The sequence below is a fragment of the Pseudomonas sp. 20P_3.2_Bac5 genome (assembly GCF_025466035.1).
Classification (GTDB): Bacteria; Pseudomonadota; Gammaproteobacteria; order Pseudomonadales; family Pseudomonadaceae; genus Aquipseudomonas.
Map to the genome: position 1 here is coordinate 1 of NZ_JANLOA010000138.1, position 55,595 is coordinate 55,595.

Here is a 55,595-nt window from a genome sequence, read left to right on the forward strand (position 1 = left end):
TACTGGGGATTTATTGTTCTTTTTTTGAGGGTTGGGGCTCAAACGCAGCCCCAGAACCCTGCAACCACGGTTTATCTGACCTTCACCACCAGCTTCCCAACCGCCTTGCGCCCCGCCAATTGTTCGATCGCCAACCCGGCCTCGGCCAATGGATAGGTCTTCGACACCAACGGCTTCAACTTGCCCTCGGCAAACCACGCAAACAGTTGCTGGAAGTTCGCTGCGTTGTCCGCCGGCTGGCGCTGGGCGAACGAGCCCCAGAACACGCCGAGCACCGCCGCGCCCTTGAGCAGCACCAGATTGACCGGTAACTCAGGGATTCGCCCGCTGGCAAAGCCCACCACCAGCAACCGGCCGTTCCAGGCCAGGCCGCGCACGGCCTGGTCGAACAGGTCGCCGCCTACCGGGTCGTAGATCACGTCGACGCCCTTGCCGCCGGTCAGGCGTTTGATCTCGTCTTTCAGGCTGCTCTGGCTGTAATCGATCAGATCGTCCGCGCCCGCCGCCTTGGCGATTTCCAGTTTCTCCGCGCTACTGGCCGCAGCGATCACCCGCGCGCCCATGGCCTTGCCGATTTCCACGGCCGCCAGGCCAACGCCGCCAGACGCACCCAGCACCAGCAAGGTTTCGCCGGCCTGCAATTGGCCGCGCTGGCGCAGCGCGTGCATCGAGGTGCCGTAGGTCATGCCGAAGGCCGAGGCAGTGGCGAAGTCCATGCCTTCCGGGATGGGCAGCACGTTGTAGGCCGGCACCGCGACCTGTTCGGCGAAGCTGCCCCAGCCCGTCAGGGCCATGACCCGGTCGCCGACCTTGAACGCGCCGGCATTCTCGCCCGCCGCGGCAACCACCCCGGCGGCCTCGCCACCCGGCGAGAACGGCAGCGGCGGCTGGAACTGGTATTTGCCCTCGATGATCAGGGTGTCCGGGAAGTTGACGCTCGCGGCGTGTACGTCCAGGAGGATTTCATTCTTCTTCGGCGTCGGGCTGGCGACGTCTTCCAGCACCAGATCACGGGCCGGACCATGGGCTTTGCACAACACGGCTTTCATCAGGGCTATTCCTTTGCGGGTGGTGGCCGATAAGTGTAGGTATGCAAGGTGCCGGGTCAACGAGCATGGCCTGGCCTGAATAGGCTGGCATAAGCCCGGGCTTGGGTTTGGCCGGCGCGCTGGGTATGCTGGCGCCAACTGTTTGAGGAGCGAATTCGTGAAAGCGTGGATCTTGATGGTACTGGCGCTGACGCTGCCAGTGGCGGCCATGGCCGAAGAGAAGGAAGCAGCAGCGCCGAAGGTTGCCTATATCAGCCTGTCGCCGCCCCTGGTCGGCAACTACGCCCTCGATGGCGGCCCGCGTCTGCGGGTGTACAAGGCCGATGTTGCGCTGAAGGTCGAAGGCGATGCCGACGCAGCCGCGGTCAAGCACCACGAGCCGCTGATCCGTAACCAGTTGGTGGCGCTGTTCACCCAGCAGAGCCTGGACGGCATGAGCAACGTCGACGCCAAGGAAAAACTGCGTCAGGAAGCCCTCAAGCAGGTCCAGCAGGTGTTGTCCAACGAAGAGGGTCGGCCGGTCGTCGAAGACCTGCTGTTCAACAACCTGATCGTTCAGTAATCACGAGGCCAGGCTGCGGCGGAAACGTGCCAGGGCGATCGCGAAGAACGCCAGGCCGATCGCCGCAAGGGCCAGCAGGTCGGGCCACACCACCGTGATCCCGGCGTCGCGAAACAGAATCGCGGCGCCCAGGCTGACGAAGTGGGTGGACGGCGACAACTGCATCACCCACTGCAACCATTGCGGCATGCTGTCCAGCGGCGTGCTGCCGCCCGAGAGCAACAGCATCGGGATGATCACCGGGATCGCCAGCAAGCCGAACTGCGGCGTCGAGCGCGCCAGCGTAGCGAGAAAAATCCCCAGCGCCGTGCTGGCGAACAGGTACAGCGCCGTCACCCCCAGAAACAGCGGCAGCGAGCCGGCCAACGGCACGCCCAGCGCCCACTTCACCACCACCTCCAGCGACACCCAGGTGCACAGCACCACCACCAGCGCGTTGCTGCCGATCTTGGCGAGCATGATTTCCAGTGCGGTCAGCGGCAGCACCAGCAGGTGATCGAGGGTGCCATGCTCGCGCTCGCGCAGCAGGGCGGTGCCGGTGAGGATGATCGCGAGGATGGTGATGTTGTTGACGATCTGGATCACCGCCAGGAACCAGCCGCCTTCCAGGTTCGGGTTGAACAGCGCGCGGGGCTCCAGCAGCGCCGGGCTGCGGCTGGCGCTGCCGGCGGGGCTGGCGTAATCCAGCAACTCGCGTTCGAAAATCCGCCCGATATAGCCGGCGCCCATGAACGCCTGGCTCATGGCCGTGGCATCGACGTTGATCTGCAGTTCCGGCGAGCGCCCGGCCAGCAGGTCGCTCTGGAAATTCACCGGGATATTGATGACGAAGGTGTACAGGCCGCTGTCCAGGCTGCGGTCGAGCTGGTCGTAGGCCAGCGGCACGGCGGGCTGGAATTCCGGGGGCTGCAGCGCTTCGGTCAGCTTGCGCGAGACCAGGCTCTGGTCCTCATCGACCACCGCGACGCTGGCGTTGTGCACGCCGATCACCGAGCCCGCCGCCGGCATGTAGATCGCCACGCTGAAGGCATAGAGCAGAAACAGCAGCAGAACGCTGTCGTGGCGCAGGCTGGTCAGCTCTTTCAGGCCGAGGCGCAGAATGTGGGCAAGACGCTGCATCAGGCCTCCTGTTTCTTCAGCATCATCAGGCTGAGCCCGGTGAACCCGACGAAGAAGCCGAGCAGCGCCAGGCATTGCGGCCACAGTTCGCGCAGGTCCAGGGCCTTGGTGAAGGTGCCGACGGCGATATCGAGGAAGTAGCCCGCCGGGAACAACTGGCCCATCAGCGCCGCGGAGCCATCGAGGGATGAGCGCGGCACGATCAGCCCGGAGAACTGGATGGTCGGCAGGCTGGTGAGGATCATGGTGCCGAGGATCGCGGCGATCTGGGTGCGGGTGAAGGCCGAGATCAGCAGGCCGAGGCTGGTGGTCGCCAGCAGGTACAGCACCCCGCCGCACGCCAGCGCCAGTGCGCTGCCCTTGAACGGCACGCCGAACAGCCAGCGGTTCATCGCCACCAGCAGCGCCAGGTTCACCAGGCTCACCGCCAGGTACGGCGCCTGTTTGCCGAGCAGGAACTCAAGGCGGGTCAGCGGCGTGGCGTAGAAGTTGGTGATCGAGCCCAGCTCCTTTTCGCGGACGATGCCGAGGGCGGTGAGCATGGCCGGGATGAACGCCAGGATCAGCGCCATGACCCCAGGCCCGATGGCGTTCACGCTGACCACATCCTGGTTGTAGCGAAAGCGCGTCTCCAGCTTCACCGCCGCCTGGCGCGGCTGCGCCGGGCTGCTCAGCGCCGCCAGTTGTTCGAGGTTGGCCTGGTGCACCGCTTCGACATAGTTGCGGCTGGTTTCGGCGCGGAACGGCATGCCGCCGTCGAGCCAGGCTGCGACCACCGGCTGGCGCCCGGCAAGCAGGTCGCGGCCGAAGCCGGGGGGAATCTCCAGGGCCAGCTTGATCTCCGAGCGCTGCAGGCGCTGGTGCAGTTGTCGCGGATCGCGGATTGGCGGCTGCTCGGCAAAGTAGCGCGAGCCACGGAAGGCTTCGAGGTAGGCCCGGCTTTGCGGGCTCTGGTCCTGGTCGTAGACGGCGAAGGCGAGGTTTTCGACATCCAGCGAAATGCCGAAGCCGAAGATCACCATCATGAACAGCGCACCCAGCAGGGCGAACGCCAGGCGCACCTTGTCGCGCAGCAGCTCCTTGCCCTCGCGGCTGGCCACGGCGACCAGCCGGGTCAGGCTGAAACCCCGGCGAGGTGGCGGACTGGCGGGTGCGGCCGGCGTGTCGAGATTGGCTGCTGGCGTCTCGGGCGCGCCGCCCTGGGCTTGTTCCAGGCACGTGACGAAGGCGTCTTCCAAGGTCGCGCCGCCGTACTGCACCTGCAAGGCGGCCGGGGTGTCGCAGGCCAGCACCGAGCCTGCGTGCATCAGCGAGATGCGGTCGCAGCGCAGCGCCTCGTTCATGAAGTGGGTCGAGAGAAAGATGGTCACGCCCTGTTCCCGCGACAGCTCGATCAGCAACCTCCAGAAGTCGTCGCGGGCGGCCGGGTCGACGCCGGAGGTGGGCTCGTCGAGGATCAGCACTTCCGGGCGGTGCAGCACCGCCACGGCCAGCGACAGGCGCTGGCGCAGGCCCAGCGGCAGGGCGCCGGACGGCTGGTCGGCGACGTCGCCGAGGTCGAAGCGCTGGATCAACTCGGCGATGCGCGGCGTGCTGTCGGCGGGTTTCAGGTCGAACAGCCGCGCGTGCAGTTCCAGGTTCTGGCGCACGCTGAGTTCGCCGTACAGCGAGAAACTCTGCGACATGAAGCCGACCCGCTTGCGCGTGGCCAGGTCCTTGGCGTCCACCGGGCGACCGAGCAGGGTGGCGCTGCCTTCGCTGGCCGGCATCAGGCCGGTGAGGACTTTCATGGTGGTGGTCTTGCCGCAGCCGTTGGAGCCGAGGAAGCCGAAAATCTCGCCGCGACCGATGGCGAAGCTGACCTTGTTCACGGCGGTGAAGTCGCCGAAGCGCAGGGTCAGTTCGTGGGCTTCGATGGCGATGCTGGCGTCGCCGGCGTCCCGTGGGGGGATGTGCAGCGGCTCGGCGTTGTGGTGGCTGTCGCCCTGGAAGTAGGTGAAGGCTTCGTCCAGCTTGCCGCTGGGCGTGACGCTGGCCAGTTCATGGCTGGCGCCGGCGCCGATCAGCCGGCCGCGGTCGAGCATCAGGCAGTGTTCGAACTGTTCGGCCTCTTCCATGTAGGCCGTTGCTACCAACAGCGTCAGTTGCGGACGTTGCTGACGCACATGCTCGACCAGCTCCCAGAAGCGCCGCCGCGACAGCGGGTCGACGCCGGTGGTGGGCTCATCGAGGATCAGCAGATCGGGTTCGTGGATCAGCGCGCAGCACAGGCCGAGTTTCTGTTTCATGCCGCCAGACAGCTTGCCCGCCGGGCGCTCGGCGAAGCGGGCGAGGTCGGTGGCCTCCAGCAGCGTGTGCATGCGCGCGTCGCATTCGGCGCGGGACAGGCCGAACAAGGTGGCGAAGAAGCGGATGTTCTCGCTGATCGACAGGTCCGGGTACAGGTTGCCGCCCAGGCCCTGGGGCATGAAGGCGATGCGCGGGTACAGGCTGCTGCGGTGCGAGCGCTTGCCGATCGGGCCGCCGAGCACGTCCAGCTCACCTTGCTGCAGCCGTTTGACCCCGGCGATCAGCCCGAGCAGGCTGGATTTGCCGGCGCCGTCCGGGCCGATCAAGCCGCAGCGGGTGCCGGCGGGCAGGTCGAAGGTGATGTCATGCAGGGCTTCCAGCGCGCCATAGCGGTGACGGATGCCTCGGGCCTGCAGGGCCAGCCCGTTCATTGCAGGTTGGCCGGCCAGTCCACGGTGGCGGTGCGCACATAACCGGCGCCGGGCATGCCGGGCTTGGCCTGGGGCACGGCGTCGGGGGCGGTCAGGCGCAGCTTGACCCGGAATACCAGCTTCTGCCGCTCGTCGCGGGTTTCCACCTGCTTGGGCGTGAACTGGGCCTTGGCCGCGACGAAGCTGATTTTCGCCGGCAGCGCCTGGTCGGGCAGGGCGTCGAGGACGATCCGCGCCTCGTCGCCGATGGTCAGCCGGCCAGCGGTGGAGGCGGGCAGGTAGAGGTTCATGTATTGGTCGCTGGGGTCGATCAGCAGCAGCACTCGGCCACCGGCACCGAGCACTTCGCCCGGTTCGGCCAGGCGCAACTGAATCACGCCGTTGATTGGCGCGCGCAGGCTGCTGTCGTCGATTTCGCTGGTCAGTTGCGCGACCTGGGCCTCGGCCGCGCCAATCGCCGCCTTGATCGCCGCAAGCTGCGCCCGCGCGGCGACCACCGCCGAGTTGCTGGTGTCGAAGCGTGCCTGTTGCTGGTCGAGCAACTGCTGGCTGGCGTATTTGCGCTGGAACATCTCGCGGATGCGCTTCAGCTCCTGGCTGGCGAGCAGTTGTTCGCTCTGGCGCAACTGCACGTTGGCCTGGGCGGCGGCGTAGTTCTCCCGGGCGCGGGCCACTTCGGCTTCGGCCTGGGCGCGCTGGGCTTCGAGGGTGCGGGTATCGATGCGGGCGAGCAACTGGCCGCGGCTGACTTTGTCGCCTTCGTCCACCAGCACTTCGGCGAGGCGCCCGGGCACCTTGCTGGCGATCTGGACTTCGGTGGCTTCGAGCCGCCCGTTGCCCATGGCCAGGCCTTCGGGCAGGCGGTCATGCAAGGATTTCCAGTAGCCCAGGCCACCGGCCGCCAGCAGCAGCGCAATCAGCGCGCCGGCGAAAATCTTGGGGGTGTGTTGACTCATCGACATGGTCCTGCATCCTGCTACATACGCGTCAGATTGTGACGTCCCACCAGCCTTGGTGGTTTGATTCGCGTCAAATGAGCCCCGATCCTACGCCGATCAGCGAAGATTGAGTATTGCCGCCCACTGTTCGGCTGTGACCGGCATCACAGACAGGCGACTGCCTTTCTGCACCAGCGGCAGTTCGGCGAGGGCGGTTTGCAGCTTCAGGTAGCCCAGGCCCAGCACCTTCGGGAAGGTTTCCACATGGGCCACGTCCACCGCGCTCCACGGGTTCTTGTCGGCGTTGGCCTTGGGGTCGTGGTAATGGCTTTGCGGGTCGAGGGCGGTCGGGTCGGGATAGGCCGCGGTGCTGATCCGGGCAATACCGGCGATGCCCGGCTCGGGGCAACTGGAGTGGTAGAAGAAAAACTCGTCGCCCACCGCCATCGCGCGGATGAAATTGCGCGCCTGGTAATTGCGAACCCCGTCCCAGCGCGCCTCGCCGAGGCGGGCGAGGTCCTCGATCGAGAGTTCGTCGGGTTCGGATTTCATCAGCCAGTAGGCCATGGGCTCAGCTCCAGTCAGTCTCTGAAACAACCTGTTGCATCAAACCGACAGCCGGTTGGCGTCAAGGTTTGCTTGTGGACGAGTGTTGTCGGAAAATGCGCCAAATTTTAAGCTTGACGCTGCTGCACGGCCTATAAAAAGAACCGTCGCGGACATCGTGATCAGTTTGCCTTCGGGGGGCAATCGATGAATCGCAAAAAACCGGACCTGCTCTGGATTCTAGTTTTCGTGTTTGGTCTGGGCGTTGTCACGACCGGTTATGCGCAAAGCTTCTGGGAACGCAAAGTTGAAACCGCTTATCAGCAGATGCCGGTGAATCCCGCTCAGCGTTGATGCCGCGGCGCCGTTCAGTGCGCCAGATACCAGCTTTTATCCGATACAGTGCCTTGTAGCGGCACGTCCCAACTGGCTTGCGCCAGGCGTTCCACCTTCTGGCATTCATGGGCCAGCCCCAGCAGCAGGGGTTTTTTCCAGGCCTTGCGCCGGCCTTGATACGCCAGGCTGCGATCATAGAAACCGCCGCCCATTCCGAGGCGCCCCCCCAGCTCATCGAAACCCACCAGCGGCAGCAGGATCAAGTCCAGCGCCCAGACCGGGCGTTGCCGCGCCAGGCGGATGCTCGGCTCGGGGATGCGAAAGCGGTTGGGCCGCAGTTTTTCGCCCTGTTCGAAGCGTTGGAACGCCATCTTGGTTTTCGGCCAGGCATGCAGCACCGGCAGGTAGGTGCGCTTGCCACGGCGTTGGGCCTCGCGCAGCAGCAGGCGCGGGTCGATTTCGCTGTCGTTGGGCAGGTACAGGGCGATGTGGCGAGCGCGACGGAACAGCGGATGCTGCGCCAGTTGCCGATACAGGCCACGGGCGGCCTGACGTTGCTCGGCAGGGCTGAGTGCACGGCGGGCATCGCGAAGCAGGCGGCGGAGTTGGGGGCGGGTAAGCGGCGCGGTGTCGGTCATGGCACGGGCGATCCCTGGGGGCGATCATCACGCGGTGATGTCGCAGGTGCAGGCGCGCAAGGAAGATAAAGGCGCATGCAGGTAGAAACAGGCTCCCCGACGAACCGCTGTCGGTGTAGCCCTTGAACCCGAAAGTTCAAGGTGGAGATTGCAGGGGGCGTTAAGGCTTTCCGTCAAGCGGACATGCACACCGGCCCCAACGTGCAACCCCCGTGGTTGTGCGTATCGGCTCAGGGACATGACCGACTGGCAAGCACTCCAGGGAGTGGGCGGGAGTATACAGAAACTCAGTTGGCTTTTGTATCCGCGTCGTCGATCAGGGCCTGGTCGACGCGGTCGAGCAGCTCGCGTACCTGCTCACGGGTGGCGCCGCCGCTCTGGGCTTCCGGGCGCTCTTGATTGTGCAAAAGGTCGTGGGTGATGTTCAGCGCGGCCATCACGGCGATGCGGTCGGCGCCGATCACTTTGCCGCTGCTGCGGATCTCGCGCATCTTGCCGTCGAGGTAGCGTGCGGCGCTGACCAGATTGCTGCGTTCTTCCTGCGGGCAGATGATCGAATACTCTTTGTCGAGGATCTGCACGGTGACGCTATTGGTAGAACTCATGAGTCTTGCTCCAGGGACTTGAGCCGCGAAATCATCGATTCGACCTTATGTCGCGCGATTTCGTTTTTTTCAATGAGGTGGGCGCGCTCCTCGCGCCAGGATTTCTCCTGCTCGGATAGGAGTGTGTTTTGCCGTTTTAGTTGCTCGACCCGCTCAATCAGCAGTTCGAGTCGGCTCTTCAGCGTTTGCAGCTCATTATCTTGCATTGCTCGCCACTCGATTCGGTCTGACTGTGACTGTCTGGCTACTGCGCCTCATGCGCCGGCATTGCCGCGTCGATGGTCTTGGCGCGCCTGCCGGTGCTAGGATACAAGGCCTTCATTCTAGTCATTGCGCCGTCTGGCGCCTAGTTGCCCATGCCCACTACCAATTCGCCGTACACCGCCTTCGCCAACCTGCTCAACAGCAACGGTCATCCTGTTTCCCCCGCCGAACTGCACGGCCTGTTGCTCGGTCGTAGCTGCGCCGGCGCCGGTTTCGATGTTGACGGCTGGCTGGCCGACGCCGCTCATCTGCTGGAGACCGAACCAGTAGACAACGTCCGCAACGCTTTGATCGGCCTCCAGGAAATGGTCAAGTCCGAACTGACCGGCGAAGACATCGCCATCGTCCTGCTGCTGCCGGGCGATGACCTGCCGCTCACCGAGCGCGCGGCTGCACTGGGCCAATGGTGCCAGGGCTTCCTCAGCGGCTTCGGCTTGAACTCCGGCGGCAAGGACCTCAGCGACGAGGTCAATGAAGTACTGCAGGACCTGAGCGCGATTTCGCAAGTTCAGGACGCACTGGAAGAATCCGAAGACGGCGAAAGCGACTATATGGAAGTGATGGAGTACCTGCGCGTCGCACCGCTGCTGCTCTTCACGGAATTGGCCAAGCCGGTCGCGCCTGCCGCCAAACCTTCCTTGCACTGAGGCCAAACAGGGGTTCCCCGTGGCAACAAACCATATCCCGAAAGCGGAATACGCCCGGCGCCGCAAGGCGCTGATGGCGCAGATGGAACCCAACAGCATCGCCATCCTGCCGGCTGCCGCGGTTGCCATTCGCAACCGTGACGTCGAGCACGTCTATCGCCAGGACAGCGACTTCCAGTACCTCAGCGGTTTTCCCGAGCCCGAGGCGGTGATCGCCCTGATCCCCGGCCGCGAGCACGGCGAGTACGTGCTGTTCTGCCGTGAGCGTAATCCCGAGCGCGAGCAGTGGGACGGCCTGCGCGCCGGCCAGGAAGGTGCGATCCGCGACTTTGCGGCCGACGACGCCTTCCCCATCGCTGATATCGACGACATTCTTCCCGGCCTGATCGAAGGGCGCGATCGCGTCTATTCGGCCATGGGCAGCAATGCCGAGTTCGACCGCCGCCTGATGGAGTGGATCAACGTGATCCGTTCCAAGGCGCGCCTGGGGGCTTCGCCGCCGAACGAATTCGTTGCCCTGGATCATCTGCTGCACGACATGCGCCTGTATAAATCGGCGGCGGAAGTGAAGGTCATGCGCGAAGCCGCGGTGATCTCCTCGCGGGCCCATGTGCGGGCCATGCAGGCCAGCCGTGCCGGCCTTCACGAGTACAGCCTGGAAGCCGAGCTGGACTACGAGTTCCGCAAGGGCGGGGCGAAGATGCCGGCCTACGGGTCGATCGTCGCCGCCGGGCGCAATAGCTGCATCCTGCATTACCAGCAGAACGACGCGCCGCTCAAGGATGGCGACCTGGTGCTGATCGACGCCGGTTGCGAGATCGACTGCTACGCCAGCGACATCACCCGCACCTTCCCGGTCAGCGGGCGTTTCTCGGCGGAACAGAAGGCGATCTACGAACTGGTGCTCAAGGCTCAGGAAGCGGCCTTCGCGGTCATCGCCCCCGGCAAGCACTGGAACCACGCCCACGAGGCGACGGTTCAAGTGATCACCGAAGGGCTGGTGGAACTGGGCCTGCTCAAGGGCGATGTGGCCGAACTGATCGAAACCGAGGCCTACCGGGCCTTCTACATGCACCGGGCCGGACACTGGCTGGGCATGGATGTACATGATGTCGGCGAGTACAAGGTCGGCGGTCAATGGCGCGTGCTCGAACCGGGCATGGCCCTGACGGTCGAACCGGGTATCTACATTGCCGCGGACAACCAGAGCGTCGCCAAGAAGTGGCGCGGTATTGGTGTACGGATCGAGGACGACGTAGTGGTAACCAAGCAAGGCTGTGAAATCCTGACCTCCGGTGTGCCGAAAACGGTCGCCGAAATCGAAGCCCTGATGGCCGCCGCCAGAAGCCAGGCCGCATGAGCCGGGTCAATCTGGCGATCATCGGCGGCGGCCTGGTCGGCGCCAGCCTCGCGCTGGCCCTGCAGGCCGGCGCCAAGGCCCGGGGCTGGAAGATCCTGCTGATCGAACCGTTCGCCCCGGGCGACAGCTACCAGCCCAGTTATGACGCGCGTTCTTCTGCGCTGTCGTTCGGCACCCGGCAGATCTACGAGCGCCTTGACCTGTGGCAAGTCATCAGCCGCCGCGCCGAGCCAATCCGGCAGATCCAGGTGTCCGACCGCGGGCGCTTCGGCGCCACCCGTCTCGACGCGCTGGAAGAAGGCGTTCCGGCGCTGGGCTATGTGGTGGAAAACGCCTGGCTCGGCCAATGCCTGTGGCAGGGCCTCGACCCCGAAGTGGTGAGCTGGCGCTGCCCGGCGGAAGTCACCGCGATGCAGCCATTGGGCGATGGCTATCGGTTGTCGCTCAATGACGACACCGTCCTGGAATGCGACCTGGCCGTGCTCTCCGATGGCGGGCGTTCAGGCCTGCGCGAACAACTGGGCATTCACGTCAGCCAGCGCCCGTACAACCAGAGCGCGCTGATCGCCAACATCACCCCGAGCGAAGCCCACTGCGGCCAGGCCTTCGAGCGCTTCACCGACGAAGGCCCGATGGCCCTGCTGCCGCTGCCGGAAAACCGCTGCGCGCTGGTCTGGACCCGCGCCGGGATGGACGCCAAGCGCCTGGCGGAGCTGGACGAACGGCGCTTCCTCGACGAACTGCAGAGCATCTTCGGTTACCGCCTCGGCGCTCTGCGCCAGGTTGGCGCGCGGCACCTTTATCCGTTGACGCTGGTGGAAGCGCAGGAGCAGGTGCGTCCGCATCTGGTGGTGCTCGGCAACGCCGCCCACAGCCTGCACCCGATCGCCGGGCAGGGTTTCAACCTGTCGCTGCGCGACGTGCAGTCGCTGGCCGATGGCCTGCTTGCCGGCCCCGAAAAACCCGGCGACCTCGGCACGCTGTTGGCCTACCGCGAGCGCCAGCGTCTGGACCAGGACCTGACCGTGGGCTTCTCCGACAAGATCACCCGCCTGTTTGGCACGGCCCAGCCGTTGATCGCCACCGGCCGCAACCTCGGCCTGCTTGGCCTCGATCTGCTGCCCCCGGCCAAGCGCTGGTTCGCCCGCCAGGCCATGGGCCTCGGCACTCGCCCTGACCTTCAAGGCAAGGCATGACCCCTTTTTTCTATTACCCGGAACAGGCTTGAAGCATGGACATGCGCGCGGATCTGTTGATTGTCGGTGCCGGTATGGTCGGCAGCGCTCTGGCCCTGGCCTTGCAGCACAGCGGCCTGGAAATCCTCTTGCTGGACGGTAGCTCCCTGTCCGTCCCGCGCTTCGATGATGCCGCGCCGTTCGAGCCCAGGGTCAGCGCCCTGTCGGCGGCCAGCCAGCGCATTCTCGATCGTCTCGGCGCCTGGCAGGGCATTTCCGAACGGCGTGCCAGCCCTTACTCGGACATGCAGGTCTGGGACGGCAGCGGCACCGGGCAGATCCACTTTTCCGCCGCCAGCGTTCACGCCGATGTGCTGGGCCATATCGTCGAGAACCGGGTGGTTCAGGACGGCCTGCTGGAACGCCTGCACGACAGCGAAATCGGCCTGCTGGCCAATGCCCGCCTGGAACGCATGCGCCGTTCCGGTGACGAGTGGCTGCTGACCCTCGCCGACGGCCGCAACCTGCGGGCACCGCTGGTGATCGCCGCCGACGGCGCCAACTCGGCGGTGCGCCGCCTGACCGGCTGCGAAACCCGCGAATGGGATTACCTGCACCACGCCATCGTCACCAGCGTGCGCTGCGCCGAGCCGCACCAGAACACGGCCTGGCAACGCTTCACCGATGAAGGTCCGCTGGCCTTCCTGCCGCTGCAGCGCGACGGCAAGCAGGATTGGTGCTCGATCGTCTGGTCGACCACGCCCGAGCGGGCGGAAAAACTCATGCCGCTGCCGGACGACGCGTTCTGCGCTGAGCTTGAGCGTGCGTTTGAAGGCCGCCTCGGCGCGGTACTGCAAGCCGACCCGCGCGTCTGCGTGCCGCTGCGCCAGCGTCATGCCAAGCGCTATGTCGCCGAGGGCCTCGCGCTGATCGGCGATGCTGCGCACACCATTCACCCGCTGGCCGGCCAGGGTGTGAACCTGGGCTTTCTCGATGCCGCGGTGCTGGCCGAAGAACTGCTGAAGGCCTACGAGCGCGGCGAGCGACTGGCCGACGTGAAGGTGCTGAGCCGCTTCGAGCGTCGGCGCATGCCGCACAACCTGGCGCTGATGGCCGCGATGGAGGGCTTCGAGCGCTTGTTCCAGGCCGACCCGCTGCCGCTGCGCTGGCTGCGTAACAGTGGCCTGAAATGGGTCGAACAGATGCCCGAGGCCAAGGCATTGTTCGTGCGTCAGGCACTGGGTTTGAGTGGCGATCTGCCGGAACTGGCGAAGGCCTGAAAGGCCCGCAACATCTGGTAACTCCTCGGTGAAGCGTTCGGTTTGTGATGCCAAATGACATTAACTACCATTTGCGCCTCATTTGAATTTCCGAGGAGCGCTACCGATGTCGCCACGCAAGCATTTACTGGCCGCCCTGACCCTCACGCTGTTCGGCGGGGCTGCCCAGGCGGCGGACGAGGTGGTGGTGTACTCCTCGCGCATCGATGAGCTGATCAAGCCGGTATTCGACGCCTACACCGCCAAGACCGGGGTGAAGATCAAGTTCATCACCGACAAGGAAGCCCCGCTGATGCAGCGGATCAAGGCCGAGGGCGAGAACGGCGTGGCCGACCTGCTGCTCACCGTCGACGCCGGCAACCTCTGGCAGGCCGAGCAGATGGGCATCCTCCAGCCGATCAAGTCCGCCGTGATCGACGCCAACATCCCTGCGCAATACCGTGCGTCTTCCCATGACTGGACCGGCCTGAGCCTGCGTGCGCGGACCATCGTCTACTCCACCGACCGGGTCAAACCCGAAGAGCTGAGCACCTACGAGGCGCTGGCCGACAAGCAATGGGAAGGCCGCCTGTGCCTGCGCACGGCGAAGAAGGTCTACAACCAGTCGCTGACCGCCACCATGATCGAAACCCATGGCGCCGAGAAAACCGAAGAGCTGGTCAAGGGCTGGGTCAACAACCTGTCCACCGACGTGTTCTCCGATGACAACGCCGTGATCCATGCCATCGCCGCCGGCCAGTGCGACGTGGGCATCGTCAACACTTACTACTACGGTCGCCTGCATCAGGAAAACCCGAAACTGCCGGTCAAGCTGTTCTGGCCCAACCAGGCTGATCGCGGCGTCCACGTGAACCTGTCGGGCATCGGCCTGACCAAACACGCACCGCACCCGGAAGCCGCCAAGGCGCTGGTCGAGTGGATGACCGGTGAGGAAGCACAGAAGATGTTCGCGGGCATCAACCAGGAATTCCCGGCCAACCCGAACGTCGCGCCGTCCGACGAAGTCGCAGCCTGGGGCAGCTTCAAGGCCGACAGCCTGCCGGTGGAAGTTGCCGGCAAGCGCCAGGCTGAAGCGATTCGCTTGATGGATCGGGCTGGCTGGAACTGAGTTTCACCCCTTATTCTTGCTGCGCCCTCAAGCCCGCCCTGGCATCGCGCCGGGCGGGCTTTTTCATTGACTGCCGCCCGTAGAGACTTTCTCCTTGCCGCACCCCGTCCAACGCCGCTGGTATCCCCTGGTCTACGCCATCGCCGCGCTGGTGATGCTGCCGCTCAGTGTCTTGTTGTTGTCCTGGCAAAGCGTGGACATGCAGATCTGGTCGCACCTGCTCGATACCCAGATGAGCCGCCTGTTGAGCAACACCCTGACGCTGGTGGTTGGCGTTGGTGTGGGCGTCACTCTGCTGGGCGTCAGCCTGGCGTGGCTCACCAGCCTCTGCGAGTTTCCCGGACGGCGCTGGCTGGACTGGGCGCTGATGCTGCCGTTCGCGATTCCCGCCTATGTGCTGGCTTTCGTTTTCGTTGGCTTGCTGGATTTCTCCGGGCCGGTGCAGACGCTGCTGCGCGAGTGGTTCGGGCCGATGCGTCTGCCGCGGGTGCGTTCCACCGGCGGGGTGATCATCGTTCTGGTGCTGGTGTTCTATCCCTACGTCTACCTGCTGGCGCGCACCGCCTTCCTCGCCCAGGGCAAGGGCCTGATGGAAGCGGCGCGGGTCCTCGGGTATTCCCCGCTAAAGGCGTTCTGGCGGGTCGCGTTGCCGATGGCGCGTCCGGCCATCGGTGCGGGCGTGGCACTGGCGCTGATGGAGACGCTGGCTGACTTCGGCGCCGTCTCGGTGTTCAACTTCGACACCTTCACCACGGCGATCTACAAGACCTGGTACGGCTTCTTCAGCCTGTCCAGCGCGGCGCAACTGGCTAGCCTGTTGCTGCTGGCGGTGATCCTCGTGCTCTATGGCGAACACCGCGCCCGTGGTGCGGTGCGCGGCAGCAACGAGCGCCCGCGCGGCAAGGCGCTGTATCACCTGCGTGGGGTCAAGGCGCTGTTAGCCAGTGGCTGGTGCCTGTTGGTGTTCGCCTGCGCCTTCGTCATTCCGGTGCTGCAATTGCTGGCCTGGTTCTGGCAGCGCGGGCGCTTCGACCTCGATGAGCGTTACACCGGACTGATCCTGCACACCCTGTACCTCGGCGCCATGGCCGCGCTGATCACCGTCAGCGCGGCGCTGCTGATGGCTTTCGCCCGCCGCCAGTCCTCGGCACGGGGGATTCGCGTCGGCGTCAGCCTGGCCAACCTCGGCTATGCGTTGCCCGGCTCGGTGCTGGCGGTGGCGATCATGCTGGCGTTCAGTTATCTCGATCGCGAACTGGTGATTCCGCTCTCCGGTTGGCTCGGCGGGGCGGGCAAGCCGTTGTTGCTGGGCAGCCTGTCGGCGTTGTTGCTGGCGTATCTGGTGCGCTTCATTGCCGTGGCCTACGGCCCGCTGGAAAACAGCCTCGGGCGTATCCGTCCATCGTTGCCGGAAGCGGCGCGCAGCCTTGGGGTCAGCGGCCCGGGATTGTTTTTCAAGGTGTATCTCCCGTTGCTGGTGCCAGGCGCGTTGAGCGCGGCGCTGCTGGTGTTCGTCGATGTGCTCAAGGAGATGCCGGCAACCCTGCTGATGCGCCCGTTCGGCTGGGACACGCTGGCGGTGCGGGTTTTCGAGATGACCAGCGAAGGCGAATGGGCGCGGGCGTCGCTGCCGGCGCTGACGCTGGTTCTGGTGGGGCTGCTGCCGGTCATCGGACTGATTCGGCGTTCCGCCCGCCACCCCGGTCAAAGTCGCTGAGGATGTAACCCGGCCGCCTTGCGGATACAATGCGCGGCATTCGCTGCGGCCGGCCATTGGCCGGGTAGCAGGAACGCTGCCGTCTGCCGCAGCTTCGCCACGCCCGGAAGGAGAAACCCATGGGACAGCGTACGCCTCTGTATGACCTGCACTTGGCGCTTGGCGCCAAGATGGTCGATTTTGGCGGTTGGGATATGCCCCTGCATTACGGTTCGCAGGTCGAGGAGCACCATCAAGTGCGTCGCGACTGCGGAGTTTTCGACGTTTCGCATATGACGGTAATCGACCTCAGCGGTGTCGATGCCACCGAATGGCTGCGTCATCTGCTGACCAACGATGTCGCCCGCCTCGGCGAGGTCGGCAAGGCACTCTACAGCACCCTGCTCAATGACGAAGGCGGTGTGATCGACGACCTCATCGTCTATCGCCTGGCCGACGGCTATCGCCTGGTGGTCAACGCCGCGACCCGCGACAAGGACCTGGCCTGGCTCGAAGCGCACAAGAGCGGCTTCGAAGTGCAGTTCCGCGAGCGCCCTGAGCTGGCGATCCTCGCGATCCAGGGCCCGCAGGCGCGGGAGAAGGTTGCCGAGCTGCTCAGTTCCGCACGCGCCGAGCTGATCCGCAACCTCAAGCCTTTCGAAGGGCAATTCGAAGGTGACTGGTTCGTCGCCCGCACCGGCTACACCGGTGAAGACGGTCTGGAAATCATCCTGCCGGCCTTGCAGGCGCCCGCGTTCTTCAACGATCTGGTCGGTGCCGGTATCGCCCCGAGCGGCCTCGGCGCCCGCGACACGCTGCGCCTGGAAGCCGGGATGAACCTGTACGGCAACGATATCGACGAGGCGCATTCACCGCTGACCTCCAACCTCGCCTGGAGCATCGCCTGGGATCCTGCGGGGCGTGATTTCATCGGCCGCCAGGCGCTGGAAGCCGAAAAGGCCCGTGGTATTTCGCAGAAACTCGTCGGCCTGGTGCTGGAAGAGCGGGGTGTATTGCGGGCCCATCAGGTAGTTCGTGTCGCTGAAATTGGCGAAGGTGAGATCACCAGTGGTAGTTTCTCTCCTACGCTGAGCAAGGCAATTGCTCTGGCGCGCCTTCCAATGGCAACCGCCGACCGTGCCGAAGTGGAAATCCGCGGCAAGTGGTACCCGGTGCGGGTGGTCAAGCCGACGTTCGTGCGTCATGGCAGGATCCTGATCTGAATTCATTCCGGCGGGCCGACCGCTGACCTGTTGAGGAAAAACAATTATGAGCAATGTTCCCGCCGACCTGCGTTTTGCCGAAAGCCATGAATGGGCGCGGCTGGAGGCCGATGGCACCGTGACCGTCGGTATCAGTGATCACGCCCAGGAAGCCCTGGGTGACGTGGTATTCGTCGAGCTGGCGGAAGTGGGCAAGGTGTTCGCCCAGGCCGAAGCGGCTGGTGTGGTCGAGTCGGTCAAGGCCGCCTCGGACATCTACGCCCCGGTTGGCGGCGAAGTCATCGCCGTGAACGAAGACCTGGCCGACAGCCCGGAGCAACTGAACGAAAACCCCTACGGCGCGTGGATCTTCAAGCTGAAGCCGTCCAACCCGGCGGAGCTGGACAAGCTGCTGGACGCGGCGGGCTACAAGTCTGCTATCGGCGAGTGATGTTTTTGGGGAGCTGATTGCGCCGAACCGTCGCGACGCGCTCCCCAAAATTCCCACGCAATCGGCAATCCCTTCCTAGACTCAATAGGCCCCGGCCTACCTCGGGGCTTGGTCTAGGAAGAGAGAGCCGCTATGTCCTTGTTGCCGTCCCTGAGCCAACTGCAAGACCCCAATGCTTTCCTGCGCCGCCACCTTGGCCCCGATGCCGCCGAGCAGCACGCCATGCTCGAAGTGCTCGGCGTTGCCAGCCGCAGTGAACTGATCGAACAGACGGTGCCGCCCGGCATCCGCTTCAATCGCCCCCTCGACTTGCCTCCGGCCCTGGATGAACAGGCTGCGCTGGCGCGCCTGCGTGGTTACGCCGAACAGAACCAGGTGTGGACCAGCCTGATCGGCATGGGCTACCACGGCACGCGCACGCCCACCGTCATTCTGCGCAACGTGCTGGAAAATCCCGGTTGGTACACCGCCTACACGCCCTATCAGCCGGAAATCGCCCAAGGTCGGCTGGAAGCCTTGCTGAATTTCCAGCAGATGGTCATCGACCTGACCGGCCTGGACCTGGCCAATGCCTCGTTGCTGGACGAAGCCACCGCAGCGGGCGAAGCCATGGCCCTGGCCAAACGGGTGGCGAAATCGCGCAGCAACCGGTTCTTCGCCGACGAACACTGTCACCCACAGACCCTCTCGGTGCTGCAAACCCGCGCCGAAGGCTTCGGCTTCGAGCTGGTCGTCGATTCGCTGGAAAACCTGGACAAGCACCAGGTGTTCGGCGCGCTGCTGCAGTACCCCAACACCCACGGCGGGGTGCACGACCTGCGCCCGGCGATCGAGCATTTGCACGGGCAGCAGGCGATCGCCTGTGTCGCCGCCGACCTGCTCAGCCTGTTGCTGCTGGCGCCGCCGGGCGAGCAGGGCGCTGATGTGGTGCTCGGCTCGACCCAGCGTTTTGGCGTGCCCATGGGCTATGGCGGGCCGCATGCGGCCTATTTCGCTTGCCGTGACGAATTCAAGCGGGCCATGCCCGGGCGCATCATCGGCGTGTCGAAAGACGCTCGCGGCAGCCTGGCGCTGCGCATGGCCCTGCAAACCCGCGAACAACACATCCGCCGCGAGAAGGCCAACTCGAACATCTGCACCGCGCAGGTACTGCTGGCCAATATCGCCGGCTTCTACGCCGTCTATCACGGCCCCGACGGGCTGCGGCGCATCGCCCAGCGCGTGCACCGGCTGACCACCATTCTTGCCGTTGGCCTGGAGCGCAACGGCGTCAAACGGCTGAACGCGCACTTCTTCGACACCCTGACCCTGGACGTCGGCGGCAGCCAGACGGCGATCATCCAGAGCGCCGAGGCGGCGCGGATCAACCTGCGGATTCTCGGTCGCGGGCACCTCGGCGTCAGCCTCGACGAGACGTGCGACGAAACCACGGTGCTGCGCCTCTTCGACATCTTCCTCGGCGCCGACCACGGCCTGCAGGTTGATGCACTGGACGGCGAAGACCTGCCCGCCGGCATCCCCGCCGCGCTGCTGCGCCAGTCCGATTACCTGACGCACCCGGTCTTCAACCTGCACCACAGCGAAACCGAGATGCTGCGCTATCTCAAACAACTGGAAAACAAAGACCTGGCGCTGAACCAGTCGATGATCCCGCTGGGCTCCTGCACCATGAAGCTCAACGCCAGCAGCGAGATGATCCCCATCACCTGGCCGGGGTTTGCCGACCTGCACCCGTTCGTGCCGCTGACGCAGGCGGCGGGCTACAAGGCGATGATCGATGAGCTGGAAAGCTGGCTGTGCGCGATCACCGGTTTCGATGCCATCTGCATGCAGCCCAACTCCGGCGCGCAAGGCGAATACGCCGGCCTGCTGGCGATCAGCAAATACCACCGCAGTCGCCAGCAGGGGCAGCGCGATATCTGCCTGATCCCGGCGTCGGCCCACGGTACCAACCCGGCGTCGGCGCAGATGGCCGGCATGCAGGTGGTGATCGTCGCCTGCGACACGGCGGGCAACGTCGACCTGGAAGACCTCAAGGCCCGGGCGGCGGAGGCCGGGGAGCGGCTGTCCTGCCTGATGGCGACCTACCCCTCGACCCACGGCGTTTACGAGGAAGGTATCAGCGAGATCTGCGAAGTTATCCACAGCCACGGTGGCCAGGTCTACATGGACGGCGCCAACCTCAACGCCCAGGTCGGCCTGGCGCGACCGGCGGACATCGGCGCCGACGTCTCGCACATGAACCTGCACAAGACCTTCTGCATTCCCCATGGCGGCGGCGGCCCGGGCATGGGCCCGATTGGCGTGCGGGCGCACCTTGCGCCCTTCGTTGCCAGTCACCCGGTAGTGCCGGTCCCTGGCCCCGATCCGCAGAACAGCGCGGTCAGCGCCGCGCCGTGGGGCAGCGCGAGCATCTTGCCGATCAGTTGGATGTACATCGCCATGATGGGCCCGCAGCTGGCCGACGCCAGCGAGGTGGCGATTCTCTCCGCCAACTACCTGGCCCAGCGTCTCGGTGGCGCATTCCCGGTGCTCTATCGCGGGCGCAACGAGCGGGTGGCCCATGAATGCATCCTCGACCTGCGACCGTTGAAGGCCGAGACCGGGATCAGCGAGGAAGATGTCGCCAAACGCCTGATGGACTACGGTTTCCACGCGCCGACCATGTCCTTCCCGGTGCCTGGCACGTTGATGGTGGAGCCCACCGAGAGCGAGCCGAAGGCCGAGCTGGACCGTTTTGTCGAAGCGATGCTGAGCATCCGCGCGGAAATCGCCGAAGTGCAGAACGGCAACTGGCCCGCCGAGGACAATCCGCTCAAGCGCGCGCCGCATACCTTGGCGGATGTGCTGGCGCGGTGGGACCGGCCCTACAGCATCGAGCAGGGCGTGGCGCCCAGTGCCCACGCCCGGGCGCACAAGTATTGGCCCGCGGTGAACCGGGTCGACAATGTCTATGGCGACCGCAACCTGTTCTGTGCCTGTGTGCCGGTGGAGGATTACCGCTGAGGGAGGGCGGGCGACCCGCGTGGATCGCCCGCAAGTGTCACTCGGTGATTGCGCTGTTGCGCGCCAGGATGGCGTTGGCCAGTTCCATGTCGCTGGCGTTCAGGCTCGGGTTTTCCACGCGGGCCTGGCGCAGGGCGGCTTCGAGGAACGGACCGCAGATCGCGCCTTCGCTGGCGACGAAGCTGCCGGCATCATCCTGCGCGGCGGCGACCAGCTTGTGGTCGCGGGAGGTCAGGTAGGTCGAGGCGGTGGTCGCGCCCGAAGAAATCACGTTGCGCCAGAAGGGATCGGCCATGGCCGAGGCCGAGGCGAGGGACAGCAGGGTGAGGGTGGCGATGGCAAAGGGGCGACGCATGATTCCAGGGCTCCGGGGGGTTTTGGGTAGGTCATCGCGACGGTTCGGCGCCCCGACAAGCTCGCTCCTACAGGGGTTTGATGTCGGTTTTGTAGGAGCGAGCTTGCTCGCGATGCTTTAGACGCCGAATTTGGACATCGGCCCCGCAACAAGTTCCCGATGGCACTACGCCGAAACCCGATCCACCTCCACCGCCGTGGTTACCCCCGCCGCCACCTTGCGCAAGCCGTTCTCGCGCAGGTCGAACATGCCCTCGGCCCGTGCCCGCTGGCGCAAACTCGTCAGGTCGCAGTCCCCGTTGATTAGCGCCTTGAGCCCGTGACTCACCGTCAGCACTTCATACAGTCCCGTACGCCCCTGATAGCCGGTCTGCCGGCATTCCTTGCAGCCTACCGCGCTGGCCTCGCCCGGCGCCTTGCACGCGACACACAGCGTGCGCACCAGCCGCTGGGCGACCACGCCCACCAGGGTCGACTTGATCAAATAATGTGCAACGCCCAGCTCCAGTAACCGGCCAATCGCACCGCTGGCATCGTTGGTGTGCAGCGTGGACAGCACCAGATGCCCGGTCAGCGCCGCCTGAATCGCCACTTGGGCGGTTTCCAGATCGCGGATCTCGCCCACCATGATGATGTCCGGATCCTGGCGTAGCAGCGCACGCACGCCGTTGGCAAAACCGAGGTCGATGCCGGGCTGCACCTGGGTCTGGTTGAAGGCCGGCTCGACCATTTCGATCGGGTCTTCCAGGGTGCAGACGTTGACCTGCGGCGTGGCCAGTTGCTTGAGGGCGCTGTAGAGCGTGCTGGTCTTGCCCGAGCCGGTGGGGCCGGTCACCAGGATGATGCCGTGGGGCTGGCGCAGCATGGCCTGCCAGCGGCTCAGTTCGTCGCCATCCAGGCCCAGGCCGTTGAAGTCCTGGCGCAGCAACTGTGGGTCGAAGATGCGCATCACCAGCTTTTCGCCGAAGGTGGTCGGCAGGGTCGACAGGCGCAGTTCCACCTCGTCGCCGGCCGGGGTGCGGGTCTTGATCCGGCCGTCCTGCGGCCGGCGTTTTTCCGCGACGTTCATGCGCCCGAGGCTTTTCAGGCGGCTGGTGATCGCCAGGGTCACCGCGGGCGGGAAGGAATAGGTGTCGTGCAGCACGCCGTCGATGCGCAGGCGCAGCCGGCCCTGTTCGCGGCGGGGTTCGAGGTGGATATCGCTGGCGCGTTGCTCGAAGGCGTAGTGCAGCAGCCAGTCGACGATGCTGACGATGTGCGCGTCGTCGGCATCGTGCTGGCCGTCGCCCAGTTCCAGCAACTGCTCCAGATCACCGCTGGCGGGGGCCGGCATGTCCAGGTGGCTGGCGCCGTTGACCGAGTGGGCGAGGCGAAAGAAGTCCTGGCTCAACTGGCGAATCCGTTCGGGGCTGGCGACAACCCGCAACACCCGGCGTTTGAGCACCTGGGCCAGGTCGGTCTCCCAACTGCGCACATATGGCTCGGCGCTGGCGACGGTGACGCTGTCGCGGTCCTGGGCGACGGCGAGAATGCCGTGTCGGCGGGCGAAGGCCGCGGACATCAGCCCGGTCATTCCGGCGAGGTCGATGCTCAGCGGGTCGAGGCGCAGAAACGGCTGTCCGGCCTGCTCGGCGAGCCACTGGCACAGGCTGTCCAGGTCCAGCGTCTGGCCGGGACGTTGCAGATCATCCAGGCGCTGGCGGGCGATGCATTCGAGGGGATGGTCGGTGCGTGGGGCAACGCTGAAGTGCTGGCGGGCCTGTGGCGCGATACGCCGTTGGGCGATCAGTTCATCGAGCAGGCTGGAAAGGTCCAGCGTGCGGTCGGTGGCGGGGGCGGGCATGCGACGTCCTTGTGTGCGCTTCGAAGCAACCAAGGCTAGCCGTCGTGGCGCGCACCGTCGGGACGCAAGCGTTGCCGGGTTTATCCGTGCCAGCCGGCCCGCTGTGGAGTGGACGGCAGCAGCGCGGTGAGCACGGCCACTTCGCAGACACACACCAGATTGCGCATTTTTTGCGCAATCAACTGGGCGCGGTTCCAGTTCAGGCCGTCGATGGCGATGTCGATGTGCAGCAGGTCGGCTTCCTGGCGCATGTTTACCCCATGCGGCATCAAACATTGCAGGGCAAACAGGTTGAGCACTCGGCACAGGCTGTCCGACTCGGCTTCGGCTTGCAGCTGGTAGTGGTAGCGAACCTTGTTGTTCTCGTTGCAGGCAACAGCGGGTTCGAAAAGCTGCGGGGCGGCGAAGTGGTCAGGCCGTTCGAGTACGGTCATGGGTGTTCTCCAAAAACGATGGAGGAATTTTTACACGGCGTGTCGGAGATTATTTTCCTATCATTGGCCGATACGAGCTTTTTTCGAATTGTTCAATTCGTCCATGTGCACACGAGAGAAATAATCATGCAAGTCGAGCTGGACACTTACGACCGCCGCATCCTCGCCGTGCTGCAAGAGGACGCCTCGTTGTCCAGCGCGCAGGTGGCAGAGCGGGTCGGGCTTTCGCAGTCACCGTGCTGGCGCCGCATTCAGCGTTTGAAGGACGAGGGGGTGATTCGTGCCCAGGTGAGCCTGCTCGATCGCAAGAAGGTGGGCCTGAACACGCAGATTTTCGCCGAGGTGAAACTCAACGCGCACGGGCGCTCCAACTTCGCCGAATTCACCGAGGCGATCCGCGGGTTTCCGGAAGTGCTGGAGTGTTATGTGCTGATGGGGGCGGTGGATTTTCTGCTGCGGATCGTCACCTCGGACATCGAGGCCTACGAGCGCTTCTTCTTTGAAAAGCTGTCGCTGGTGCCGGGGATTCAGGAGGTCAATTCGACGGTGGCACTGTCGGAGATCAAATCCACCACCAGCCTGCCGCTCATGCGGTGAGCGTTGTCGCGGGCAGGTGTTGAAACCTGCCCGCGACCCTGGCTTATTTACGCGCCAGTTGTTTCCAGCCGCGGCACTGGGCAACGGCGAAGGCTTGCTGGACGCGGGCGTCGAGCACTTCGTCGCTGATCGGCAGGCAGGCCAGTTGTTGCAGCTTGCTCAGCTCGCCGTAGAGGCGGTCCAGTTCCGGCACTTCCAGCACGTCGCGGGCGTGGTGCAGCCAGGCCAGCAGGCGCTCGATGCGCGGCAGTTGCTCGGCGAGGTCTTCCGGTTGCTGCTGGTACAGCGGCAGTTGCAGGGCCTTGGCCTCGTCGCCGAATTCCACGGTCAGCCAGCTGGCAAGAGGTGCTGCGCCCTGGCGGTCGCCGCGCTTGTTGCGGTCGACGGTCCAGGCGCGGGCCAGCAGCCAGCGCGAGGTGTCGAGGGAGAACTGGCCCCAGCGGGTGTCGAGCAGTTCGTCGGCGAACTGCTCGGGCGCGGCGCGGCGGACGTCTTCGTCGTCATTGCCGGCCAGGACCACGGTGCGCCAGTCTTCCAGCAGGGCGTCGAGGCTGCCACGCAGGGCGCGGGTGGTGGCGCGCGGTGCGGCCTGGCCGAGGCTGCTGGCGAGGCCGCGCAGCTCGGCGAGGCACTGCACCCAGTCCTGCAGCAGGCGCCAGTGGCCGTTGTAACGGTATTGCTCGGCCAGGCGCTGGCTGCTGCCGAGCAACTGCCAGGCGATGGCGGCAAAGGCGTCGTCCAGCGTCATTTCCGGGGTCAGCTCGGCGGCGGGCAGGCTGAGCTGATAGCTGGCCGGATCAAGCAGACGGTAGCCGCGCTCGGCCTTGCTGATATCGCAAGGGAACAGCGGCAGCGTTGCCGCCAGTTCGGCAGCCAGCTCCAGCAGGGCTGCTGGCTCGCCTTCGCGCAGTTCCAGCTCCAGCTCGCAGATTTCTTCCTTCTGCTTGCCGACGATAACGGTGCCGAGGTCCAGGGCGGCTTCGATCACCACTTTGGACTTGCCGCGGCCCCAGGCGATGTCGGCGTATTCGCGGACGAAATCGGTGGTGAACAGCGGCTTGATGGTTTTCTTGTCCAGCTCCGCCAGTTCGGCGGGCCAGCACTGGTCGTCGAGCTTCTTCAGGTCCAGCTTGGCCTTGGGCAGCTCCCACTGGAATTCATTGCGCTCGGACAGGCCGGCAACGCTCTGGCCGCGGGTCTTCAGGGTCTGGATCACCACGTCGCCGTCGCGGCGCAGGCGCAGGGCGACTTTGGCTGCAGCAAGATCGCGCTCCGGGGTGTCGAAGTACTGGTTGAGCAGCTCACGCTGCTGCCAGCCGGACTTGTTGCGCTTCTTCAGCAATGGGTGCTCGCGCAGCGCAGCGAGGGTCTCGCGGCTGATCCGCAGTTTGATTTCGGTTTCTTTGTTCATTGCTGGGTAACCAGAAGGGCGGGGACGTCTTGGCCGTGCAGTGTACAGGACTCGACCGCTCGCGGTTTATTCAAGGTGGCCGATGGCCCTATGATGGGCCTCGTTTCCAGGAGAACGCGCATGCCGCTGCCATCGCTCAAGGACCAGTTCGCCGCGTTGATCGCCGCGCCCTCGGTCAGTTGTACCCAACCGGATCTGGACCAGTCCAACCGCGGGGTGATCGATCTGCTTGCCGGCTGGCTCGGCGACCTGGGTTTCACCTGCGAGATCCAGCAGATCACGCCGGGCAAGTTCAACCTGCTCGCCAGTTACGGCAGCGGCCCCGGCGGGCTGGTGCTGGCCGGGCACAGCGACACGGTGCCCTACGATCCGCAATTGTGGAAAAGCGACCCGCTGACGCTGACGGAAGTCGGTGATCGCTGGGTCGGACTCGGCGTGTGCGACATGAAGGGCTTTTTCCCGTTGATCATCGAGGCGGTCCGGCCGCTGCTCGACCAACCGTTCCGGCAGCCGCTGCTGATTCTGGCGACTTGTGACGAAGAAAGCTCGATGTCCGGCGCCCGCGCCCTGGCCGAGGCCGGCCGCCCGCTTGGGCGCGCCGCAGTGATCGGCGAGCCGACCGGGCTGAAGCCGATCCGTCTGCACAAGGGTGTGATGATGGAGCGCATCGATATTCTCGGGCGCAGTGGCCATTCGTCGGATCCGTCTTTGGGCCACAGCGCCCTGGAAGCGATGCACCAGGTTATGGGCGCCTTGATGGAGCTGCGTCAGCAATGGCAGCGCGAGTACAACAACAGCCAGTTCAGCGTGCCGCAGCCGACCCTGAACTTCGGCTGCATCCACGGTGGCGACAATCCCAACCGGATCTGCGGCCAGTGCGCCCTGGAATTCGACCTGCGCCCGCTGCCGGGCATGGACCCGCAGGTGCTGCGCGCGGCGATTCGCGGCAAGCTGGCGCCGCTGGCCGAGCAGCATCAGGTGACGATCGACTATGCGCCGCTGTTCCCGGAGGTGCCGCCATTCGAACAGAGCGCCGATGCGGAACTGGTGCAACTGGCCGAACGTCTTACCGGTCATGTGGCCGAGGCAGTAGCCTTCGGCACCGAAGCGCCTTATCTTCAGCGCCTGGGCTGCGAGACCCTGGTCCTCGGCCCCGGTGATATCGCCTGCGCTCACCAGCCCGGCGAGTACCTTGAACTGTCACGCCTGGACCCTACAGTGCGTGTGTTGCGTGAGTTGATCCAACATTACTGCCTCAGCCCGGCCACCGGCCGCTGAGCCACCTTGCCTTGCAAAGGAGAACGCGTGTGACGCCTTGCCTGCTGCGACGATAACCCTTCGAGCGCTGTTGCTGTTCCGTTCTTGTCTTCATTTCTACAGGCTCAGGTTATGCCCGAATACGTCAATTGGCTGCGTCATGCTTCGCCTTACATCAATGCTCACCGGGACTGCACCTTCGTGGTCATGCTCCCGGGAGACGGGGTCGACCACCCCAACTTCGGCAATATCGTCCACGACCTGGTGCTGTTGCACAGCCTCGGGGTTCGTCTGGTGCTGGTGCACGGCTCCCGCCCGCAAATCGAAAGCCGCCTGAGCGCCCGCGGTCTCAGCGCCCACTACCACCATGGTTTGCGCATCACTGACGCGGCGACGCTAGAGTGCGTGATCGATGCGGTGGGCCAACTGCGCATCGCCATCGAAGCGCGGCTGTCCATGGACATGGCCGCCTCGCCGATGCAGGGCTCGCGGTTGCGGGTGGCCTCGGGCAACCTGGTCACCGCACGGCCGATCGGCGTGCTGGAGGGCGTGGATTATCACCACACCGGTGAGGTGCGCCGGGTCGACCGCAAGGGCATCAGTCGCCTGCTGGACGAGCGCTCCATCGTCCTGCTGTCGCCGCTGGGCTATTCGCCCACGGGCGAAATCTTCAACCTGGCGTGCGAAGACGTCGCGACCCGCGCCGCCATCGAGCTGGAGGCGGACAAGCTGCTGCTGTTCGGCGCCGAGCCGGGTCTGCTGGACGCGACGGGGCGTCTGGTCCGGGAAATCCGTCCGCAGCAGGTGGCGCCTCACCTGGAACGCCTCGGCTCCGACTACCAGGCCGAGCTGCTGGACGCCGCCGCCGAAGCCTGCCGGGGCGGCGTGGCACGCAGTCATATCGTCAGCTACGCCGAGAACGGCGCGCTGCTCAACGAGCTGTTCACCCGCGAAGGCGGCGGCACGCTGGTTGCGCAGGAGCAGTTCGAACTGGTGCGGGAGGCGGCGATCGAAGACGTCGGTGGTCTGCTGGATCTGATCAGTCCGCTGGAAGAGCAGGGGATTCTGGTGCGTCGTTCCCGTGAGGTATTGGAGCGCGAGATCGAGCAGTTCAGCGTGGTAGAGCGTGAAAGCGTGATCATCGCCTGTGCGGCGCTGTATCCGATTGCCGATTCCGATGCGGGTGAGCTGGCGTGCCTGGCAGTGAACCCGGAGTATCGCCACGGCGGTCGCGGTGATGATCTGCTGGAGCGCATCGAGACGCGGGCGAGGGCGTTGGGGCTGAAAACGCTGTTCGTGCTGACGACCCGGACGGCGCACTGGTTCCGCGAGCGCGGATTTGTGCCGAGCGGGGTCGAGCGGCTGCCGGCGGCGCGGGCGTCGCTGTACAACTATCAGCGCAATTCGAAGATTTTCGAGAAAACTTTGTAGGTATTGCGCCCATAAAAAACGCCGCCTGATCAGGCGGCGTTTTCATTTACACGGTATGCAGGTACCAGTTGTACTCGAGGTCGGAGATGGAGTGTTCGAACTCCTCCAGCTCGCTTTCCTTGCACGCGACAAAGATGTCGATGTACTTCGGATCGATGTACTTGTTGAGGATCTCGCTGTCGTCCAGCTCGCGCAGGGCATCACGCAAGTTGTTCGGCAGGCTCTGCTCAACCTGTTCGTAGGCGTTGCCTTCGACCGGCTTGTTCGGCTCGACCTTGTTGGTCAGGCCGTGATGCACGCCCGCCAGCACGGCAGCCATCAACAGGTACGGGTTGGCGTCGGCACCGGCTACGCGGTGTTCAAGGCGCACAGCGTCCGGCGTGCCCGTCGGAACGCGCAGGGCCACGGTGCGGTTGTCCAGACCCCAGCTTGGTGCGTTCGGCACATAGAACTGGGCACCGAAGCGACGGTACGAGTTGACGTTCGGGCAGAGGAACGCCATTGACGCTGGCAGGGTCTCGAGCACACCGCCGATCGCATGACGCAGCGCGGCGTTCTGCTCGGGATCCTCGCTGGTGAAGATGTTCTTGCCATCTTTGTCCAGCACCGAGATATGAACATGCAGACCGTTGCCCGCCTGGCCCGGGTAAGGCTTGGCCATGAAGGTGGTGTCCATCTCATGGTCGTAGGCGATGTTCTTGATCAGGCGTTTGAGCAGCACCGCGTAATCGCAGGCCTTCAGCGGGTCGGCGACGTGGTGCAGGTTCACTTCGAACTGCGCGGGGGCACTTTCCTTGACGATGGCGTCAGCCGGAATGCCCTGCTCCTTGGCACCTTCGAGGATGTCCTGGAGGCAGTCGACGTATTCGTCGAGGTCGTCGATCAGATAAACCTGGGTCGATTGCGGACGTTTGCCGGAAATCGGCGAGCGTGGCGGCTGTGGACGGCCGTTCACGTTTTCCTGGTCGATCAGGTAGAACTCCAGCTCGAACGCGGCGCAGATGGTCAGGCCCATCTCGTCGAACCTGGCCACCACCTGACGCAGGACTTCCCGCGGGTCGGCAAAGAACGGCGCACCTTCGATTTCGTGCATGGTCATCAGCAGCTGCGCGGTAGGGCGCTTCTGCCAAGGTTCGTTGGAGAGTGTGTCGGGGATTGGATAGCAGATGCGGTCGGCGTCGCCGATGTCCAGGCCCAGGCCGGTGCTTTCGACCGTGGAACCGTTGATATCCAATGCGAAGAGGGAGGCCGGCAGGTTGATGCCTTTCTCGTAAACCTTGTGGAGGCTGGTGCGCTCAATGCGCTTGCCGCGCACCACACCATTCATATCTGCAATCAGAAGGTCAACGTAGAGAACCTCAGGATGTTCCTTAAGGAACGCGTTCGCTTCGTTAAGCTGAACGGCACGCGGGGGTACCGACATGATGCAACACCTTTGTTGTTAAAAATATCAATCAATGGGGGCTTGCAGGCCCAGTCAATCGGAAAGCCCGAATGAAGTCAAGCAAGCCCCATGATGCCCTAAAAGGGCGCCACAGCGGCATTTTTGCTGCAATTCAGGGCATCCACAAGCGCTGCTTTCGTCGTGAAAGGGGTGAAACGAGTAAGCCGTATTTTATTTTTTACGGGGTGGTTGTGTAAAAAAATGAACAAGGCTAAGCTCGGTCGCAACCCATAACATCAATAATACCGGGGGTTACATGTCACGCCTGTCGATCATTGGCGACACCGGCTGCCCTGTGCGGGCGGGTCTGGATGCCATTTCCGCGAGCAGCGAACGCTATATGCCAGTAGCGTTGGCGCCGGCCAAAATAGTTGACGGCCAAGGCGACGTGTTCCCGTTCGTTTCATCTACTCATACTGCCTTTCATCACTATAGCGGGCTCCTCTGCATCACGGGCAACGCCGGTGACGCATTCTCCTCGCGCGCCTTTTGCTTTGGGCCGTCGGGGCATCCAGAATGCTGGAGACGGCCTGACATAGGCGTCTTGACTACAGTCCAGGCATTTACCTGCTGAGGTATTTATGAGTAGCAGCAATCTCGACCAGCTCACCGATTGGCTGAAAGAGCACAAGATCACCGAAGTCGAATGTCTGATCAGCGACTTGACCGGTATCACCCGGGGCAAGATCTCGCCAACCAACAAGTTCATCGCCGAAAAGGGCATGCGTCTGCCCGAAAGCGTCCTGCTGCAGACCGTGACCGGCGACTACGTCGATGACGACATCTATTACGAGCTGCTCGACCCGGCCGACATCGACATGATCTGCCGCCCCGACGAGAACGCCGTGTTCCTCGTGCCGTGGGCCATCGAGCCGACCGCCCAGGTGATCCACGACACCTACGACAAGAAGGGCAACCCGGTCGAGCTGTCGCCGCGCAACGTGCTCAAGAAAGTGCTGAAACTCTATGCCGACAAGGGCTGGCAGCCGATTGTGGCGCCGGAAATGGAGTTCTACCTGACCAAGCGCTGCGAAGACCCGGACTTCCCGCTGCAGCCGCCAATCGGCCGCTCCGGCCGCCCGGAAACCGGTCGCCAGTCGTTCTCCATCGAAGCCGCCAACGAATTCGACCCGCTGTTCGAAGACGTCTATGACTGGTGCGAACTGCAGAACCTCGACCTCGACACGCTGATCCACGAAGACGGCACCGCGCAGATGGAAATCAACTTCCGTCACGGCAACGCCCTGTCTCTGGCCGACCAGATCCTGGTGTTCAAGCGGACCATGCGTGAGGCTGCGCTCAAGCACAATGTCGCCGCCACCTTTATGGCCAAGCCGATGACCGGCGAGCCTGGCAGTGCGATGCACCTGCACCAGAGCATCATTGACGTGAAGACCGGCAAGAACATCTTCTCCAATGAAGACGGCAGCATGAGCGAGCTGTTCCTGTACCACGTCGGTGGCCTGCAGAAGTTCATCCCCGAAGTGCTGCCGCTGTTCGCCCCCAACGTCAACTCGTTCCGCCGCTTCCTGCCTGATACCTCGGCGCCGGTGAACGTCGAGTGGGGCGAGGAAAACCGCACCGTCGGCCTGCGCGTCCCGGATGCCGGCCCGCAGAACCGCCGTGTCGAGAACCGCCTGCCCGGCGCCGACGCCAACCCTTACCTGGCCATCGCCGCGAGCCTGCTGTGCGGCTACATCGGCATGGTCGAAGGCATCAATGCCAGTGCCCCGGTCGTGGGTCGTGGTTACGAGCGGCGCAACCTGCGCCTGCCGCTGACCATCGAGGACGCCCTGGAGCGCATGGAAAACTGTCGTGCGCTGGAGAAGTACCTGGGCAAGAAATTCATTGCCGGCTACGTCGCCACCAAACGGGCCGAGCACGAGAACTTCAAGCGCGTGATCAGCTCCTGGGAACGTGAGTTCCTGCTGTTCGCGGTCTGATCAACCCCGGGGCCGCAGGAGCGCGGCCGCCAGAAAACGGAGAAGCACATGAGCGTCAAGAACCCGCAAACCCGCGAGTGGCAGGACCTGAGTCGTGATCATCACCTGGCGCCTTTCAGCGACTATAAACAGTTGCAGGAAAAGGGCCCGCGGATCATTACCAAGGCCCAGGGCGTGCACCTGTGGGACAGCGAGGGTAACAAGATCCTCGACGGCATGGCCGGCCTGTGGTGCGTGGCGGTCGGCTATGGCCGTGAAGAACTGGCCGATGCGGCGAGCAAGCAGATGCGCGAGCTGCCGTATTACAACCTGTTCTTCCAGACTGCTCACCCGCCGGCGCTCGAACTGGCCAAGGCGATCTCCGACGTGGCCCCGGAAGGCATGAGCCACGTGTTCTTCACCGGCTCCGGCTCCGAAGGCAATGACACCGTGCTGCGCATGGTCCGTCATTACTGGGCGCTGAAGGGCAAGCCGCAGAAGAAAATCATCATCGGCCGCGTCAACGGCTACCACGGTTCCACCGTGGCCGGTGCCAGCCTGGGCGGCATGTCCGGCATGCACGAGCAGGGCGACCTGCCGATCCCGAACATCGTTCACATCCCGCAGCCATACTGGTTCGGCGAAGGTGGTGACAAGACCCCGGAAGAGTTCGGTATCTGGGCCGCCGAGCAACTGGAGAAGAAGATCCTCGAAGTCGGCGTCGACAACGTCGCCGCCTTTATTGCCGAGCCGATCCAGGGCGCGGGCGGGGTGATCATTCCACCGGAAAGCTACTGGCCGAAGATCAAGGAAATCCTCGCGCGCTACGACATCCTGTTCGTTGCCGACGAAGTGATCTGCGGTTTCGGCCGTACCGGCGAGTGGTTCGGCTCCGACTACTACGACCTCAAGCCTGACCTGATGACCATCGCCAAGGGCCTGACTTCCGGCTACATCCCAATGGGCGGCGTGATCGTCCGTGACGAAGTGGTCAAGGTGCTTAACGAAGGCGGCGACTTCAACCACGGCTTCACCTATTCCGGCCACCCGGTGGCAGCGGCGGTGGGCCTGGAAAACCTGCGGATTCTGCGCGACGAGAAGATTGTCGAGCGCGTCCACGAGGAAACGGCACCCTATTTGCAGAAACGTCTGCGCGAGCTGAACGACCACCCGCTGGTGGGCGAGGTCCGCGGTCTGGGCATGCTCGGCGCGATCGAACTGGTCAAGGACAAGGCCACGCGTACCCGTTACGAGGGCAAGGGCGTCGGCATGATCTGCCGCCAGTTCTGCTTCGACAACGGCCTGATCATGCGCGCCGTGGGCGACACCATGATCATCGCTCCGCCGCTGGTGATCAGCCGCGAAGAGATCGATGAACTGGTTGAAAAGGCTCGTAAATGCCTGGATCTGACCCTCGAAGCACTGGGCTGATCAACTGCTAGGCTGGCATGGTGGCTTTGCGGCATTGCCGAGGCGGCTCTTTCCTTGAAAGAGCGCCTTGGATCTTGCCAGACTAGTGCCTGTTTCAGCCGGGTGCCGACAGGGCCGGCCGCTGAACAGATGGCTTTATAAAAATTCTGGAGCAATAACGCATGAAGAAAATGGGCAAGACGCTGTTGGCCGTTTCCCTCGCGGGGATGATGGCTAGTGCTGTTCAGGCGGACAACAAGGTCCTCCACGTCTACAACTGGTCCGACTACATCGCCCCGGATACCGTCGCCAAGTTCGAGAAGCAGACGGGCATCAAGGTCGTCTACGACGTCTTCGACAGCAACGAGACCCTGGAAGCCAAGCTGCTGGCGGGCAAGTCCGGCTACGACGTGGTCGTACCGTCCAACAACTTCCTGGCCAAGCAAATCAAGGCCGGCGTTTACCAGGAACTGGACCGCTCCAAGCTGGCCAACTGGAAGAATCTCGACGAAGACCTGCTCAAGGCCGTCGGCGACGCCAGCGACAAAGGCAACAAATACGCCTTCCCGTACATGTGGGGCAGCATCGGCATCGGCTACAACCCTGAGAAGGTCAAGGCCGCGCTGGGCGTCGACAAGATCGATTCCTGGGACGTGGTGTTCAAGCCCGAGAACATCGCCAAGCTCAAGAGCTGCGGCGTGAGCTTCCTCGATGCTCCGACCGAGATGATCCCGGCCGCGCTGCACTACCTGGGCAAGCCGACCGCGAGCAAGGACAAGAATGACCTGAAGGCCGCCGAAGACCTGTTCATGAGCATCCGTCCTTCGGTCACCTACTTCCACTCCTCCAAGTACATCTCTGACCTCGCCAACGGCAACATCTGCGTCGCTGTCGGTTACTCGGGTGATCTGGAGCAGTCCAAGGCCCGCGCCCACGAAGCTGGCGACAAGGTCAAGCTGGACTACGTGATTCCGAAAGAAGGTGCCGGCACCTTCTACGACATGGTCGCCATTCCGAAGGATGCCGAGAACGTCGACGCCGCCTACCAGTGGATGAACTTCCTGCTGCAGCCGGAAATCATGGCCGAGATCACCAACTCCGTGCGCTTCCCGAACGGCAACAAGGCCGCCACTGCGCTGGTAGACAAAGACATCTCCGGCGATCCGAGCATCTACCCGTCGGATGAAGTGAAGAAACAACTCTATGCGATCAGCGACCAGGACCCGGCCACCCTGCGCCTGGTGACTCGTAGCTGGACCAAGATCAAGTCGGGCAAGTAACCCGGCCTGACTCCCCCAGGCGCGGTGAAAGCCGCGTCCTGTGGGGGCTGCAATGCAAAATTCTTTTGCTGGTCAGGTGTATCGAAGGTAAGTTGCGCGCCGGTTTGCATGGCCGGCAGGTATTTCTGCCGTATGCCACGGGCACTAATGTAGAGGACCTCCCACTTGTCTATTTCCGTATTTCGCAAGGCCGTCATGGCTGGAGCGGGTCTGACGCTGGCTTGCAGCGTCCAAGCGGCGCCCACGGTGCACATCTACAACTGGTCGGACTACATCGGCCAGACCACACTCGCGGACTTCGAAAAGTCGACCGGCATCAAGCCGCTGTATGACGTGTTCGATTCCAATGAAACCCTGGAAGGCAAGCTCCTGGCCGGTCGCACCGGCTATGACGTAGTCGTGCCGTCCAACCATTTCCTCGGCAAGCAGATCAAAGCCGGCGCGTTCCAGAAGCTCGACCGTGCGCAGTTGCCGAACTGGGAGAATCTCGACCCCGCCCTGCTCAAGCGCCTGGAGCGCAACGACCCGGGCAACCAGTACGCCGTGCCGTACCTGTGGGGCACCAACGGCATTGGCTACAACGTCGAGAAGGTCAAAGCGGTGCTCGGCACCGACAAGATCGACTCCTGGGCCATGCTGTTCGAGCCGGAGAACATCAAGAAGCTCTCCAGTTGCGGCGTCGCCTTCCTCGACTCGGCGGATGAAATGCTGCCGGCCGTACTGAATTACATGGGGCTCAACCCCAACAGCGAAAACCCCAAGGACTATGAAGCCGCCGAGAAGAAACTGCTCGCCGTGCGTCCTTACGTGACCTACTTCCATTCCTCCAAGTACATATCCGATCTCGCCAATGGCGATATCTGCGTCGCCGCGGGCTTCTCCGGCGACATCTTCCAGGCCAAGGCCCGTGCTGAAGAAGCCGGCAAGGGCGTGGAAGTGGCGTATGTGATCCCCAAGGAAGGCGGCAACCTCTGGTTCGACATGCTGGCCATCCCCAAGGATGCCGGCAACGTCAAAGAGGCCCACACCTTCATCAACTATCTGCTCAAGCCTGAGGTCATTGCCCAGGTCAGCGATTACGTTGGTTATGCCAACCCTAACCCCAAGGCTGGCGACCTGATGGACCAGGATGTTCGCAAGGACGCGGCGGTTTATCCGCCGCAGGAAGTGCTGGACAAGTTGTACGTCAACTCTGAGCTACCGCCCAAAGTGCAACGTTTGATGACCCGCATCTGGACCAAGGTCAAGTCGGGCAAATAAAAATCCGTACCCGTCACGGCAGGGGCGGGTACAGAACATTCTGTTGGGAGTTTCACACATGGCAGTTGCCTCCGGCGCCTACAAAAAAGCCCTCGAGGGCGATCAGCAACCTAAACAGGTGCTGGTCAAGATCGACCGGGTCACAAAGAAGTTCGACGAAACCATCGCGGTGGACGATGTCTCGCTCGAAATTAAAAAGGGTGAGATCTTCGCGTTGCTCGGCGGCTCCGGTTCGGGTAAATCCACCCTGCTGCGCATGCTGGCCGGTTTCGAGCGTCCGACCGAGGGGCGTATTTTCCTCGATGGCGTCGACATTACCGACATGCCGCCGTACGAGCGGCCCATCAACATGATGTTCCAGTCCTACGCGCTGTTCCCGCACATGACCGTGGCGCAGAACATCGCCTTCGGCCTGCAGCAGGACAAGATGCCCAAGGCCGAGATCGAAGCCCGCGTGGCCGAGATGCTCAAGCTGGTGCACATGACCCAGTACGCCAAGCGCAAGCCGCACCAGCTCTCCGGCGGTCAGCGTCAGCGCGTCGCCCTGGCCCGCTCGCTGGCCAAGAGCCCCAAGCTGCTGCTGCTCGATGAGCCGATGGGTGCACTGGACAAGAAACTGCGTTCGCAGATGCAGCTCGAACTGGTGGAAATCATCGAGCGGGTCGGCGTGACCTGCGTGATGGTGACCCACGACCAGGAAGAGGCCATGACCATGGCCCAGCGCATCGCCATCATGCACCTGGGCTGGATTGCCCAGATCGGCAGCCCGATCGACGTCTACGAGACCCCGACCAGCCGCCTGGTCTGCGAGTTCATCGGCAACGTCAACCTGTTCGACGGTGAAGTGGTCGACGACGCCGAAGGCCACGCGCGCATCGCCAGCCCCGAGCTCGAGCGCCACATCTACGTCGGCCACGGCATCACCACCTCGGTGGAAGACAAGCGCATCACCTACGCCCTGCGCCCGGAAAAACTCCTGGTAACCACCCAGCAGCCTACCTGCGAGTACAACTGGTCGCGCGGCAAGGTCCACGACATCGCCTACCTGGGCGGCCACTCGGTGTTCTACGTCGAGCTGCCGAGCGGCAAGATCGTCCAGTCCTTCGTCGCCAACGCTGAACGCCAGGGCTCGCGCCCAACCTGGGGCGATGAAGTGTACGTGTGGTGGGAAGACGACAGCGGCGTGGTACTGCGGTCATGAACATGCGCAAGCTCAAGCGAGCCCTCAATCGCATAACACCCGAGGGGCGCCACCTGGTCATCGGCGCCCCGTTCCTGTGGCTGTTCCTGTTCTTCATGCTGCCGTTCTTCATCGTTCTGAAGATCAGCTTCGCTGAAGCGGATGTGGCGATCCCGCCGTATACCGAGATCTACAGCTACGTCGAAGACAAGATCCAGGTGGTCCTCAACCTGGCCAACTATGGCCTGCTGACCCAGGACGAGCTGTACATCTCGGCCTACCTGGGCTCGTTGAAAATGGCCTTCTTCAGCACGCTGCTATGCCTGCTGATCGGCTACCCGATGGCCTACGCCATTGCCAATGCGCGCAAGGACATCCAGACCGTCCTGCTGCTGCTGATCATGATGCCGACCTGGACTGCGATCCTGATCCGCGTCTACGCCTGGATGGGCATCCTCAGCAACAACGGCCTGCTCAACGCCTTCCTGATGTGGCTGGGGTTGATCGACGAACCGCTGCAGATCCTCAATACCAACCTCGCGGTGTACATCGGCGTGGTCTATTCGTATCTGCCGTTCATGATCCTGCCGCTGTTCGCCAACCTGGTGAAACACGACCAGAGCCTGCTGGAAGCCGCGTCCGACCTGGGTTCGAGCACCTTCAACAGCTTCTGGAAGATCACCGTGCCGCTGTCGAAAAACGGCATCATCGCCGGCTGCATGCTGGTGTTCATTCCGGTGGTGGGCGAGTTCGTCATCCCCGAGCTGCTCGGCGGCCCGGAAACCCTGATGATCGGTAAGGTGCTCTGGCAAGAGTTCTTCAACAACCGCGACTGGCCGGTGGCGTCCGCCCTGGCGGTGGTCATGCTGGCGATCCTGATCGTGCCAATCCTCCTGTTCAACCGCAGTCAGGCCAAAGAGATGGAGGGCAGGGCATGAAGCGTTTCGGATTCTCCAAGCTGATGCTGGTGCTCGGCCTGCTGTTCATCTACCTGCCGATGTTGATCCTGGTGATCTACTCGTTCAACGCCTCCAAGCTGGTGACGGTCTGGGGCGGCTGGTCGGTGAAGTGGTACGTCGGCCTGCTCGACAACACCCAGCTCATGGGCTCGGTGATGCGCTCGCTGGAAATCGCCTGCTACACCGCGGTTGCCGCAGTGGCGCTGGGCACCCTGGCCGCCTTCGTGCTGACCCGCGTGACCCGCTTCAAGGGCCGCACGCTGTTCGGCGGCCTGGTCACCGCGCCGCTGGTCATGCCTGAAGTGATCACCGGTCTGTCGCTGTTGCTGCTGTTCGTGGCCATGGCACAGATGATCGGCTGGCCGCAGGAGCGTGGCATCGTCACCATCTGGATCGCCCACACCACCTTCTGTGCCGCGTATGTCGCGGTGGTGGTCTCGGCCCGCTTGCGCGAGCTGGACCTGTCCATCGAAGAAGCGGCCATGGACTTGGGTGCACGGCCGTGGAAGGTGTTCTTCCTGATCACCATCCCGATGATCGCGCCGTCGCTGGCGGCGGGCGGCATGATGTCCTTCGCCCTGTCGCTGGATGACCTGGTACTGGCGAGCTTCGTGTCCGGTCCTGGTTCCACCACCTTGCCGATGGAAGTGTTCTCGGCGGTGCGTCTGGGCGTGAAGCCCGAAATCAACGCCGTGGCCAGCCTGATCCTGCTGGTGGTGTCGTTTGCCACCTTCCTGATCTGGTACTTCAGCCGCCGTGCCGAAGAGCGCCGCAAGCGCGCGATTCAGCAGGCGATCGAAGAGAGCGCTGCGGATTCGTGGAAACAGCCGGATGTGCGTCGCCCGGCGGCGGCTCAGGCTTGATCTGCTGAACGTCATCGCGACGGTTCGGCGCCCCGACAAGCTCGCTCCTACAGGTAACGCAATCCTGTAGGCGCGAGCTCGCTCGCGATGCGGCCCCTCGATCTATCTCCCCGGCACCAACCGCAACGTCCCCTCCGTCTCCCCCGCCAGCCCCAACCAGGCCCGCTGGTATTTCCCCTCGATATACGCCTTTGCCTGATCCGCATAATGCCGATCAAACAGCACCCCACTCTGCCCAACCGGATTGATGCTCAGCGCCGTCCCCGCATCGGCGAAATCGATCAGCCGCCGCGTCGACGGGCCATAAGTCACCGGCCATGGCGCCGGGCCGATCTTCGCCGACAGGTTGTTCGGCACCTCATGCGTCCCCGGCGCGGCGAACGGTCCGACGTTGAACAAACGGTCCAGCGGCTTCTGCATGCCCAGCGGATGGCCGTGGGTCAGGGTGTGCGCCTTGCCCCACTGCCAGCTCGCCGGGTCTGTGCCGAGGGTGTCGCGCAGGTGCGCCAGGGTCTTGTCCCAGGCGCGCTTGACCACCGCCGCACGACTACCGCGCTCGCTGCTGCCCTGGCTGTCCCACCACGGCGAATCGGCGTCGGCGGCGAGGCGCGGCAGGGCGGCATCGATCACCCGGGTCGACAGCAGCGTCTGGAACCAGCTATCGCCCAGCTCGTCGTGCATCGCCGCATACGCCAGCTCATAGAGAAACTGGTTGAACAGCGTGGCGTTGACCGAATCCAGCGGATAGTCGCCGCGCCAGCCGGCCAATTGTTCCACCAGTTCGCGTCCTTGCTCGTCCTGCACCACCTGGCGCAACACCCCGAGCAGCGGCCCCAGGGTGCGCGGGCCGTAATCGGTGCTGGTCCCCAGTTGCAGCGCCTGACTGTTTTGCAGGTCCCATTTGATCTGCGTGTCGGCCAGTTGCCGGTCGAGCTGCTGACCACGATCCGCGAGGTTGTAGTAACCGGGAACGACCATGCCGCTGGGTGATAGCGGCTGGAAGTTGGCGGAGACGATATAACCGCTGGCCGGGTTCTCCGACTGCGGGTTGGCGCTGAACGGGTAGAAACCGGATTTGTCGGCCTGGGCGGTGCTGCCGTCGAGGATAAAGGCCGGGTTCACGCCGTCCGGGCGCACCGGCAGCGCTGCTGCGGCCCACCAGCCGATATCGCCCTTGGCATTGGCCCAGATGAAGTTCAGGCCCGGCGCCTGGACTTTCTGCACGGCGCTGCGCATGGCGTCCAGGGTGCTGGCGCGGTTGATCGCGTAGAAACCGTCGAGAATCGGGTTCTCGGTTTCCAGAAAGGCCCACCACATGGCGATCGGCGTCGGGCCCGCGTCCTGGCCGATCACTTTGTTGACGATTGGGCCGTGGGGCGAGCGCAGCAGGGTGATGGTCTTGTCCGCCTCGCCTTTGACCTTGATGGTCTGTTCGGTACGGGTCAGTGCCTGCCACTGGCCACCGACCATGACCTGATCAGGGTTGTCCGGGTTGACCCGCTCGGCGATCAGGTCGATGTCGTCGTTCTGGAACATGGTCAGGCTCCAGCCGAATTCGCGGTTGTGCCCGAGGGAAGCAAAGGGGTTGAGCGCCTGGTAGTAGCCGTACAGGTGAAAGCCCGGCGCCGACAGCTCGGCCTCGTACCACACCGCCGGGACCGAGAAGCGAATATGCGGGTCGCCAGCCAGCAACGGCTTGCCGCTCTGGGTGCGACGGCCGCTCACGGCCCAGGCATTGCTGCCCTCGAACTGCGGCAGGCCGGCTTCGCCAAGAGCTTGCTGGCTGACCAGCGCCAGTTGGCTCAGGCTGTTCCAGTCGGCATCGGCCAGTGCCGGCGCCTTTTGCAGCACGCCGTCCGGGTGCCAGTCGAGGTCGAAGACCTTCAGGTAGTCGGTGCCGAGGTGGTCGCGGATGAAGGTCAGCAACGGCTCGGTGCGAAACGCCGCGGCGAAGCTGTAGGCCATGAAACCGGCGATGCTCACTGTGTCCTGGGCCGTGAAGGGGCGCGGCGTGATGCCCAGCGCATCGAACTCCATGGGTTTTGGATGCGTGGCTTGCCACGCATTTACGCCGTCGAGGTAGGCCTGCAGCGCTTTCCAGGCTGGGGAATGCTTGTCCTGTCGATCCACGTAGACCTGCGCCTGCTCGGCAATGCGCAGGCTGCGGAACAGGGTGTCGGTGTCCACCAGCTTTGGCCCCAGCACCTCGGCCAGTTCGCCCCGAGCCAGGCGCCGGGTGATTTCCATCTGGAACAGCCGGTCCTGGGCATGGACATAGCCGAGGGCGCGGTACAGGTCGTTTTCGTTCTGGGCCTGGATATGCGGGACGCCCCGCTCGTCGTAGCGCACGCTGACCGGCGCTTGAAGATTCGCCAGGACCAATTCGCCGTTGCGCAGCGGCTGTTTGCCCTGCACATACCAATAGCCACCACCTGCGGCCACGGCGACGATGGCGACGGCGAGAAGGGAGAGACTGCGTTTCATCGAAGCTCCTTGCAACGGGTCCGGAGGATCTTTCTTCCAGTGAGTCGGTCATCTTTCGGACAGAGGATAGACTTTTGCAACCTAACCCATCAGCCAGGAGTTGCGGCAATGGATCTCAGCGAAAAACAGAAAATGCTCACAGGCCAGCTATACCGGGCCTCTTGCCCGGAGTTACAGGCCGAGCAGATCGCCAACAAACACTGGATGCAGGGCTACAACAACTCCGCCGACCTGCTCAACGAACAGCGCCATGAACTGCTGGCCGCGCACTTCGCCAGGGTCGGCGCGGAAGCGGTGATCCGCCCACCGTTCTATTGCGACTACGGCTACAACATCGACCTGGGCGCGCGGGTCTTCATGAACTTCAACTGCGTAATTCTCGACGTTTGCCCGGTCAGCATCGGCGACGACTGCCAGATCGGCCCGGCGGTGCAGATCTACACCGCCGACCACCCCCGCGACCCGGAACTGCGCCGCAGCGGCCTGGAAAGCGGCAAGCCGGTGAAGATCGGCCGCAACGTATGGATCGGCGGCGGGGCAATCATCCTGCCGGGGGTGACCGTTGGTGATAACGCCGTCATTGGCGCCGGCAGCGTGGTGACCCGCGATGTGCCGGCGGGCGCGACGGTGGTGGGGAATCCGGCGCGGGTGCGCTAAACGGGAAGCGCCGCTATCGCGGGGTGCGATAGCGGCGTTGGGTCAGGCGGGTTTGAAGCCGGGTTTGTTGTTCGCCGCGCGCCATTCAATCACGTGGCGAACGATCGATTGAGGGGTCACGGCGTGCCCTTCTTCTGGGTAGTAAATCAAATCTGACTTCGCGGGATGTTCAGTCAGGCGCTCGAACTCGTCCGCCAAGTGGTCCTGATACTCTCCGAACGCTTGGCCTTTCAGACCTGAACGGTTTTCGAAGAACTCGCCCACGAGCTGAACGAATTCGGCTTCTGTGTACTCTTCCAGATGCTGTTTGATGTTCATTCCTTGTTCTTCCTGCTGTGGATTTCGGCATGTTGCTTAGGAGTCATGACCACAATGTTGTCAATGTCGTACACCGCTCCGCCTTCTGCAATGGGATGAATGTGGTGTAACTCGAACCCTTTTTTACTTTTGTAGTGTTCTGAGCTGGTTGCTCGAGGGGTGTAACCCGCTTTCATCCTTTGAATGTTTGAAGGGATGAACTGCTCACTCAGTTCAATGTCCTTGGCCGCCGCCTTCCAGATCGCTTCTCGCATTTTCCCCCAGTTGCTGAACGCCTTTCCTCTCAACTGGTCAGCGATTTGCGAAGGTATGTACGCACCTTCTCGGGATGCTGCTGCTTCGAGCCATCGTCCTGAAACAGCTTGTCCACGCCCGCTGGCAATCCCCGCATAATCCCGCGGGTCCTTGAACATGACATAAACAGGCTCAAGCCCCGAGTCCGCCGGGAAGGTGATGATGTAGTCGTCGAAATGGATGTCATCCCCTGCAGGAAAAGGCAGGAGCTGGGGCTGGTTCTTGAGCCCGATCTGGCCGGGATAGAGCGACGCCGGGCGTTGCCCCGCCGGCAGGCTGGTGGAGCTGTCCGTAGGAGGCGCTCCAGGTGTCCACAGAATCGTGATCGGACCGGGGCCGTCGGTAATGAAGGTGTAGGCACCCTTTTCGGCATCCCAGGTCGCGGCTCGCACCGGTACGTCGGCGGACGCCTGATCGTTGCCGGTGGGGATAATGCGGATTGTGGAGTCGTCACCGACCAGTCCGGAAATCAGCCGCATCGGTAGTGCAAAGTGCTCGCCGATGCTTTCCAGCAACTGCTGGGTATCGAAATCCAGCTTCATGCTGGTGAGCGGTACGCTGAGCCCGTGACGCCCGCCTTCCTCCAGCTTCATGGAGAACACCACCAGCGCCGCGAAATAGAGGCCCACGCGAGGCAATCCGCCGACACGGCTGCCGACAGAAAGCAGCGCCTTGCCCATCGCTGGACGTGCCGACTCGAACACCGCCATTGAAGAGGCGTTCGGCGTCATGACCTGGGGCAGGCCCATGCTGGCGACGGTCAAGCTATAGGTGGCCGGGCGTTGGGGAGTCTCGATGCCTTCAAGCGCCGCCAGGCGCACCAGTTCGCTGCGGGCATCGGCGAGGGCGCGCTCTATTTGCTCCTCGTAGGTGGCCATCCGCTGCAGCTCTGCGGGCCAGCTTTCCTGATGCGCATCAAGGGTGTGCACCACCGTCTGCAGCAGGGCCTCCCGATCTACGCGGTTCTGTTCTGAGGCCGACTCCGTATTGCCCGATGTGAGGCGGTTGTGCAGGAAGCCGCGTTCTACATCGAGCTTTTGAGCCTGGATATTGGCCTCGGCGCGAGACGCGTACGCTGCGTTTCTGGCCATGAGCAGCGCGGTGATTTCTTCGGCGAGGTCTCTGGCATGAAGGGCGGCGGTTTCCTGGGTGACGTTGTCTTGCTGATGGCGCGAGAAGTGTTCAAGGCGCTCCTCCATCTCGCGCAGGTCGACATGGTGCTGAAACCTCGCCTCGTCCAGCCTGACCTGCGCCAGTTCGACCGCCTGCGCCTGTTCGGTGAGACGTTGGTCGGCGCTTTGGTGAAGACGGGTCTGCGCCTTGACCCGTTCCACCGCGAGCTTGTTGGCCCGGGCGGTCAGCACATCGATGGATCTGGTCAGCAGGCGTGCTTCAAACGCGGCTTTGTAGGAGACGAGCCAGGTTTGTTTCGGATCAGGGACGCCGCCTTCGCGCGTGGCAATGCGAAGAAAATCGACGGTGGTTTTGTTGACGGGATCTTCGCCGTAGAACGCCCGGGCGCTTTCCCAGATCGGGGGCAGTGCTGCGCGCTTTTCCTCCAGCAAGCTGTTGATGGCGGCGGTTTTATGGTCGTACGACTGAAACGGGCCACTGGTGCTCGGCGGTGCGGTGCGTGCCTTCAACTCCTCAGTCAGGCGGGTGTTTAGCTGCTTTTCATTGTCGGCGTGTTGTTGCTCGACGCTTCGTTTGTCGTCCTGGAACTCCTTGGCCAGTTCGATAACCAACTTGCCAGGTTCAAGGACGGTCGTGACGTAGTCGGCGGGGTTGAAGCGTTGGGGTGCGAAATGGCGGGGAAAAACGTGGTAGCGGGGGATGAGGTTGTGTTCCAGCCGCCACGGAATTCGGGTGCTGTGAACGGTTTGTGCGGGCAAAACGATAGTTTGTCTCGACATACAGGCGCTCCTTTGCGTGTATGTGCGAAACCTACGGAGCGTTGCCCTCCTGCAAGATGTAGATAATTATCAACGTGATGCCGGGTATTTCAGCCCTGTTCACTCATTCCACGGGCAATAACACCCCACCGCCATGGTCTGGGTCACCTTCACCGGCCGGCCTTGGGTCAGCGCCTGCAGGATCGGTTCGATAAAGCTGTTGTTGGCATTGCAGGTCGCGCCTTCGCTGTAGGGGCCGAAGTACGCGAGGTCGCCTTTCTGGTCCCAGATCGCCACGGCGGGACTGGCCGGCAGGTGCTCGGCGCCGGGCAGGCTGGCGATCGGCTGGAGGGCGGCAAGGGTGGTGGGCAACTGGCCGCGGCTGCCGGGCTTTTGCAGGACGTGGAAGGACACGCCCTGCGGCGCGTAGTGTTCGATCAGTTCGGCCAGGTGCTGCTGGTTGCCAACGTTGCACGGGCAGGCCGGGTCCCAGAAGTGCACCAGGCGGATCGGGCCGGGGCCGGCCAGTTCGGCGGGCAGGCGCAGGTGGTCGCCGGCGAACAGCGCGGTCTGGTTGTCGAAGGGGCGCAGATAGCGACTCTGGAAGCTGTCGTACGCCCACCACAGGCCGGCGGCGCAGAGCAGCAGGGTCAGGGCGGCGAGCAAATTTTTCCCAGACATCGAACACACCGGCAATCATGGAGGGCGGCTAGCTTGCCATGCCCCCGCCGACAGATGAATATCGCAGATCAATCCTTTGCACTCTCAACGGAAGCCGTCCATGTCCGCCTCGTTCCAAGCCGATTCCCTGCGTGCCAGCCTGCAACCGCTGGCGGCCCGTCAGCCGCTGTCGAGCGCGGGGCAGGCGTATCAGCGTTTCTACGGCCTGGACCTGCCCGGGCACGAGGGCGTGCAGAGCTGGCTGGGGCGCTTCGACTGCGCAGGGTTCGAGGTGGTGAGCCAGGTCTGGCTGCCCGTCGAGCCGGTGGCGACGCTGGTGTTGCTGCACGGCTTCTACGATCACATGGGGCTGTACCGGCATGTCATCGACTGGGCGCTGGAGCAGCGCTTCGCGGTGATTTCCTGCGACCTGCCGGGGCACGGGCTGTCCAGCGGAGAGCGGGCCAGCATCGATGATTTCGCGGTGTACCAGCAGGTGCTCGACCGGTTGTTCGAACAGGCCGGCGAGTTGAATCTGCCGCAGCCCTGGCACCTGTGCGGGCAGAGCACGGGCGGCGCCATTGTCGTCGATCACCTGCTGCATCGCGGGGCGGACAGCCCTGCGCAGGGCCAGGTGATCCTGCTCGCGCCTTTGGTGCGGCCGCGTGCGTGGCTGTGGTCGAGGCTCAGCTACTGGATGCTGCGTCCTTTCGTGAACGGCATCGAACGGCGCTTCAGCGAAAACACCCATGACCCGACCTTCCTGCCGTTTCTCCAGGCCGACCCGCTGCAGCCGCGGCGGCTGCCCACCGCCTGGGTCGGCGCGTTGCTGGCGTGGGTCAAGCGTATCGAGGCGGCGCCGGGGAGCTCGCGTCGGCTACTGATCGTGCAGGGCGAGGGCGATATGACGGTGGACTGGCGGTACAACCTGGACGTGCTCAAGCGCAAGTTCGATGCGCCGCAGATCCTGTTGTTGCCGCAGGCGCGGCATCATCTGGCCAATGAGCTGCCGGAGATTCGGCAGCGCTATTTCGACTTCATCGGCCAGCGGCTGGGCTGATTACTTGAGGTCAGACGTGCTCTGGCCCACGGCCAGGCCGGCACGAATGGCGGACAGGGCGGCCTTGTAATAGGCCTGGCCCTCGTTGGACTCGGCGAAGGTGGAGAACTCTTCCAATTCGGCGTCAGACAGGTCGCGGTAGACATACAGCAGGGTGTTGTTGAGGTCTTCGCCGATCTGTTCCATCAAGCGCTGGCGCTGGCCATCGAGCAGGCCCTGGGCCTGGCCGCCGCCAAACAGGCCGGGAATCATCTGGCTGAGGCTGTCGGCGGCGACGCCGGCGATCGCCAGGCTGACTTCGGCACCGGCCTCGCGGGCGGGCAGCGCCTGGGCCAGGTGGCCGATGATCAGCAGGCGAGTATCACTGGCCTCGACTTTCGGCAGGCCCTTGGCGTTCTTCGCCAACTGGTCGCGGCGGGTGGCCATCAGCTCGGCGGCCACGACCTTGCGGCCCAGTGGCGACTGGAAGAAGGTCAGCGCGGGTGCGGGATTTTGCAGATGGGCGCGCAGCTGGGCTTCGGCGCGTCGATCGACGGCCTTGGCTTCGAAGCGTTGGTTGCTGTTGTCGACCAGCGCCTGGAATACCGCAGGCGGCAGGCTTTTCTGATAGCGCTGCTGGGCGGCGGCGATGGCATCGGAGAAGTGGGCGCGCTGTTCAGGCCAGCCGGCAACTTTGTAGAGCTGATCGAGGGTGTCTGCCCAGACAGGCGTGGTGCAGATCATCAACAGCAGAAAAAACAAACGGCGCATTCAGGACTCCTGTCGGCAGGCCGCTATTGTCCGTGGCCTTGCGGGGCTTTGTCGAGACGCCTGTGCAGCCATGCGACCAAGTGGCCCTGTCGAATTTTCCGGCAGCCCGATACTATGCGCGCCATGCACACATCCTCCGAACACCCGCAATTGCTCAGCATCGTCGATGACCTGGCCGGCCAGGGCTGGTCGCGGCAGGAGATTTTCCTGCCCGAGGCCCTGACCCGCGCATTGGCGGTCGAGTGCCGCCAGCGTGCGGCCGAAGGCGAGCTGGCGCCGGCGGGGGTGGGGCGCGGTCAGGGTCAGGACGTTCGCGAAGGCATTCGCGGCGACCATATCCTCTGGCTCGAGCCCGGGCAGTCTCAGGCGTGCGACCAGTATCTGGCACTGATGGACAGCCTGCGTGAAGCGCTCAACCGCGACTTCTACCTCGGTCTGGAAGACTTCGAGTGCCATTTCGCGATGTACCCGCCGGGCACCTTCTACCGCAAGCACCTCGACCGCTTCCGCGATGACGACCGCCGTACCGTCTCGGCGATCATCTACCTCAATGAACAGTGGTTGCCGGAAGACGGCGGCCAGTTGCGCATGTTCCTCAAGGACGGCTCGGAGCGGGACGCGTTGCCGGTGGGCGGCAGCCTGATCGTGTTCATGTCCGCCGATCTGCCCCATGAAGTGCTCCCGGCCAGCCGCGAGCGCCTGTCCGTCACTGGTTGGTTCCGCCGTCGTGGCAATGATCCGTTCTGAATTGCCGAAGGTGCTGGTGAGCGCCTGCCTGCTCGGCCAGCCGGTGCGCTACGACGGCCGCGCCAGTGGTCATCCCGATGTGTTGCAAGCCTGGCAGCGCGAAGGTCGCGTGGTGCCGCTGTGCCCGGAAGTGGCCGGCGGGTTGCCAACGCCGCGTCCGCCCGCGGAAATTCCCGGTGGACAGGGCGGGGCGGTGCTGGACGGGGATGCGCAGGTGGTGACCATTGTCGGCGAGGATGTCAGCGCGGCGTTTCTGGCAGGGGCGCGGCTGGCGCTGGAGCTGGTACGGCGCCACGGGATTCGGGTGGCGGTGCTCAAGTCCGGGAGCCCGTCGTGTGGTAACCGGCTGGTCTATGACGGGACGTTCAGCGGCAGCAAGATTAGTGGCGAAGGCGTGACCAGTGCCTTGCTGCGGCGTGAAGGGGTGCTGGTGTTCAGTGAGCTGGAGCTGGATGAGGCGGCCAGGGCGCTAGGCCGGTAGGCCTCATCGCTGGCAAGCCAGCGATGAGAGCTACTGCTTTGGCGCCTCGCTCGCATCCACACCGAACCACTTCTTCGACAGCTCGCTCAACCGCCCATCGGCCTTGATCCGTTGCAGGGCGTTGTCCACCGCGCTCTGGAACGCCGGGTTGCCTTTCTGGAACGGAATCGCCAGGTTCACCACCGGGCCAAGGGTGGCGCCTTCGGTCACCGGCAATTTGCTTTCGCGGATCGCGTACGGCACCAGCAGGCGGTCGCTGACGACGGCGTCGATCTGGTCGTCGGCCACTTCCTTGATCGGCTGGATAGCGTCCTTGTAGCTGCGCAGATCAACGCCTTCGACGTCTCGCGCCTGCTCGGCGAAGCTGCTGCCCTGGACCACGCCGAGGCTGTGACCCTTGAAGGCCTCAAGGCTGCGCAGCGGGCGCTTTTCTTCCTGGCGCACGATCAATTGGGCGCGGGTGTAGCTGTAGGGCGTGCTGAAATCCAGGCGCTCTTTCAATTCGGGGGTTGTAGCAATCTGATTCAAGGCGATGTCGTATTTGCCGCTTTCCACGCCGCTGAGCAGGTCGGCGGGTTCAACCACCACGAAGTCGGCATGGACATCCAGTTCCTTGGCCAGTGCCTCGCCAAGTTCCACTTCAAAACCGCTCAACTGGCCGGCGGTATCGCGGAAGTTGAAGGGTGGCGTATTGGCTTCGATGGCAATACGCAGTTCGTTGCGGTCGCTGATGTCATCCATCAATTCCGCATGTGCCCATGGGCTGAGCAGGCTGGCGGCAAATAGTGCCCCGGTAATGAAACGCATCTGAGCCCCTTTTTTATGATTGGCAATTCACACAGTGTTGCCGCGACGTTCTGGAATTGCCACGGTCAAGTTGCCGCTTGTGACCGCATCGAGTGCGGAATGTTTGATTGCACGGCAAATATTTCTGCCGTTTTTCGGCAACTTTCGCAACGCGCGGGCAAACAAAAGGGAGGCCACCAGGGCCTCCCTTTTTCACAGCATGAAGCGCTTAGAACAGCACGCGGGACCGGATGGTGCCCTTGACCTGTTGCAGCTTCTCTTGCGCCAGATCCGAGTACTCGGCGTCGACGTCGATAACCACGTAACCCACTTTCTCGTTGGTCTGCAGGAACTGACCGGAGATGTTGATGCCGTTTTCAGCGAAGACTTTGTTGATCTCGCTGAGCACGCCCGGGATGTTTTCGTGGATGTGCAGCAGGCGGTGCTTGCCAGGGTGAGCCGGCAGGGCAACTTCAGGGAAGTTGACCGACGAAACGGACGTACCGTTGTCGCTGTACTTGACCAGCTTCTCGGCAACTTCCAGACCGATGTTGGCCTGGGCTTCGGCAGTGGAACCACCGATGTGCGGCGTCAGGATCACGTTGTCCAGGCCGCGCAGCGGGCTTTCGAACTCTTCGTCGTTGGAACGCGGCTCGACCGGGAACACGTCGATGGCGGCGCCGATCAGGTGCTTGTCCTTGATCGCTGCGGCCAGGTGATCCAGTTCGACCACGGTACCGCGGGCGGCGTTGATCAGGATCGAGCCCTTCTTCATCGCGCGGATTTCTTTCTCGCCGATCATCCACTGGGTGGACGGCAGCTCAGGCACGTGCAGCGAGACGATGTCGGCCAGGCCCAGCAGTTCGTTCAGGCTGGTGACCTGGGTCGCGTTGCCCAGCGGCAGCTTGGTCAGCGGGTCGAAGAAGAACACCTGCATGCCCAGGCTCTCGGCCAGGACCGACAGTTGAGTACCGATCGAGCCGTAGCCGACGATGCCCAGCTTCTTGCCGCGGATCTCGAAGGAGTTGGCCGCGCTCTTGATCCAGCCACCGCGGTGACAGGAAGCGTTCTTCTCGGGGATGCCGCGCAGCAGCAGGATGGCCTCGGCCAGCACCAGCTCGGCAACGGAGCGGGTGTTGGAGTACGGGGCGTTGAACACGGCGATCGCGCGATCGCGAGCGGCGCTCAGGTCAACCTGGTTGGTACCGATGCAGAAACAACCAACAGCAACCAGTTTCTTGGCGCAGTCGAAGATCTCTTCGGTCAGTTGAGTGCGGGAGCGGATGCCAATGAAGTGGGCATCGGCGATCTTTTCCTTCAGCTCGGCTTCCGGCAGGGAACCGGTGAGGTACTCGATATTCGTGTACCCGGCGGCCTTCAGGACGTCCACGGCGTTCTGGTGGACGCCTTCAAGAAGAAGGAACTTGATCTTGCTCTTATCGAGAGAAGTCTTGCTCATCTGCGTAAACCTGTGTCCCGGAGAAAAATGGCAGGGAAGTGAAGCTCTCGCGAATCGGCCATCAGCACGATTGGCGGGGGGCGTATGCTAGCATATCGACCCCTCGCTACGCCCATCCCTGCTGCGTGAAGTGTGCTCAGGGTGACTATGAATAGTTCGAGAGTTCTATCGATGACCGATCCTGTTCTGATTGACGAGCTGATGACCCTGGTCGAGCCCGGCAAGGTACTCACTGACGCCGCTTCCCTCGACGCCTATGGCAAGGACTGGACCAAGCACTTCCCGCCAGCACCTAGCGCCATTGTCTTCCCGAAAAACATCGAGCAGGTCCAGGCCATCGTCCGTTGGGCCAACACCCACAAGGTCGCGCTGGTGCCGTCGGGTGGGCGCACCGGGTTGTCTGCTGGCGCGGTCGCGGCCAACGGCGAGGTGGTGGTGTCGTTCGACTATATGAACCGCATCCTCGATTTCAACGAATTCGACCGCACCGTGGTCTGCCAGCCCGGCGTGATCACCGAGCAGTTGCAGAACTTCGCCGAGGACAAGGGCCTGTACTACCCGGTGGACTTCGCGTCCGCCGGCTCCAGTCAGATTGGCGGCAACATCGGCACCAATGCCGGCGGGATCAAGGTCATTCGCTACGGCATGACCCGCAACTGGGTCGCCGGCCTGAAAGTGGTCACCGGCAAGGGTGATCTGCTGGAACTGAACAAAGACCTGATCAAGAACGCCACCGGTTACGACCTGCGCCAGTTGTTCATCGGCGCCGAGGGCACCCTGGGCTTCGTGGTCGAGGCCACCATGCGCCTGGATCGCGCGCCGAAGAACCTTACGGCGATGGTGCTCGGCACCCCGGACTTCGACTCGATCATGCCGGTGCTGCACGCCTTCCAGGGCAAGCTGGATCTGACCGCTTTCGAGTTTTTCTCCGACAAGGGCCTGGCCAAGATCCTCGATCGTGGCGATGTGCCGGCGCCGTTCGAGACGCCGTGCCCGTTCTATGCCCTGCTGGAGTTCGAAGCCACCACCGAGGAGGTGGCCAACGACGCTCTCGCGCTGTTCGAGCATTGCGTCGAACAGGGTTGGGTGATCGACGGGGTCATGAGCCAGAGCGAGCAGCAGTTGCGCAACCTGTGGAAGCTGCGCGAATACCTTTCCGAGACCATTTCCCACTGGACGCCGTACAAGAACGACATCTCGGTCACCGTGTCGAAAGTGCCGGCATTCCTGCGGGATATCGACGTCATCGTCAGCGAAAGCTACCCGGACTTCATCGTCGTCTGGTATGGCCATATCGGTGATGGCAACCTGCACCTGAACATCCTCAAGCCGGATGACATGAGCAAGGACGAGTTCTTTGCCACCTGCGCCATCGTCAACAAGCAGGTGTTCGAAACCGTCGAGAAGTACAACGGTTCGATTTCCGCCGAGCACGGCGTGGGCATGACCAAGCGCGATTACCTCGGCTACAGCCGGTCGCCGGCCGAAATCGAATACATGAAGGCAGTCAAGGCAGTGTTCGATCCCAACGGAATCATGAATCCGGGCAAGATCTTCGCTGTCGAGTGATAACACGTCACAGATTCAACCAGCGCTCCAGGAGTCGGCAATGAGCTATCAGCACCAATACGTAGACGGAACCCGCATCCATTTCCCGTTGGGCAAAGTGGTGTGCATCGGGCGCAATTACGCCGAACACGCCAAAGAGCTGGATAACCCGATCCCCACCGAGCCCCTGCTGTTCATCAAGCCGGGCAGTTGCGTGGTGTCGCTCGAGGGCGGCTTCAAGATCCCGGTCGAGCGCGGTTCGGTGCATTACGAAGCGGAAATCGCGGTGCTGTTGGGCAAGTCGCTGTCGCCCCAGCCTTCCGAAGAAGAAGTGCTGGACGCCATTTCCGGCTTCGCCCCGGCACTGGACCTGACCCTGCGCGACCTGCAGGCGCAATTGAAAGAAAAAGGCCTGCCGTGGGAACGCGCCAAGTGCTTCGATGGCGCCTGCGTCCTGCCGCCGTTCGTCGCCGGCAGCAGTTTCGAAGACCTTGCGGACATCGGCATTCGCCTGACCATCAACGGTGAAGTCCGTCAGGATGGCAACAGCGCGCTGATGCTCAACCCCATCGTGCCGATGATCCAGCACATGGCCTCGCAATTCTCGTTGCAGGCTGGCGATGTGATCCTGACGGGTACGCCTGCGGGCGTCGGCCCGTTCAATCCGGGCGATGAGCTGGTACTGGAGCTGCCAGGCGTCAGTCGTTTCGAAAGCCGCGTCCTGTAAGTGCGCAAGGGCAGCCGATGAGGCTGCCCTTTTGCTTTGTCAAACCACTTCGTCGGCTTTTGGCATTTTTTTCACAAAATATCCGGATAATTCCTGCGCGGCCCGACCGCTCCGTCTCTCAGGCTGGAAAACAACAGGAATTCTCCAATGGCCACCCCTCTTCCTACAGGCGGTTCCTTGTCGCCCGTGCACAAGCGTCCGATCGCCCTGCGCCGTTCCACCTGGCTGCTGTTCGCGGCCGTGATCGGTTATGGCGTAGCCATCGCCATGCACTGGGATGATCGAGGTTTCCTCTGGGTGCAGGAGCGTTTCCAGACGCAGGTGGAGCAGAAAGCCAGCGTCTGGCTGCCGGACTATCACGTCGATATCGATGCCAAAGTGCTGCCAGGCATGGAGAAGGACGAGGCCTCCGATCTCTCCTATGACCCGGTTCGCAAGACGCTGTTTTCGGTGACGGGCAAGAACCCGTTCCTGATTGAGTTGAACCTCGATGGCGACGTGCTGCGCAAGATCCCGCTGGTCGGCTGGGCCAACCCCGAAGGCGTGGCCGTCATGGCGGACGGTCGTCTGGCCATTACCGACGAACGGCTGCACACCCTGACCTTCGTGACCCTTGATGACGCGGCCCGCGAGTTGAATATCAAGGACTTCCCGCAATACGACCTTGGCACTTCGGAAAACCAGAACAAAGGTTTTGAGGGTATCGCCTGGGACCCGGCCCAGCAGCGTCTGGTGTTGGGCGAGGAGCGCCCGCCGCGTCTGTTCGTCTGGCGTACTGACGGTCGCTCGCCGCTGACCGGCACCAAGCAGGAACTGCCCAACGACGATCTCGACCTGCGCAACCTGTCGGCCGTGGGTATCGATCCGCGCACCGGCCATATGCTGCTCCTGTCGGCAGACTCCAACATGCTGCTGGAACTGAACGAGCAGGGTGAACAGGTCAGCTTCATGACGCTGCTCGGCGGCTTCAATGGTCTGAAAAATCGCGTCCCGCGTGCCGAAGGCGTGGCGATGGATGAGCAGGGCACGCTGTATATGGTCAGCGAGCCGAATCTGTTCTATCGCTTCAAAAAGGACTGACCAGCGGATTTTTCCGATAGTGGCATTAAGCTCCGATTCAGCTGGCTATGGTTAGATTCTCGCCGTTCCGTTTCCCGCCGAGTCCTGTCGAATGCGCCGCTTTCTACGTCTGCCCCTGATTGCCCTTTCCGTTGGCCTGCTGGTCGCGTTGTTGTTGGGGGTGGCGGGTCAGGAATACCGCCTGTTCGAGCGCGGCTGGTTCAACCTCAAGACCTGGTGGCAGCCCGCCGAGCAGAGCATCGGCCTTGACCGTTACCGGGTGGTGATCGAGGCGCGGCCGATCGAGGGGCTGGATGAAGACATCTCCGCGCTGACCTTCGATCCGGACCGCAACAGCCTGTTCACCGTCACCAACAAGAATCCCGAACTCATCGAGCTGTCGCTGGAAGGCCGGATTCTGCGCCGGGTGCCGCTGACCGGCTTCGGCGACCCGGAGGCGGTGGAGTATGTCGGGCGCGACAGCTATGTGATCACCGACGAGCGCGAGCAGCGGCTGATCCGCGTGCGCCTGACCGCTGACACCCCGTTCCTCGACGCCAAGGACGCCGAGCAACTGACCCTGGGCATCGGCCTCAATGGCAACAAGGGCTTCGAGGGCCTGGCGTACGATCAGAAGGGCAAGCGCCTGTTCGTCGCCAAGGAGCGCGACCCGATGCTGATCTACGAAGTCCACGGTTTCCCCCACGACAACCCCGAGCAACCGTACGCCGTGCATGTGGTGCAGGACCGCAAGCGTGATTCGAAGCTGTTCGTGCGGGATCTGTCGAGCTTGCAGTTCGATGAGCGCAGCGGTCATTTGCTGGCGCTGTCGGATGAGTCGCAACTGGTGCTGGAACTGGATGTGACGGGCAAGCCGCTGGCGAGTCTGTCGCTGCGCAAGGGCTTCCAGGGCCTGAGCCAGAGCGTGCCGCAGGCGGAGGGAATTGCGATGGACGATGCGGGGACGTTGTATCTGGTGAGCGAGCCGAACCTGTTCTATGTGTTCAGGAAGTCGGCGGATTGACCGGGGCCTGCATGGCAGGCCCCGATTTGCTCGTCAGGCCTTGAGGGACTTGACCCCTTCGGCAGTGCCCAGCAACAGCAGGTCCGCCGGACGCGCCGCGAACAGGCCGTTGGTGACCACGCCGACGATGGCGTTGATCTGCGCTTCCAGCTCCACCGGGTTGGTGATCTGCAGGTTGTGCACGTCGATGATGATGTTGCCGTTGTCGGTCACCACGCCGTCGCGGTACACCGGATCACCGCCCAGCTTCACCAACTGGCGCGCTACGTGGCTGCGGGCCATGGGGATGACTTCGACCGGCAGCGGGAAGTTGCCCAGCACCGGCACCAGCTTGCTGCCGTCGGCGATGCAGATGAAGGTCCGGGCGACCGCGGCGACGATCTTCTCGCGGGTCAGGGCAGCGCCGCCGCCCTTGATCAGGTTCAGGTGTTCGTCGCTCTCGTCGGCGCCGTCGACGTAGAACTCCAGTTCGCTCACGGTGTTCAGTTCGTAGACCGGGATACCGTGGCCCTTCAGGCGCGCGGCGGTGGCTTCGGAGCTGGCGACGGCGCCGTCGAAGGCGGTCTTGTGCTTGGCCAAGGCGTCGATGAAGCAGTTGGCGGTCGAGCCGGTGCCGACGCCGACGATGCTCTTGTCATCGAGCTTGGGCAGAATGAAATCGACAGCGGCCTGGGCAACAGCCTGTTTGAGTTGGTCCTGGGTCATGCGGGCTCCGAAGCGGGGAGTATCGTGAGGGCGCGTAGTATAGCGGCTAAAACCCCGGACTTGCTGTGGTCGCCCGACCGGGCGCTGGGGTAGACTCCGATCCCCCGTCCAGCCGCCCGTGATGCTTTCCCGATGCTCGAACAGTACGTCAAGAAGATCCTCACCTCGCGCGTTTATGACGTCGCCGTGGAAACCCCTCTGCAAGCCGCCGGGCAGCTCAGCAAGCGTCTGGGCAACAACGTGCTGCTCAAACGCGAAGACCTGCAGCCGGTGTTTTCCTTCAAGATTCGCGGCGCTTACAACAAGCTGGCGCAACTGACCCAGGAAGAACGGGCACGCGGCGTGGTCACCGCCTCGGCCGGCAACCATGCCCAGGGCCTGGCGCTGGCGGCGCGGGAAATGGGGGTCAAGGCGACCATCGTGATGCCGCGCACCACCCCGGAAATCAAGGTCGAGGGCGTGCGTTCGCGTGGTGGCAAGGTCGTGCTGCACGGCGATTCCTTCCCCGAGGCGCTGGCCTACTCGCTGAAACTGGTCGAGGAAAAGGGCTTCGTTTATGTCCATCCCTATGACGACCCGCACACCATCGCAGGCCAG

General features: G+C 63.5%; 51 protein-coding genes and 1 other RNA gene (1 of these 52 running past the window's edge). 30 read left to right on the plus strand and 22 right to left on the minus strand.

Features of this window, described 5'->3' with window-relative positions; translation table 11 throughout:
* Positions 1–71: 71 nt before the first annotated feature.
* Positions 72–1,049, minus strand: a complete 978-nt coding sequence (locus NTD88_RS28645; RefSeq protein ID WP_262153956.1) for an NADPH:quinone oxidoreductase family protein — start codon at positions 1,047–1,049, stop codon at positions 72–74.
* A 157-nt stretch (positions 1,050–1,206) separates the two neighbouring features.
* On the opposite strand from NTD88_RS28645, the gene NTD88_RS28650 reads away from it, so the two are divergent.
* Positions 1,207–1,611, plus strand: coding sequence for a flagellar basal body-associated protein FliL (locus NTD88_RS28650; protein ID WP_095156439.1), 405 nt, complete (start codon positions 1,207–1,209; stop codon positions 1,609–1,611).
* Here the strand turns inward: NTD88_RS28650 and NTD88_RS28655 are convergent, their stop codons facing one another.
* From NTD88_RS28655 to NTD88_RS28670, 4 genes are all read right to left on the minus strand, one after another.
* Positions 1,612–2,730 carry an ABC transporter permease gene (locus NTD88_RS28655; RefSeq protein ID WP_095156438.1) on the minus strand — a complete coding sequence of 373 codons (1,119 nt, stop codon included), beginning with the start codon at positions 2,728–2,730 and terminating at the stop codon, positions 1,612–1,614.
* Complete coding sequence (gene rbbA / locus NTD88_RS28660; RefSeq protein WP_262153955.1) at positions 2,730–5,450, minus strand: ribosome-associated ATPase/putative transporter RbbA; 2,721 nt, start codon at positions 5,448–5,450, stop codon at positions 2,730–2,732. The genes NTD88_RS28655 and rbbA overlap by 1 nt, the downstream gene beginning before the upstream one ends.
* Positions 5,447–6,412: an HlyD family secretion protein gene (locus NTD88_RS28665; RefSeq protein ID WP_371864290.1), complete on the minus strand. Its 966-nt coding sequence runs from the start codon at positions 6,410–6,412 to the stop codon at positions 5,447–5,449. Before NTD88_RS28665 ends, rbbA begins: the two co-directional genes overlap by 4 nt.
* Positions 6,413–6,505: 93 nt before the next feature.
* Positions 6,506–6,955: an EVE domain-containing protein gene (locus NTD88_RS28670; RefSeq protein WP_095156436.1), complete on the minus strand. Its 450-nt coding sequence runs from the start codon at positions 6,953–6,955 to the stop codon at positions 6,506–6,508.
* A gap of 186 nt (positions 6,956–7,141) precedes the next feature.
* Between NTD88_RS28670 and NTD88_RS28675 the strand changes: the two genes are divergently transcribed.
* Positions 7,142–7,288, plus strand: coding sequence for a hypothetical protein (locus NTD88_RS28675; RefSeq protein ID WP_175652615.1), 147 nt, complete (start codon positions 7,142–7,144; stop codon positions 7,286–7,288).
* 14 nt (positions 7,289–7,302) lie between these two features.
* On the opposite strand, the gene NTD88_RS28680 is transcribed toward NTD88_RS28675, so the two are convergent.
* From NTD88_RS28680 to NTD88_RS28695, 4 genes are all read right to left on the minus strand, one after another.
* A complete protein-coding gene (locus NTD88_RS28680) occupies positions 7,303–7,908 on the minus strand; it encodes a 5-formyltetrahydrofolate cyclo-ligase (RefSeq protein ID WP_175652616.1) in 606 nt (201 codons plus the stop codon).
* 89 nt (positions 7,909–7,997) lie between these two features.
* Positions 7,998–8,176, minus strand: a non-coding RNA gene (ssrS, locus tag NTD88_RS28685) — 6S RNA.
* A gap of 19 nt (positions 8,177–8,195) precedes the next feature.
* Positions 8,196–8,513 carry a cell division protein ZapA gene (locus NTD88_RS28690; RefSeq protein ID WP_095156434.1) on the minus strand — a complete coding sequence of 106 codons (318 nt, stop codon included), beginning with the start codon at positions 8,511–8,513 and terminating at the stop codon, positions 8,196–8,198.
* On the minus strand, positions 8,510–8,719 hold the full coding sequence (locus NTD88_RS28695) for a TIGR02449 family protein (protein WP_095156433.1): 210 nt from the start codon (positions 8,717–8,719) through the stop codon (positions 8,510–8,512). The genes NTD88_RS28690 and NTD88_RS28695 overlap by 4 nt, the downstream gene beginning before the upstream one ends.
* Positions 8,720–8,869: 150 nt before the next feature.
* Here NTD88_RS28695 and NTD88_RS28700 point away from each other — a divergent pair, with 150 nt between their 5' ends.
* From NTD88_RS28700 to gcvP, 9 genes are all read left to right on the plus strand, one after another.
* Positions 8,870–9,424, plus strand: coding sequence for a YecA family protein (locus NTD88_RS28700; RefSeq protein WP_095156432.1), 555 nt, complete (start codon positions 8,870–8,872; stop codon positions 9,422–9,424).
* Between the two features lie 19 nt (positions 9,425–9,443).
* Entirely contained in the window at positions 9,444–10,784 is a 1,341-nt protein-coding gene (gene pepP, locus NTD88_RS28705) for a Xaa-Pro aminopeptidase (protein ID WP_262153954.1), read from the plus strand.
* Positions 10,781–11,980, plus strand: coding sequence for a 2-octaprenyl-6-methoxyphenyl hydroxylase (ubiH, locus tag NTD88_RS28710; protein ID WP_262153953.1), 1,200 nt, complete (start codon positions 10,781–10,783; stop codon positions 11,978–11,980). Before pepP ends, ubiH begins: the two co-directional genes overlap by 4 nt.
* A gap of 41 nt (positions 11,981–12,021) precedes the next feature.
* On the plus strand, positions 12,022–13,239 hold the full coding sequence (locus tag NTD88_RS28715; protein ID WP_262153957.1) for a 2-octaprenyl-3-methyl-6-methoxy-1,4-benzoquinol hydroxylase: 1,218 nt from the start codon (positions 12,022–12,024) through the stop codon (positions 13,237–13,239).
* Positions 13,240–13,345: 106 nt separating this feature from the next.
* A complete protein-coding gene (locus NTD88_RS28720) occupies positions 13,346–14,347 on the plus strand; it encodes an extracellular solute-binding protein (RefSeq protein ID WP_262153952.1) in 1,002 nt (333 codons plus the stop codon).
* 94 nt (positions 14,348–14,441) lie between these two features.
* Positions 14,442–16,064: an ABC transporter permease gene (locus NTD88_RS28725; protein ID WP_262153951.1), complete on the plus strand. Its 1,623-nt coding sequence runs from the start codon at positions 14,442–14,444 to the stop codon at positions 16,062–16,064.
* A 119-nt stretch (positions 16,065–16,183) separates the two neighbouring features.
* A complete protein-coding gene (gene gcvT / locus NTD88_RS28730) occupies positions 16,184–17,266 on the plus strand; it encodes a glycine cleavage system aminomethyltransferase GcvT (protein WP_262153950.1) in 1,083 nt (360 codons plus the stop codon).
* Positions 17,267–17,312: 46 nt separating this feature from the next.
* Complete coding sequence (gene gcvH, locus NTD88_RS28735) at positions 17,313–17,696, plus strand: glycine cleavage system protein GcvH (protein ID WP_095156425.1); 384 nt, start codon at positions 17,313–17,315, stop codon at positions 17,694–17,696.
* 132 nt (positions 17,697–17,828) lie between these two features.
* Complete coding sequence (gcvP, locus tag NTD88_RS28740) at positions 17,829–20,702, plus strand: aminomethyl-transferring glycine dehydrogenase (protein ID WP_262153949.1); 2,874 nt, start codon at positions 17,829–17,831, stop codon at positions 20,700–20,702.
* A 37-nt stretch (positions 20,703–20,739) separates the two neighbouring features.
* Here gcvP and NTD88_RS28745 read toward each other — a convergent pair whose 3' ends face one another.
* The 3 genes from NTD88_RS28745 to NTD88_RS28755 form a co-directional block, all read right to left on the minus strand.
* Positions 20,740–21,057 (minus strand): DUF2388 domain-containing protein, encoded by a 318-nt coding sequence (locus tag NTD88_RS28745; protein WP_262153948.1) that lies wholly within the window; start codon positions 21,055–21,057, stop codon positions 20,740–20,742.
* 165 nt (positions 21,058–21,222) lie between these two features.
* A complete protein-coding gene (locus tag NTD88_RS28750; protein WP_262153947.1) occupies positions 21,223–22,899 on the minus strand; it encodes a GspE/PulE family protein in 1,677 nt (558 codons plus the stop codon).
* A gap of 80 nt (positions 22,900–22,979) precedes the next feature.
* Positions 22,980–23,333 carry a hypothetical protein gene (locus NTD88_RS28755; RefSeq protein ID WP_095156421.1) on the minus strand — a complete coding sequence of 118 codons (354 nt, stop codon included), beginning with the start codon at positions 23,331–23,333 and terminating at the stop codon, positions 22,980–22,982.
* Between the two features lie 126 nt (positions 23,334–23,459).
* Between NTD88_RS28755 and NTD88_RS28760 the strand changes: the two genes are divergently transcribed.
* Positions 23,460–23,930, plus strand: coding sequence for an Lrp/AsnC family transcriptional regulator (locus NTD88_RS28760; RefSeq protein ID WP_262191785.1), 471 nt, complete (start codon positions 23,460–23,462; stop codon positions 23,928–23,930).
* Between the two features lie 43 nt (positions 23,931–23,973).
* Here the strand turns inward: NTD88_RS28760 and NTD88_RS28765 are convergent, their stop codons facing one another.
* Complete coding sequence (locus tag NTD88_RS28765) at positions 23,974–25,341, minus strand: inorganic triphosphatase (protein WP_262128811.1); 1,368 nt, start codon at positions 25,339–25,341, stop codon at positions 23,974–23,976.
* 120 nt (positions 25,342–25,461) lie between these two features.
* On the opposite strand from NTD88_RS28765, the gene argE reads away from it, so the two are divergent.
* Positions 25,462–26,619 (plus strand): acetylornithine deacetylase, encoded by a 1,158-nt coding sequence (argE, locus tag NTD88_RS28770; RefSeq protein WP_143501996.1) that lies wholly within the window; start codon positions 25,462–25,464, stop codon positions 26,617–26,619.
* A 111-nt stretch (positions 26,620–26,730) separates the two neighbouring features.
* The gene (argA, locus tag NTD88_RS28775; RefSeq protein ID WP_095156417.1) at positions 26,731–28,029 is read left to right on the plus strand and encodes an amino-acid N-acetyltransferase; all 1,299 of its coding nucleotides are present in this window, start codon (positions 26,731–26,733) and stop codon (positions 28,027–28,029) included.
* Positions 28,030–28,075: 46 nt separating this feature from the next.
* Here the strand turns inward: argA and NTD88_RS28780 are convergent, their stop codons facing one another.
* The gene (locus NTD88_RS28780; RefSeq protein WP_095156416.1) at positions 28,076–29,452 is read right to left on the minus strand and encodes a glutamine synthetase family protein; all 1,377 of its coding nucleotides are present in this window, start codon (positions 29,450–29,452) and stop codon (positions 28,076–28,078) included.
* A 602-nt stretch (positions 29,453–30,054) separates the two neighbouring features.
* On the opposite strand from NTD88_RS28780, the gene NTD88_RS28785 reads away from it, so the two are divergent.
* The 7 genes from NTD88_RS28785 to NTD88_RS28815 all read left to right on the plus strand — a co-directional run bounded on the left by NTD88_RS28785 (position 30,055) and on the right by NTD88_RS28815 (position 38,347).
* Positions 30,055–31,416: a glutamine synthetase family protein gene (locus NTD88_RS28785; RefSeq protein ID WP_110970765.1), complete on the plus strand. Its 1,362-nt coding sequence runs from the start codon at positions 30,055–30,057 to the stop codon at positions 31,414–31,416.
* 48 nt (positions 31,417–31,464) lie between these two features.
* Positions 31,465–32,826, plus strand: a complete 1,362-nt coding sequence (locus NTD88_RS28790; RefSeq protein WP_262156389.1) for an aspartate aminotransferase family protein — start codon at positions 31,465–31,467, stop codon at positions 32,824–32,826.
* Between the two features lie 161 nt (positions 32,827–32,987).
* Positions 32,988–34,085: a polyamine ABC transporter substrate-binding protein gene (locus tag NTD88_RS28795; protein WP_262156388.1), complete on the plus strand. Its 1,098-nt coding sequence runs from the start codon at positions 32,988–32,990 to the stop codon at positions 34,083–34,085.
* 165 nt (positions 34,086–34,250) lie between these two features.
* Positions 34,251–35,345, plus strand: a complete 1,095-nt coding sequence (locus NTD88_RS28800; RefSeq protein WP_095156412.1) for a polyamine ABC transporter substrate-binding protein — start codon at positions 34,251–34,253, stop codon at positions 35,343–35,345.
* A gap of 58 nt (positions 35,346–35,403) precedes the next feature.
* A complete protein-coding gene (locus tag NTD88_RS28805; RefSeq protein ID WP_095156411.1) occupies positions 35,404–36,546 on the plus strand; it encodes an ABC transporter ATP-binding protein in 1,143 nt (380 codons plus the stop codon).
* Positions 36,543–37,463, plus strand: a complete 921-nt coding sequence (locus tag NTD88_RS28810; RefSeq protein ID WP_095156410.1) for an ABC transporter permease subunit — start codon at positions 36,543–36,545, stop codon at positions 37,461–37,463. The genes NTD88_RS28805 and NTD88_RS28810 overlap by 4 nt, the downstream gene beginning before the upstream one ends.
* Positions 37,460–38,347, plus strand: coding sequence for an ABC transporter permease subunit (locus NTD88_RS28815; protein ID WP_095156409.1), 888 nt, complete (start codon positions 37,460–37,462; stop codon positions 38,345–38,347). The genes NTD88_RS28810 and NTD88_RS28815 overlap by 4 nt, the downstream gene beginning before the upstream one ends.
* Positions 38,348–38,449: 102 nt before the next feature.
* On the opposite strand, the gene NTD88_RS28820 is transcribed toward NTD88_RS28815, so the two are convergent.
* Complete coding sequence (locus NTD88_RS28820) at positions 38,450–40,831, minus strand: penicillin acylase family protein (protein WP_262156387.1); 2,382 nt, start codon at positions 40,829–40,831, stop codon at positions 38,450–38,452.
* A 108-nt stretch (positions 40,832–40,939) separates the two neighbouring features.
* On the opposite strand from NTD88_RS28820, the gene NTD88_RS28825 reads away from it, so the two are divergent.
* Complete coding sequence (locus NTD88_RS28825) at positions 40,940–41,488, plus strand: sugar O-acetyltransferase (protein WP_262128815.1); 549 nt, start codon at positions 40,940–40,942, stop codon at positions 41,486–41,488.
* Positions 41,489–41,530: 42 nt separating this feature from the next.
* On the opposite strand, the gene NTD88_RS28830 is transcribed toward NTD88_RS28825, so the two are convergent.
* From NTD88_RS28830 to NTD88_RS28840, 3 genes are all read right to left on the minus strand, one after another.
* On the minus strand, positions 41,531–41,806 hold the full coding sequence (locus tag NTD88_RS28830; protein WP_262156386.1) for a bacteriocin immunity protein: 276 nt from the start codon (positions 41,804–41,806) through the stop codon (positions 41,531–41,533).
* A complete protein-coding gene (locus NTD88_RS28835) occupies positions 41,803–44,013 on the minus strand; it encodes an S-type pyocin domain-containing protein (RefSeq protein WP_262156385.1) in 2,211 nt (736 codons plus the stop codon). The genes NTD88_RS28830 and NTD88_RS28835 overlap by 4 nt, the downstream gene beginning before the upstream one ends.
* Positions 44,014–44,112: 99 nt before the next feature.
* Entirely contained in the window at positions 44,113–44,673 is a 561-nt protein-coding gene (locus tag NTD88_RS28840; RefSeq protein WP_262156384.1) for a DUF6436 domain-containing protein, read from the minus strand.
* A 100-nt stretch (positions 44,674–44,773) separates the two neighbouring features.
* Between NTD88_RS28840 and NTD88_RS28845 the strand changes: the two genes are divergently transcribed.
* The gene (locus NTD88_RS28845) at positions 44,774–45,712 is read left to right on the plus strand and encodes an alpha/beta hydrolase (RefSeq protein WP_262156383.1); all 939 of its coding nucleotides are present in this window, start codon (positions 44,774–44,776) and stop codon (positions 45,710–45,712) included.
* Here the strand turns inward: NTD88_RS28845 and NTD88_RS28850 are convergent, their stop codons facing one another.
* On the minus strand, positions 45,713–46,462 hold the full coding sequence (locus NTD88_RS28850; RefSeq protein ID WP_175652643.1) for a DUF2059 domain-containing protein: 750 nt from the start codon (positions 46,460–46,462) through the stop codon (positions 45,713–45,715).
* 114 nt (positions 46,463–46,576) lie between these two features.
* Between NTD88_RS28850 and NTD88_RS28855 the strand changes: the two genes are divergently transcribed.
* Complete coding sequence (locus NTD88_RS28855) at positions 46,577–47,209, plus strand: 2OG-Fe(II) oxygenase (protein ID WP_262156382.1); 633 nt, start codon at positions 46,577–46,579, stop codon at positions 47,207–47,209.
* A complete protein-coding gene (locus tag NTD88_RS28860) occupies positions 47,196–47,690 on the plus strand; it encodes a DUF523 domain-containing protein (RefSeq protein ID WP_095156400.1) in 495 nt (164 codons plus the stop codon). Before NTD88_RS28855 ends, NTD88_RS28860 begins: the two co-directional genes overlap by 14 nt.
* Positions 47,691–47,720: 30 nt before the next feature.
* Here NTD88_RS28860 and NTD88_RS28865 read toward each other — a convergent pair whose 3' ends face one another.
* Positions 47,721–48,497 carry a transporter substrate-binding domain-containing protein gene (locus NTD88_RS28865; RefSeq protein WP_095156399.1) on the minus strand — a complete coding sequence of 259 codons (777 nt, stop codon included), beginning with the start codon at positions 48,495–48,497 and terminating at the stop codon, positions 47,721–47,723.
* 208 nt (positions 48,498–48,705) lie between these two features.
* Complete coding sequence (gene serA / locus NTD88_RS28870) at positions 48,706–49,935, minus strand: phosphoglycerate dehydrogenase (protein ID WP_095156398.1); 1,230 nt, start codon at positions 49,933–49,935, stop codon at positions 48,706–48,708.
* Positions 49,936–50,106: 171 nt separating this feature from the next.
* Between serA and NTD88_RS28875 the strand changes: the two genes are divergently transcribed.
* From NTD88_RS28875 to NTD88_RS28890, 4 genes are all read left to right on the plus strand, one after another.
* Positions 50,107–51,504 (plus strand): FAD-binding oxidoreductase, encoded by a 1,398-nt coding sequence (locus NTD88_RS28875; protein WP_095156397.1) that lies wholly within the window; start codon positions 50,107–50,109, stop codon positions 51,502–51,504.
* Between the two features lie 40 nt (positions 51,505–51,544).
* On the plus strand, positions 51,545–52,210 hold the full coding sequence (locus NTD88_RS28880; RefSeq protein WP_262128824.1) for a fumarylacetoacetate hydrolase family protein: 666 nt from the start codon (positions 51,545–51,547) through the stop codon (positions 52,208–52,210).
* A gap of 147 nt (positions 52,211–52,357) precedes the next feature.
* The gene (locus NTD88_RS28885) at positions 52,358–53,290 is read left to right on the plus strand and encodes an SdiA-regulated domain-containing protein (RefSeq protein WP_262156381.1); all 933 of its coding nucleotides are present in this window, start codon (positions 52,358–52,360) and stop codon (positions 53,288–53,290) included.
* A gap of 91 nt (positions 53,291–53,381) precedes the next feature.
* On the plus strand, positions 53,382–54,293 hold the full coding sequence (locus NTD88_RS28890; protein WP_262156380.1) for an SdiA-regulated domain-containing protein: 912 nt from the start codon (positions 53,382–53,384) through the stop codon (positions 54,291–54,293).
* Positions 54,294–54,326: 33 nt separating this feature from the next.
* Here NTD88_RS28890 and rpiA read toward each other — a convergent pair whose 3' ends face one another.
* Positions 54,327–54,998: a ribose-5-phosphate isomerase RpiA gene (gene rpiA / locus NTD88_RS28895; protein WP_095156393.1), complete on the minus strand. Its 672-nt coding sequence runs from the start codon at positions 54,996–54,998 to the stop codon at positions 54,327–54,329.
* Positions 54,999–55,130: 132 nt separating this feature from the next.
* Between rpiA and ilvA the strand changes: the two genes are divergently transcribed.
* A protein-coding gene (gene ilvA / locus NTD88_RS28900; protein ID WP_095156392.1) for a threonine ammonia-lyase, biosynthetic crosses the window boundary here: on the plus strand, positions 55,131–55,595 show its 5' portion. 1,050 nt of this gene lie beyond the right edge of the window; only the first 465 of its 1,515 coding nucleotides appear in the window; the start codon lies at positions 55,131–55,133; its stop codon lies off the right edge, out of view.

What these genes read in the sequence shown, in the direction of transcription:
- NTD88_RS28645 (WP_262153956.1), bottom strand. Translation starts at nt 1,049, where the DNA reads ATGAAAGCCGTGTTGTGCAAAGCCCATGGTCCGGCCCGTGATCTGGTG.
- NTD88_RS28655 (WP_095156438.1), bottom strand. Translation starts at nt 2,730, where the DNA reads ATGCAGCGTCTTGCCCACATTCTGCGCCTCGGCCTGAAAGAGCTGACC.
- rbbA (WP_262153955.1), bottom strand. Translation starts at nt 5,450, where the DNA reads ATGAACGGGCTGGCCCTGCAGGCCCGAGGCATCCGTCACCGCTATGGC.
- NTD88_RS28665 (WP_371864290.1), bottom strand. Translation starts at nt 6,412, where the DNA reads ATGTCGATGAGTCAACACACCCCCAAGATTTTCGCCGGCGCGCTGATT.
- NTD88_RS28670 (WP_095156436.1), bottom strand. Translation starts at nt 6,955, where the DNA reads ATGGCCTACTGGCTGATGAAATCCGAACCCGACGAACTCTCGATCGAG.
- NTD88_RS28675 (WP_175652615.1), top strand. Translation starts at nt 7,142, where the DNA reads ATGAATCGCAAAAAACCGGACCTGCTCTGGATTCTAGTTTTCGTGTTT.
- NTD88_RS28680 (WP_175652616.1), bottom strand. Translation starts at nt 7,908, where the DNA reads ATGACCGACACCGCGCCGCTTACCCGCCCCCAACTCCGCCGCCTGCTT.
- NTD88_RS28690 (WP_095156434.1), bottom strand. Translation starts at nt 8,513, where the DNA reads ATGAGTTCTACCAATAGCGTCACCGTGCAGATCCTCGACAAAGAGTAT.
- NTD88_RS28695 (WP_095156433.1), bottom strand. Translation starts at nt 8,719, where the DNA reads ATGCAAGATAATGAGCTGCAAACGCTGAAGAGCCGACTCGAACTGCTG.
- NTD88_RS28700 (WP_095156432.1), top strand. Translation starts at nt 8,870, where the DNA reads ATGCCCACTACCAATTCGCCGTACACCGCCTTCGCCAACCTGCTCAAC.
- ubiH (WP_262153953.1), top strand. Translation starts at nt 10,781, where the DNA reads ATGAGCCGGGTCAATCTGGCGATCATCGGCGGCGGCCTGGTCGGCGCC.
- NTD88_RS28715 (WP_262153957.1), top strand. Translation starts at nt 12,022, where the DNA reads ATGCGCGCGGATCTGTTGATTGTCGGTGCCGGTATGGTCGGCAGCGCT.
- NTD88_RS28720 (WP_262153952.1), top strand. Translation starts at nt 13,346, where the DNA reads ATGTCGCCACGCAAGCATTTACTGGCCGCCCTGACCCTCACGCTGTTC.
- gcvT (WP_262153950.1), top strand. Translation starts at nt 16,184, where the DNA reads ATGGGACAGCGTACGCCTCTGTATGACCTGCACTTGGCGCTTGGCGCC.
- gcvH (WP_095156425.1), top strand. Translation starts at nt 17,313, where the DNA reads ATGAGCAATGTTCCCGCCGACCTGCGTTTTGCCGAAAGCCATGAATGG.
- gcvP (WP_262153949.1), top strand. Translation starts at nt 17,829, where the DNA reads ATGTCCTTGTTGCCGTCCCTGAGCCAACTGCAAGACCCCAATGCTTTC.
- NTD88_RS28745 (WP_262153948.1), bottom strand. Translation starts at nt 21,057, where the DNA reads ATGCGTCGCCCCTTTGCCATCGCCACCCTCACCCTGCTGTCCCTCGCC.
- NTD88_RS28750 (WP_262153947.1), bottom strand. Translation starts at nt 22,899, where the DNA reads ATGCCCGCCCCCGCCACCGACCGCACGCTGGACCTTTCCAGCCTGCTC.
- NTD88_RS28755 (WP_095156421.1), bottom strand. Translation starts at nt 23,333, where the DNA reads ATGACCGTACTCGAACGGCCTGACCACTTCGCCGCCCCGCAGCTTTTC.
- NTD88_RS28760 (WP_262191785.1), top strand. Translation starts at nt 23,460, where the DNA reads ATGCAAGTCGAGCTGGACACTTACGACCGCCGCATCCTCGCCGTGCTG.
- NTD88_RS28765 (WP_262128811.1), bottom strand. Translation starts at nt 25,341, where the DNA reads ATGAACAAAGAAACCGAAATCAAACTGCGGATCAGCCGCGAGACCCTC.
- argE (WP_143501996.1), top strand. Translation starts at nt 25,462, where the DNA reads ATGCCGCTGCCATCGCTCAAGGACCAGTTCGCCGCGTTGATCGCCGCG.
- argA (WP_095156417.1), top strand. Translation starts at nt 26,731, where the DNA reads ATGCCCGAATACGTCAATTGGCTGCGTCATGCTTCGCCTTACATCAAT.
- NTD88_RS28780 (WP_095156416.1), bottom strand. Translation starts at nt 29,452, where the DNA reads ATGTCGGTACCCCCGCGTGCCGTTCAGCTTAACGAAGCGAACGCGTTC.
- NTD88_RS28785 (WP_110970765.1), top strand. Translation starts at nt 30,055, where the DNA reads ATGAGTAGCAGCAATCTCGACCAGCTCACCGATTGGCTGAAAGAGCAC.
- NTD88_RS28790 (WP_262156389.1), top strand. Translation starts at nt 31,465, where the DNA reads ATGAGCGTCAAGAACCCGCAAACCCGCGAGTGGCAGGACCTGAGTCGT.
- NTD88_RS28795 (WP_262156388.1), top strand. Translation starts at nt 32,988, where the DNA reads ATGAAGAAAATGGGCAAGACGCTGTTGGCCGTTTCCCTCGCGGGGATG.
- NTD88_RS28805 (WP_095156411.1), top strand. Translation starts at nt 35,404, where the DNA reads ATGGCAGTTGCCTCCGGCGCCTACAAAAAAGCCCTCGAGGGCGATCAG.
- NTD88_RS28810 (WP_095156410.1), top strand. Translation starts at nt 36,543, where the DNA reads ATGAACATGCGCAAGCTCAAGCGAGCCCTCAATCGCATAACACCCGAG.
- NTD88_RS28815 (WP_095156409.1), top strand. Translation starts at nt 37,460, where the DNA reads ATGAAGCGTTTCGGATTCTCCAAGCTGATGCTGGTGCTCGGCCTGCTG.
- NTD88_RS28820 (WP_262156387.1), bottom strand. Translation starts at nt 40,831, where the DNA reads ATGAAACGCAGTCTCTCCCTTCTCGCCGTCGCCATCGTCGCCGTGGCC.
- NTD88_RS28825 (WP_262128815.1), top strand. Translation starts at nt 40,940, where the DNA reads ATGGATCTCAGCGAAAAACAGAAAATGCTCACAGGCCAGCTATACCGG.
- NTD88_RS28830 (WP_262156386.1), bottom strand. Translation starts at nt 41,806, where the DNA reads ATGAACATCAAACAGCATCTGGAAGAGTACACAGAAGCCGAATTCGTT.
- NTD88_RS28835 (WP_262156385.1), bottom strand. Translation starts at nt 44,013, where the DNA reads ATGTCGAGACAAACTATCGTTTTGCCCGCACAAACCGTTCACAGCACC.
- NTD88_RS28840 (WP_262156384.1), bottom strand. Translation starts at nt 44,673, where the DNA reads ATGTCTGGGAAAAATTTGCTCGCCGCCCTGACCCTGCTGCTCTGCGCC.
- NTD88_RS28845 (WP_262156383.1), top strand. Translation starts at nt 44,774, where the DNA reads ATGTCCGCCTCGTTCCAAGCCGATTCCCTGCGTGCCAGCCTGCAACCG.
- NTD88_RS28850 (WP_175652643.1), bottom strand. Translation starts at nt 46,462, where the DNA reads ATGCGCCGTTTGTTTTTTCTGCTGTTGATGATCTGCACCACGCCTGTC.
- NTD88_RS28855 (WP_262156382.1), top strand. Translation starts at nt 46,577, where the DNA reads ATGCGCGCCATGCACACATCCTCCGAACACCCGCAATTGCTCAGCATC.
- NTD88_RS28860 (WP_095156400.1), top strand. Translation starts at nt 47,196, where the DNA reads ATGATCCGTTCTGAATTGCCGAAGGTGCTGGTGAGCGCCTGCCTGCTC.
- NTD88_RS28865 (WP_095156399.1), bottom strand. Translation starts at nt 48,497, where the DNA reads ATGCGTTTCATTACCGGGGCACTATTTGCCGCCAGCCTGCTCAGCCCA.
- serA (WP_095156398.1), bottom strand. Translation starts at nt 49,935, where the DNA reads ATGAGCAAGACTTCTCTCGATAAGAGCAAGATCAAGTTCCTTCTTCTT.
- NTD88_RS28875 (WP_095156397.1), top strand. Translation starts at nt 50,107, where the DNA reads ATGACCGATCCTGTTCTGATTGACGAGCTGATGACCCTGGTCGAGCCC.
- NTD88_RS28880 (WP_262128824.1), top strand. Translation starts at nt 51,545, where the DNA reads ATGAGCTATCAGCACCAATACGTAGACGGAACCCGCATCCATTTCCCG.
- NTD88_RS28885 (WP_262156381.1), top strand. Translation starts at nt 52,358, where the DNA reads ATGGCCACCCCTCTTCCTACAGGCGGTTCCTTGTCGCCCGTGCACAAG.
- NTD88_RS28890 (WP_262156380.1), top strand. Translation starts at nt 53,382, where the DNA reads ATGCGCCGCTTTCTACGTCTGCCCCTGATTGCCCTTTCCGTTGGCCTG.
- rpiA (WP_095156393.1), bottom strand. Translation starts at nt 54,998, where the DNA reads ATGACCCAGGACCAACTCAAACAGGCTGTTGCCCAGGCCGCTGTCGAT.